The sequence below is a fragment of the Pseudomonas gebzensis genome, from assembly GCF_034427815.1.
Lineage (GTDB): Bacteria > Pseudomonadota > Gammaproteobacteria > Pseudomonadales > Pseudomonadaceae > Aquipseudomonas.
The window spans coordinates 168,273-225,078 of the sequence record NZ_JAXQNS010000006.1 but is presented as its reverse complement, the minus strand read 5'-3'; the positions used below and the strand labels follow the sequence as shown (position 1 = coordinate 225,078).

General features: G+C 64.6%; 47 protein-coding genes and 5 pseudogenes (1 of these 52 running past the window's edge). 26 read left to right on the top strand and 26 right to left on the bottom strand.

All coding sequences use genetic code 11. The features are described from left to right. Positions 1-339: 339 nt before the first annotated feature. Both ppnN and mntP read right to left on the bottom strand, forming a co-directional pair. A complete protein-coding gene (gene ppnN, locus SJI00_RS13690) occupies positions 340-1,713 on the bottom strand; it encodes a nucleotide 5'-monophosphate nucleosidase PpnN (protein WP_322462249.1) in 1,374 nt (457 codons plus the stop codon). Between the two features lie 150 nt (positions 1,714-1,863). Next, the gene (mntP, locus tag SJI00_RS13685; RefSeq protein WP_322462248.1) at positions 1,864-2,427 is read right to left on the bottom strand and encodes a manganese efflux pump MntP; all 564 of its coding nucleotides are present in this window, start codon (positions 2,425-2,427) and stop codon (positions 1,864-1,866) included. 382 nt (positions 2,428-2,809) lie between these two features. Between mntP and tam the strand changes: the two genes are divergently transcribed. The 5 genes from tam to katG all read left to right on the top strand — a co-directional run bounded on the left by tam (position 2,810) and on the right by katG (position 9,664). Continuing rightward, positions 2,810-3,586 (top strand): trans-aconitate 2-methyltransferase, encoded by a 777-nt coding sequence (gene tam, locus SJI00_RS13680; protein WP_322462247.1) that lies wholly within the window; start codon positions 2,810-2,812, stop codon positions 3,584-3,586. A 133-nt stretch (positions 3,587-3,719) separates the two neighbouring features. Then, complete coding sequence (locus tag SJI00_RS13675) at positions 3,720-4,430, top strand: YebC/PmpR family DNA-binding transcriptional regulator (protein WP_322462246.1); 711 nt, start codon at positions 3,720-3,722, stop codon at positions 4,428-4,430. A 49-nt stretch (positions 4,431-4,479) separates the two neighbouring features. Then, positions 4,480-5,424 carry a LysR family transcriptional regulator gene (locus SJI00_RS13670; protein ID WP_322462245.1) on the top strand — a complete coding sequence of 315 codons (945 nt, stop codon included), beginning with the start codon at positions 4,480-4,482 and terminating at the stop codon, positions 5,422-5,424. A 140-nt stretch (positions 5,425-5,564) separates the two neighbouring features. After that, the gene (locus SJI00_RS13665; RefSeq protein WP_322462244.1) at positions 5,565-6,977 is read left to right on the top strand and encodes a DOPA decarboxylase; all 1,413 of its coding nucleotides are present in this window, start codon (positions 5,565-5,567) and stop codon (positions 6,975-6,977) included. 428 nt (positions 6,978-7,405) lie between these two features. Next, positions 7,406-9,664, top strand: coding sequence for a catalase/peroxidase HPI (katG, locus tag SJI00_RS13660; RefSeq protein WP_322462243.1), 2,259 nt, complete (start codon positions 7,406-7,408; stop codon positions 9,662-9,664). Between the two features lie 96 nt (positions 9,665-9,760). Here katG and SJI00_RS13655 read toward each other — a convergent pair whose 3' ends face one another. Then, positions 9,761-10,744 (bottom strand): SMI1/KNR4 family protein, encoded by a 984-nt coding sequence (locus tag SJI00_RS13655; protein ID WP_322462242.1) that lies wholly within the window; start codon positions 10,742-10,744, stop codon positions 9,761-9,763. A 363-nt stretch (positions 10,745-11,107) separates the two neighbouring features. Between SJI00_RS13655 and pssA the strand changes: the two genes are divergently transcribed. Further along, positions 11,108-12,430, top strand: a complete 1,323-nt coding sequence (gene pssA, locus SJI00_RS13650) for a CDP-diacylglycerol--serine O-phosphatidyltransferase (protein ID WP_322462368.1) — start codon at positions 11,108-11,110, stop codon at positions 12,428-12,430. A gap of 39 nt (positions 12,431-12,469) precedes the next feature. Here pssA and SJI00_RS13645 read toward each other — a convergent pair whose 3' ends face one another. After that, on the bottom strand, positions 12,470-13,414 hold the full coding sequence (locus tag SJI00_RS13645) for a LysR family transcriptional regulator (protein WP_322462241.1): 945 nt from the start codon (positions 13,412-13,414) through the stop codon (positions 12,470-12,472). 259 nt (positions 13,415-13,673) lie between these two features. On the opposite strand from SJI00_RS13645, the gene SJI00_RS13640 reads away from it, so the two are divergent. Next, entirely contained in the window at positions 13,674-14,888 is a 1,215-nt protein-coding gene (locus SJI00_RS13640) for an acyl-CoA dehydrogenase (protein WP_322462240.1), read from the top strand. 291 nt (positions 14,889-15,179) lie between these two features. Here the strand turns inward: SJI00_RS13640 and SJI00_RS13635 are convergent, their stop codons facing one another. The 3 genes from SJI00_RS13635 to SJI00_RS13625 form a co-directional block, all read right to left on the bottom strand. Beyond that, positions 15,180-18,014 carry a PAS domain-containing hybrid sensor histidine kinase/response regulator gene (locus SJI00_RS13635; protein WP_322462367.1) on the bottom strand — a complete coding sequence of 945 codons (2,835 nt, stop codon included), beginning with the start codon at positions 18,012-18,014 and terminating at the stop codon, positions 15,180-15,182. A 321-nt stretch (positions 18,015-18,335) separates the two neighbouring features. Next, positions 18,336-18,644 (bottom strand): hypothetical protein, encoded by a 309-nt coding sequence (locus tag SJI00_RS13630; protein ID WP_322462239.1) that lies wholly within the window; start codon positions 18,642-18,644, stop codon positions 18,336-18,338. 299 nt (positions 18,645-18,943) lie between these two features. Further along, on the bottom strand, positions 18,944-20,404 hold the full coding sequence (locus SJI00_RS13625) for a methylenetetrahydrofolate reductase C-terminal domain-containing protein (protein WP_322462238.1): 1,461 nt from the start codon (positions 20,402-20,404) through the stop codon (positions 18,944-18,946). Positions 20,405-20,753: 349 nt separating this feature from the next. On the opposite strand from SJI00_RS13625, the gene SJI00_RS13620 reads away from it, so the two are divergent. Next, entirely contained in the window at positions 20,754-21,020 is a 267-nt protein-coding gene (locus SJI00_RS13620; RefSeq protein WP_322462237.1) for a DUF1652 domain-containing protein, read from the top strand. Between the two features lie 35 nt (positions 21,021-21,055). Here the strand turns inward: SJI00_RS13620 and SJI00_RS13615 are convergent, their stop codons facing one another. From SJI00_RS13615 to SJI00_RS13605, 3 genes are all read right to left on the bottom strand, one after another. Further along, complete coding sequence (locus SJI00_RS13615) at positions 21,056-23,593, bottom strand: excinuclease ABC subunit UvrA (protein ID WP_322462236.1); 2,538 nt, start codon at positions 23,591-23,593, stop codon at positions 21,056-21,058. 144 nt (positions 23,594-23,737) lie between these two features. Continuing rightward, positions 23,738-24,280, bottom strand: a complete 543-nt coding sequence (locus SJI00_RS13610) for a WCX domain-containing protein (RefSeq protein ID WP_322462235.1) — start codon at positions 24,278-24,280, stop codon at positions 23,738-23,740. A 316-nt stretch (positions 24,281-24,596) separates the two neighbouring features. Continuing rightward, the gene (locus SJI00_RS13605) at positions 24,597-26,723 is read right to left on the bottom strand and encodes a TonB-dependent siderophore receptor (RefSeq protein WP_322462234.1); all 2,127 of its coding nucleotides are present in this window, start codon (positions 26,721-26,723) and stop codon (positions 24,597-24,599) included. A 431-nt stretch (positions 26,724-27,154) separates the two neighbouring features. Between SJI00_RS13605 and SJI00_RS13600 the strand changes: the two genes are divergently transcribed. Continuing rightward, the gene (locus SJI00_RS13600; RefSeq protein ID WP_322462233.1) at positions 27,155-28,360 is read left to right on the top strand and encodes a sugar transporter; all 1,206 of its coding nucleotides are present in this window, start codon (positions 27,155-27,157) and stop codon (positions 28,358-28,360) included. Between the two features lie 9 nt (positions 28,361-28,369). Here SJI00_RS13600 and SJI00_RS13595 read toward each other — a convergent pair whose 3' ends face one another. From SJI00_RS13595 to SJI00_RS13585, 3 genes are all read right to left on the bottom strand, one after another. Then, entirely contained in the window at positions 28,370-28,951 is a 582-nt protein-coding gene (locus SJI00_RS13595) for a LysE family translocator (protein WP_322462232.1), read from the bottom strand. A gap of 51 nt (positions 28,952-29,002) precedes the next feature. Next, entirely contained in the window at positions 29,003-29,833 is an 831-nt protein-coding gene (locus tag SJI00_RS13590; RefSeq protein ID WP_322462231.1) for an AraC family transcriptional regulator, read from the bottom strand. Positions 29,834-30,025: 192 nt separating this feature from the next. Continuing rightward, positions 30,026-30,985: a LysR substrate-binding domain-containing protein gene (locus SJI00_RS13585; protein WP_322462230.1), complete on the bottom strand. Its 960-nt coding sequence runs from the start codon at positions 30,983-30,985 to the stop codon at positions 30,026-30,028. Positions 30,986-31,120: 135 nt separating this feature from the next. Between SJI00_RS13585 and SJI00_RS13580 the strand changes: the two genes are divergently transcribed. Next, positions 31,121-32,497, top strand: coding sequence for an L-serine ammonia-lyase (locus SJI00_RS13580; protein WP_322462229.1), 1,377 nt, complete (start codon positions 31,121-31,123; stop codon positions 32,495-32,497). 61 nt (positions 32,498-32,558) lie between these two features. Here the strand turns inward: SJI00_RS13580 and SJI00_RS13575 are convergent, their stop codons facing one another. Beyond that, positions 32,559-34,145 (bottom strand): ABC-F family ATPase, encoded by a 1,587-nt coding sequence (locus SJI00_RS13575; protein ID WP_322462228.1) that lies wholly within the window; start codon positions 34,143-34,145, stop codon positions 32,559-32,561. Beyond that, positions 34,142-34,466 (bottom strand): annotated as a pseudogene (locus tag SJI00_RS13570) (site-specific integrase). The gene SJI00_RS13575 and the pseudogene SJI00_RS13570 overlap by 4 nt, the downstream one beginning before the upstream one ends. A gap of 225 nt (positions 34,467-34,691) precedes the next feature. Here SJI00_RS13570 and SJI00_RS13565 point away from each other — a divergent pair. The 4 genes and pseudogenes from SJI00_RS13565 (at position 34,692) to SJI00_RS22600 (ending at position 38,026) form a co-directional block, all read left to right on the top strand. After that, the gene (locus tag SJI00_RS13565) at positions 34,692-35,345 is read left to right on the top strand and encodes a helix-turn-helix domain-containing protein (RefSeq protein WP_322462227.1); all 654 of its coding nucleotides are present in this window, start codon (positions 34,692-34,694) and stop codon (positions 35,343-35,345) included. Positions 35,346-35,348: 3 nt separating this feature from the next. Then, positions 35,349-35,921, top strand: a complete 573-nt coding sequence (locus tag SJI00_RS13560; RefSeq protein ID WP_322462226.1) for an HD domain-containing protein — start codon at positions 35,349-35,351, stop codon at positions 35,919-35,921. 191 nt (positions 35,922-36,112) lie between these two features. Beyond that, positions 36,113-37,168, top strand: a pseudogene (locus SJI00_RS22605) (methyl-accepting chemotaxis protein); the annotation flags it as partial. Beyond that, positions 37,154-38,026 (top strand): methyl-accepting chemotaxis protein, encoded by an 873-nt coding sequence (locus SJI00_RS22600; RefSeq protein WP_416221040.1) that lies wholly within the window; start codon positions 37,154-37,156, stop codon positions 38,024-38,026. The pseudogene SJI00_RS22605 and the gene SJI00_RS22600, both read left to right, overlap by 15 nt. Before the next feature lie 86 nt (positions 38,027-38,112). Here the strand turns inward: SJI00_RS22600 and SJI00_RS13550 are convergent, their stop codons facing one another. Next, positions 38,113-39,081, bottom strand: coding sequence for a DMT family transporter (locus tag SJI00_RS13550; protein ID WP_322462224.1), 969 nt, complete (start codon positions 39,079-39,081; stop codon positions 38,113-38,115). A 94-nt stretch (positions 39,082-39,175) separates the two neighbouring features. On the opposite strand from SJI00_RS13550, the gene SJI00_RS13545 reads away from it, so the two are divergent. Continuing rightward, entirely contained in the window at positions 39,176-40,078 is a 903-nt protein-coding gene (locus SJI00_RS13545) for a LysR substrate-binding domain-containing protein (RefSeq protein ID WP_322462223.1), read from the top strand. 163 nt (positions 40,079-40,241) lie between these two features. Here SJI00_RS13545 and SJI00_RS13540 read toward each other — a convergent pair whose 3' ends face one another. Continuing rightward, positions 40,242-40,712 (bottom strand): DMT family transporter, encoded by a 471-nt coding sequence (locus SJI00_RS13540; protein WP_322462222.1) that lies wholly within the window; start codon positions 40,710-40,712, stop codon positions 40,242-40,244. A 16-nt stretch (positions 40,713-40,728) separates the two neighbouring features. Next, positions 40,729-41,160 carry a DMT family transporter gene (locus tag SJI00_RS13535; protein ID WP_322462221.1) on the bottom strand — a complete coding sequence of 144 codons (432 nt, stop codon included), beginning with the start codon at positions 41,158-41,160 and terminating at the stop codon, positions 40,729-40,731. 157 nt (positions 41,161-41,317) lie between these two features. Here SJI00_RS13535 and SJI00_RS13530 point away from each other — a divergent pair. Both SJI00_RS13530 and SJI00_RS13525 read left to right on the top strand, forming a co-directional pair. Further along, positions 41,318-41,491, top strand: a pseudogene (locus tag SJI00_RS13530) (helix-turn-helix domain-containing protein); the annotation flags it as partial. Positions 41,492-41,527: 36 nt separating this feature from the next. Continuing rightward, entirely contained in the window at positions 41,528-42,244 is a 717-nt protein-coding gene (locus SJI00_RS13525) for a substrate binding domain-containing protein (RefSeq protein ID WP_322462366.1), read from the top strand. A 37-nt stretch (positions 42,245-42,281) separates the two neighbouring features. Here the strand turns inward: SJI00_RS13525 and SJI00_RS13520 are convergent, their stop codons facing one another. Next, the gene (locus tag SJI00_RS13520; protein WP_322462220.1) at positions 42,282-42,791 is read right to left on the bottom strand and encodes a hypothetical protein; all 510 of its coding nucleotides are present in this window, start codon (positions 42,789-42,791) and stop codon (positions 42,282-42,284) included. A 785-nt stretch (positions 42,792-43,576) separates the two neighbouring features. On the opposite strand from SJI00_RS13520, the pseudogene SJI00_RS13515 reads away from it, so the two are divergent. After that, positions 43,577-44,689 (top strand): annotated as a pseudogene (locus SJI00_RS13515) (PAS domain-containing protein); the annotation flags it as partial. Further along, positions 44,678-44,974, top strand: a pseudogene (locus tag SJI00_RS22595) (methyl-accepting chemotaxis protein); the annotation flags it as partial. The pseudogenes SJI00_RS13515 and SJI00_RS22595, both read left to right, overlap by 12 nt. Positions 44,975-45,008: 34 nt before the next feature. On the opposite strand, the gene SJI00_RS13510 reads toward SJI00_RS22595, so the two are convergent. Together SJI00_RS13510 and SJI00_RS13505 are read right to left on the bottom strand one after the other, a co-directional pair. Next, positions 45,009-45,200 (bottom strand): hypothetical protein, encoded by a 192-nt coding sequence (locus tag SJI00_RS13510; protein ID WP_322462218.1) that lies wholly within the window; start codon positions 45,198-45,200, stop codon positions 45,009-45,011. 280 nt (positions 45,201-45,480) lie between these two features. Further along, positions 45,481-45,687 carry a DUF6434 domain-containing protein gene (locus SJI00_RS13505; RefSeq protein WP_322462217.1) on the bottom strand — a complete coding sequence of 69 codons (207 nt, stop codon included), beginning with the start codon at positions 45,685-45,687 and terminating at the stop codon, positions 45,481-45,483. A gap of 111 nt (positions 45,688-45,798) precedes the next feature. On the opposite strand from SJI00_RS13505, the gene SJI00_RS13500 reads away from it, so the two are divergent. Beyond that, entirely contained in the window at positions 45,799-46,041 is a 243-nt protein-coding gene (locus SJI00_RS13500; protein WP_322462216.1) for a hypothetical protein, read from the top strand. A gap of 374 nt (positions 46,042-46,415) precedes the next feature. Here the strand turns inward: SJI00_RS13500 and SJI00_RS13495 are convergent, their stop codons facing one another. Together SJI00_RS13495 and SJI00_RS13490 are read right to left on the bottom strand one after the other, a co-directional pair. Next, positions 46,416-47,141, bottom strand: a complete 726-nt coding sequence (locus SJI00_RS13495; RefSeq protein ID WP_322462215.1) for a FadR/GntR family transcriptional regulator — start codon at positions 47,139-47,141, stop codon at positions 46,416-46,418. A 201-nt stretch (positions 47,142-47,342) separates the two neighbouring features. Further along, positions 47,343-49,076, bottom strand: coding sequence for an IlvD/Edd family dehydratase (locus SJI00_RS13490; protein ID WP_322462214.1), 1,734 nt, complete (start codon positions 49,074-49,076; stop codon positions 47,343-47,345). 186 nt (positions 49,077-49,262) lie between these two features. Between SJI00_RS13490 and SJI00_RS13485 the strand changes: the two genes are divergently transcribed. Genes SJI00_RS13485 through SJI00_RS13475 form a run of 3 tightly spaced genes read left to right on the top strand, consistent with a single transcriptional unit; the run spans position 49,263 to position 53,197 of the window. Next, a complete protein-coding gene (locus tag SJI00_RS13485) occupies positions 49,263-50,570 on the top strand; it encodes an MFS transporter (RefSeq protein WP_322462213.1) in 1,308 nt (435 codons plus the stop codon). Between the two features lie 29 nt (positions 50,571-50,599). After that, the gene (gene araD1 / locus SJI00_RS13480) at positions 50,600-51,589 is read left to right on the top strand and encodes an AraD1 family protein (RefSeq protein WP_322462212.1); all 990 of its coding nucleotides are present in this window, start codon (positions 50,600-50,602) and stop codon (positions 51,587-51,589) included. A gap of 27 nt (positions 51,590-51,616) precedes the next feature. After that, a complete protein-coding gene (locus tag SJI00_RS13475; protein ID WP_322462211.1) occupies positions 51,617-53,197 on the top strand; it encodes an aldehyde dehydrogenase (NADP(+)) in 1,581 nt (526 codons plus the stop codon). A 207-nt stretch (positions 53,198-53,404) separates the two neighbouring features. Here the strand turns inward: SJI00_RS13475 and SJI00_RS13470 are convergent, their stop codons facing one another. Next, complete coding sequence (locus SJI00_RS13470) at positions 53,405-53,728, bottom strand: hypothetical protein (RefSeq protein ID WP_322462210.1); 324 nt, start codon at positions 53,726-53,728, stop codon at positions 53,405-53,407. 210 nt (positions 53,729-53,938) lie between these two features. Between SJI00_RS13470 and SJI00_RS13465 the strand changes: the two genes are divergently transcribed. Further along, the gene (locus SJI00_RS13465; protein WP_322462209.1) at positions 53,939-54,175 is read left to right on the top strand and encodes a hypothetical protein; all 237 of its coding nucleotides are present in this window, start codon (positions 53,939-53,941) and stop codon (positions 54,173-54,175) included. A gap of 87 nt (positions 54,176-54,262) precedes the next feature. Here SJI00_RS13465 and SJI00_RS13460 read toward each other — a convergent pair whose 3' ends face one another. Next, positions 54,263-54,778, bottom strand: coding sequence for a GAF domain-containing protein (locus SJI00_RS13460; protein WP_322462208.1), 516 nt, complete (start codon positions 54,776-54,778; stop codon positions 54,263-54,265). Positions 54,779-55,006: 228 nt separating this feature from the next. Between SJI00_RS13460 and SJI00_RS13455 the strand changes: the two genes are divergently transcribed. Then, on the top strand, positions 55,007-55,213 hold the full coding sequence (locus tag SJI00_RS13455; RefSeq protein WP_322462207.1) for a hypothetical protein: 207 nt from the start codon (positions 55,007-55,009) through the stop codon (positions 55,211-55,213). 69 nt (positions 55,214-55,282) lie between these two features. Beyond that, positions 55,283-55,534 (top strand): hypothetical protein, encoded by a 252-nt coding sequence (locus SJI00_RS13450; protein WP_322462206.1) that lies wholly within the window; start codon positions 55,283-55,285, stop codon positions 55,532-55,534. 221 nt (positions 55,535-55,755) lie between these two features. Here SJI00_RS13450 and SJI00_RS13445 read toward each other — a convergent pair whose 3' ends face one another. After that, positions 55,756-56,806 carry the 3' portion of an HWE histidine kinase domain-containing protein gene (locus SJI00_RS13445; protein ID WP_322462205.1) on the bottom strand. It continues 83 nt past the right edge of the window, so the window shows 1,051 of its 1,134 coding nt (coding positions 84-1,134); its start codon lies beyond the right edge, outside the window; it ends in the stop codon at positions 55,756-55,758.

The window sequence follows — 56,806 nt, the reverse complement described above, 5'->3', positions numbered from 1 at the left end:
ATTCGGTCGGGTGTGTTGACCGTCAGCCAAAGACCATTTTTATTGCGGCAGGTTCACCGATGGGGGTGGGAAAACACCTGTAAGGATGGTGTACATCTTCCAGAGGACGGTGCATGAGGGCGCTGTTGGCTGGCATGCAGTGTGTCCAGCCGACCAGCGATGTCCGGAACAGGTTGGCGACGCCGGCCTGAGGGTGCGAAGCGATTGAGTGAGACACCGGCTGGGGCGGCTTTGCCGGCCTGATCCAGGTGCCTCAGCTCACGCGTGAATACGGGACGCAGCCCTAGTGCGGCGCAGCCGGCCCGATTTCACGAACGCGATGCGCCTGGCACGTCAGGTTCAGCTCACCACTTGATAGCACGGCACATACGCCGCACCACCGGGCAATTTCATCCGGTGCTGATCAACGAACGCCTGCAGCAGTCGGCCCAGCGGATCGAGCACGGCGTTGTCGCCGTGAATCTGGTACGGCCCGTGCTTCTCGATCAGGCGAATGCCGTTGTCCTTGACGTTGCCCGCCACGATCCCGGAAAACGCCCGGCGCAGGTTGGCCGCCAGCTGATGTGGCGGCAGGTCGGTGCGCAGGCTGAGGTTGGCCATGTTGTCGTGGGTCGGGTCGAACGGGTGCTGGAAGCCCTCGTCGATCTTCAGCAGCCAGTTGAAATGGAAAGCGTCGTTGCGCTCGCGGCGGAACTGCTTGACCGTTTTCAGCCCCTCGACCATGTGCCGCGCGACCTCGGCCGGGTCATCGATGATGATCTGGTAGTGCTGCTGCGCCTGCTCGCCCAGGGTGGCGCCGACGAAGGCATGCAACTGCAGCAGGAAGGCTTCGGCGCTGCGCGGCCCGGTCAGCACGACAGGGAAGGGCAGGGAGGCGTTGTCCGGGTGCATGAGAATGCCCAGCAGGTAGAGAAATTCTTCCGCCGTACCGGCGCCGCCGGGGAAGATGATGATGCCGTGGCCAACGCGCACGAAGGCTTCGAGGCGCTTCTCGATGTCTGGCAGGATCACCAGTTCGTTGACGATCGGGTTGGGCGCTTCGGCGGCGATGATGCCCGGCTCGGTCAAGCCCAGGTAGCGGCTGCCGGTCATGCGCTGCTTGGCGTGGGCGATGGTTGCGCCCTTCATCGGGCCCTTCATCACGCCCGGGCCGCAGCCGGTGCAGATGTCGAGTTTGCGCAGGCCCAGCTCGTGGCCGACCTTCTTGGTGTACTGGTATTCCTCGTTGCTGATCGAGTGCCCGCCCCAGCACACCACCATCTTCGGCTCGACACCCGGACGCAGGGTGCGGGCATTGCGCAGCAGGTGGAAGACGTAGTCGGTGATGCCCTGAGAGCTGTCCAGGTCGATGCGCTGGCTGGCCAGCTCGCTTTCGGTGTAGACGATGTCGCGCAGGGCGCTGAACAGCATTTCCCGGGTGCTGGCGATCATCTCGCCATCGACGAAAGCGTCTGCCGGGGCGTTCAACAGCTCAAGGCGCACACCGCGGTCCTGCTGGTGAATGCGCACCTCGAAGTCCTGGTAGGCCTCGAGAATGGTCTTGGCGTTGTCGACATGGGCGCCGGTGTTGAGGATGGCCAGGGCGCACTGACGGAACAGGGTGTAGAGGGTGCCGGTGCCGGCTTCGCTGAGTTGCTGGACTTCACGTTGCGACAACGTCTCCAGGCTGCCCTTGGGGCTGACGGAGGCGTTGATGACGTTGCGTGTGGGCATCTAGGTCTTTCCTGTGCAGGTAAAACATCCTTCTTGCGTGCCACCATACCGAGAAATCCACGTGGCAACGAGGGGGCAGGTGAAAAGCCTGCCCCGAGCCACCTTCACGCCGCCAATGGCGGCATGCCAGGGCCATCCGACCGACGCTCGCTATACCGAAAGGTGCTCGTAGAGAATGGTGGCACCGATCAGCATCAGTACCACGCCGCCGAGGATCTCCGCACGCTTGCCCACCAGGGCGCCAAGTGCCCGGCCGAGCATCACGCCGAGGGTGACCATGACCAGGGTCGCCAGGCCGATGGAGGCTGCGGCCACCAGGATATTGACGTCGACGAAGGCCAGGCCGATGCCCACGGCCAGGGCGTCGATGCTGGTGGCGAAGGCGGTCAGGGCGAGCATCAGAAAGCCGTGCTGGGCAGGCTTTTGCGCCTCCTCAGGGTCATCTTTGAAGCCGTTGTAGACCATGTGCAGGCCCAGCAGCACCAGCAGGGTGAAGGCGATCCAGTGGTCCCAGGCTTGCACATAGTCTGTGGCGGCCTGGCCGATCGCCCAGCCGATCAGCGGGGTGATGCCTTCGATGACGCCGAAGATCAGGCCGGTGCGCAGGGCTTGGCTCAAGCGCGGATGGCGCAGGCTGGCGCCCTTGCCGATGGCAGCAGCGAAGGCGTCGGTGGACATGGCCAAGGCCAGAAAGAGGAGGGAAACAGGATTCACGGTGGTTGTCCGGTCGGGCTATGAGTCAACGACGCAACCACACGCCCGACCTTAGGCATGGATGCATCGTTGGTCTCGCCAATTCCGGACCCTGCCTGGTGCGCCTGCATGTGCGCAGATCGGTTTCAGGCCGTTCAACAGATGTTCACGCCACGGCGGCTGCCGAGAATGTTGACGTGAACGCGCGGTGCCGATGGCGCCAGCGCAGGCTACTCCCCAACAAGGGCGGCCATTATGCCCAGTGACCCCGGGAAACGGAATACCCGGCACGCAGGCCACGACGCGGCCTGGCCAGGATCGCTGCACGCGGTTACCGCCGCAGCGGCTGCCATTCGCCTGCGGCTGTCTTATGCTAGGGCCCCTCTCGTTCAAGGAGTCGCCCATGTCCTGGTCCGCCAGCCAATACACCCGTTTCGAAGACCAACGCACGCGCCCGGTGCGCGACTTGCTGGCTGCGGTGGCCCCGCGCCCGGTCCGGCATGCCACCGACCTGGGCTGCGGCCCCGGCAACTCCACTGAGGTGCTGCTGCAGCGCTACCCGGATACCCAGGTGGTTGCGTTGGACAACGACCAGGACATGCTCGGCCAGGCGCGCCAGCGGCCACGTCTGAACGTGCCCCGGGTGCGTTTTGAACAGGCTGATATCGGCCAGTGGACTGCGCCCGAGCCGCAGGACCTGATCCTGGCCAACGCCTCGTTGCAGTGGATGCCCGACCACGCGGCGCTCTATCCCCACCTGGTCCGCCAATTGAGCGAAGGTGGCAGCCTGGCGGTACAGACCCCCGACAACCTCGACGAACCCGGCCATCGGCGCCTGCGCGAGGTCGCTGGCAGCGGCGAATGGACGTCGCTGTTCGCCGACCTGAACCTGCCGCCGCGCCACCCGGCGACCTTCTATTTCGAGCTGCTCGACCCGCTGTGCGCGCGCGTGGACGTGTGGCGCACCACTTACCATCACCCACTGGCCGGCGGCGTCGATGCGGTGGTGGAGTGGTTCAAGGGCTCGGCGCTGCGGCCTTATCTGGCGCGGCTCGATGAGCGGCAACAGAGCGCTTTCCTGGGGCAGTACCGTGAGGCGCTGCGCGCAGACTACCCCGGCGCGGACGACGCCCAGGTGTTGTTGGCCTTCCCCCGCCTGTTCATCGTGGCGACTCGCTGAAAAGCTGACGCAGGGCAGGGTTTGCGGGTGCACGCGAAGTTGTCGAGACCTCGACGAGGGCGTATAAACTGCACCCCACGTTTGGGCCGGTCGTTTCCTGAATCGGCCACAGAGACCATAGAGAAGAGTTGCCATGGGCGCACAGTGGAAAGCCAAACATAGAGAAGCCGCGGCCAATGCCAAGGGCAAGGTCATGGGCAAACTGGCCAAGGAGATTCAGATCGCCGCCAAATCGGGCGCCGATCCGGACATGAACCCGCGCCTGCGCCTGGCCGTGGACCAGGCCAAGAAGGCCTCGATGACCCGTGAAACCCTGGAGCGCGCCATTCGCAAGGGCGCGGGCCTGGACGGCGATACCGTGCAGTACACCGCCGTCACGTATGAGGGCTTCGCCCCGCATCAGGTGCCGCTGATCGTCGAATGCCTGACCGACAACGTCAACCGCACCGTCGCCGAGATTCGTGTGGCCTTCCGCAAGGGCCAACTGGGTGCCAGCGGTTCGGTGTCCTGGGACTTCAACCACGTCGGCCTGATCGAAGCGATCCCTGAAGGCGATGCCGATCCTGAACTGGCCGCCATCGAAGCGGGCGCTCAGGATTTCGATGAGGGCGAAGAACCGGGCTCGACCCTGTTCATTACAGAAACCACCGACCTCGGCGCGGTGCAGAAAGCCCTGCCGGAATTCGGCTTCACCGTGACCGCGGCGAAGATCGGCTACACCCCGAAAAACCCGATCAGCGCGTCGAGCCTCGGCGCCGAGGCCCTGGCCGAGGTCGAAGCCTTCCTCGAAGCCATCGACCACCATGACGACGTGCAAAACGTCTACGTCGGCCTCACCGAGTGATCTACCGCGCCGGGGCCTGCGCACGGCCCCGGCAGCGCAGGCCCCGTCCATGAACGCTGCCTTTGCCTCGCTCAGCCTGGCGCACCTGCGCACCCTCGAATGCCTGCTGCAGCTCAAGAACCTCAGCCACGCTGCCCAGCACCTGGGCTGCAGCCAGTCGGCCCTGAGCCGCCAGCTGGTGCACCTGCGCCAGGCGTTTGACGACCCGTTGCTGGTTCGCCAGGGCCGCGGCTATGTGCTCAGTGAGCAGGCCGAGCAGTTGCGCGCCCCCTTGCAGGCCGTACTGCAGTCGCTCAGCGCCTTGCCCCAGCCGGCCGCATTCGACCCGGCGCGCTGCACGCGGCGCTTCTGCCTGGCCGCGTCGGACTACGTGGCCGAGCATATGCTGCCGGCGCTGGTCGCGGCGTTGGAGCGCGAGGCGCCGGGGGTGTCGTTGAGCTTTCGCACCTGGCAGGCGGGCCGTTACGACCTGTTGGCCACGGGTGAAATAGACCTGGCCACCACATTGTTCGACGACTCGCCTGCCAACCTGCATGGCCGGGTGCTGGGCGAGGACGGCGCGGTCTGTCTGATGCACCGTGAACATCCGCTGGCCGTGTCGACTGCCGTGAGCCAAGCCGACTACCTCGCCTACCGCCATGTACGCATCTGCGCCGGTGGCGACAAGGACAGCTTCATCGACCGCCATCTGCGCGATCAGGGCTTGCAGCGGCACATCGCCCTCGACGTGCCGTTCTTCACCGCCACTGTGCAGGTGCTCAGCCGCACCCGGTATCTGGCCACGTTGCCCGAGCACATCGCCCGCCAGCTCTGCCAGCGTCACCCGCTGACCTGGCGCCGCCTGGACTTCGTCGAACACAGCCAACGCTACTGGGTGGTGTGGCATCAACGTTGGCATGGCTCGCCCGAGCACCGCTGGTTGCGTGAACGGGTGTTTGCGCTGTGGCGGGAATCGCAGTTCAGCGTGCAGGGCTGCCCAGCGCCAAGGGCGTAGCGTCGACGGCCGCCAGCGCGTGGCGTCAAGGGCGCAGCTCGCCGCTTTGCCCATAGCAGCTATGCGCCAGCCGCAGTACCTGCGCTGCGCGGTGGGGGCCTACACTCGGCCCATCCATCGACACTCCAGGAGCCACCCCCGTGACCCCCGAACAATTCCGCCAGCACGGCCATCAGCTCATCGACCTGATCGCCGACTATCGCCAACACCTGGCCGAGCGCCCGGTGATGGCCCAGGTCGAGCCGGGCTATCTCAAAGCCGCTTTGCCCCAGGCCGCGCCGCAGCAGGGTGAACCGTTCAGCCGCATTCTCGAAGACGTCGACCAACTGCTGATGCCCGGCTTGTCCCACTGGCAGCACCCGCAGTTCTTCGGCTACTTTCCCTCCAACGGCACGCTGTCCTCGGTGCTGGGGGATTTCCTCAGCACCGGGTTGGGCGTGCTCGGCCTGTCGTGGCAATCGAGCCCGGCGCTGAGCGAGCTGGAAGAAACCACGCTCGACTGGACGCGCCAATTGCTGGGCCTGTCCGATCGCTGGAGCGGAGTGATTCAGGACACCGCCTCGACCAGCACCTTGGTGGCGTTGATCTGCGCCCGTGAGCGTGCCACCGATTACGCCCTGGCCGCCGGCGGCTTGCAGGCGCAGAGTAAGCCGCTGATGGTCTACGCCAGCGCCCAGGCGCACAGCTCGGTCGATAAAGCCGCACTGCTGGCAGGCTTCGGCCGCGACAACATTCGCCTGATCGCCACCGACGAGCACTACGCACTGCGCCCAGACGCCTTGCAGGCCGCCATCGAGCAAGACCTGGCCGCTGGCAGGCAGCCCTGCGCGATCATCGCCACGACGGGTACCACGGCCACCACTGCGCTCGATCCACTGCAGGCGATTGGCGACCTCGCCAAGGCTCACGGGCTGTGGCTGCATGTCGACGCAGCGATGGCCGGCTCGGCGATGATCCTGCCCGAGTGCCGCTGGATGTGGCAGGGCATCGAACAGGCCGACTCGCTGGTGGTCAACGCGCACAAATGGCTGGGGGTGGCGTTTGATTGCTCGCTGTATTTCGTGCGCGACCCGCAGCACCTGATTCGGGTGATGAGCACCAACCCCAGTTATTTGCAGTCGAGTGTCGACGATCAGGTGAAGAACCTGCGCGATTGGGGTATTCCGCTGGGCCGTCGTTTCCGCGCGTTGAAACTGTGGTTTCTGCTGCGCAGCGAGGGGGTCGAGGCCTTGCAACAGCGCCTTCGCCGCGATCTGGACAACGCCCGCTGGCTGGCCGAGCAGGTGCAGGGTGCCGACGACTGGCAGCTGCTGGCGCCGGTGCCGCTGCAGACGCTGTGCCTGCGCCACTGCCCGCCCGGGCTGCAAGGCCCAGGCCTGCAAGCGCACACCCAGGCCTGGGCGGCGCGGCTCAACGCCAGCGGCCAGGCGTATGTAACGCCAGCGAAGCTCGACGGGCAGTGGATGGTGCGCGTGTCGATCGGCGCGCTGCCGACCGAGCGGGCGCATGTGCAGGGGCTGTGGAACGCGCTGCGCGAGGCGGTGCTGAACTAGCTGCGCCAGCGCCAGCGCTCGGCACTGCCTGGCGTGAGGCCGCGCTACCGCCCATCGCCAGCCAGCTCGCGCCTGCAAAAGCGCCGTGGCTCATGGCCACGCTGCAAGAGCGAGCCTGCTTGCGATGCCCGCTCAGGCGCCGCGATCACTCACACAGCCGGTAGCGTCCTCGAGGTTTCGCACAGGCGAACTCGCCCCGCTAACACCCACGCTATCACCTGCTTAGTGAGCCTCTATTAGACCTGCAACCTCCCTCGGCTACGCTCTTTGAAGGCTGTCTGCCGCCTGATCGGGGTGCGGCGCGCACACCGTCGATGTGGGCGCCTGACACCGCTGAGCTGGCGCTTGCCCGAGCCTGTGGTGCTCGGCCGCCAAGCATCTGGCGCAGACCGCATTTGCAGACAAAACCGAGCCGTAGGGAGAGACCGATGTCGACCGAATCGAAATGCCCGTTCCAGCACACCGCAGGTAGTGGCACCAGCAACCGCGACTGGTGGCCCGATCAACTCAATCTCGCCGTCCTCCATCAGCATTCCTCTAAATCCGACCCGCTGGGCGCCGGTTTCGACTACCCCAGCGCTTTTGCCCAGCTCGACTTCCAAGCCCTCAAGCGCGACCTCCACGCGTTGATGACCGACTCCCAGCCTTGGTGGCCCGCTGACTTCGGCCACTACGGCCCGCTGTTCGTGCGCATGGCCTGGCACAGCGCCGGCACCTATCGCATTGCCGACGGCCGTGGTGGCGCCGGGGCTGGCCAGCAACGTTTCGCGCCACTCAACAGCTGGCCCGACAACGTCAGCCTCGACAAGGCCCGCCGCCTGCTCTGGCCGATCAAGCAGAAGTACGGGCAGGGCATCTCCTGGGCCGACCTGATCGTGCTGACCGGCAACGTCGCGCTCGAATCCATGGGTTTCAAGACCTTCGGCTTCTCCGCCGGCCGGCCCGACGTGTGGGAACCCGATCAAGCTGTGTACTGGGGCTCGGAAAAGGTCTGGCTGGGCGGCGATACCCGCTACGGCAAGGCGCAGACCCCCGGCCAGGGCGACCTGGTGGCCGAGCCTGACAAACACGGCGAAGAGCAGAGCCGCGACCTTGGCCAGGACCGCAACCTGGAAAACCCGCTCGCCGCGGTGCAGATGGGCCTGATCTACGTCAACCCGGAAGGCCCGGACGGTCATCCAGACCCGGTCGCTTCGGGCCGTGACATCCGCGAAACCTTCGCCCGCATGGCCATGAACGACGAAGAAACCGTGGCCCTGATCGCCGGCGGCCACGCCTTCGGCAAGACCCACGGCGCCGCGCCCGCCGATAACGTCGGCGCCGAGCCCGAAGCGGCCGGCCTGGAAGCCCAGGGCCTGGGCTGGCACAACCGCTATCGCAGCGGCGTGGGCGCCGATGCCATCACCAGCGGCCTGGAAGTCACCTGGACCTCCACGCCGACGCGCTGGAGTAACGAATACCTGGAAAACCTGTTCAACTTCGAGTGGGAGCTGTTCAAGAGCCCGGCGGGCGCGCACCAGTGGCGGCCGACCCAAGGGCAGGGCGCCGGGCAGGTGCCGGATGCCTTCGACGCCAGCAAACGTCACGCGCCTGCGATGCTCACCTCGGACCTGGCGCTGCGCCTGGATCCGATCTACGGGCCCATCGCCCGGCACTTCAAGGATCATCCCGAGCAACTGGCCGACGCCTTCGCCCGCGCCTGGTACAAGCTGATCCACCGCGACATGGGCCCGCTGTCGCGCTACCTGGGCCCGGAACTGCCGCAAGAAGAACTGCTCTGGCAAGACCCTCTGCCCAAGGCCGGCAGCCCGCTCTCGGCACAACACCTGAGCACCTTGAAGCATCAGCTGTTGAACTCGGGCTTGAGCACCGCCGAGCTGGTGTCCACCGCTTGGGCGTCGGCCTCGACCTTCCGTGGCTCGGACAAACGTGGCGGCGCCAACGGCGCGCGCATTCGCCTCGCCCCGCAAAAAGACTGGGCGGTGAACCAGCCGGAGCAACTGCGCAAGGTGCTGGAGGTGCTGGAGCGCGTGCAGGCGCAATTCAATGCCGGTGGCCAGCACGTGTCGCTTGCGGATCTGATCGTGCTGGGCGGCACAGCCGCGGTCGAGCAGGCCGCCAAGGCTGCGGGGCATACGCTGGAGGTGCCGTTCCACGGTGGACGCAGCGATGCATCGCAAGCGCAGACCGACGTCGAGTCGTTCGCGGTGATGGAACCGCTGCACGATGGCTTTCGCAACTTCACCAAGGCGCGTTACAGCGTCGGCGCCGAGCGGCTGCTGCTCGACCGTGCGCAACTGTTGACCCTCACGGCCCCGGAAATGACCGTGCTGATCGGCGGCCTGCGGGTACTGGGGGTCAACCATGGCGGCAACGCGCAAGGCGTGTTCACCGACCAGGTCGGCGTGCTCAGCAACGATTTCTTCCGCCACCTGCTGGACATGGCGGTGGAGTGGAAGCCGACCTCGTCCGAAAATGACGCGTTCGAAGCCCGTGACCGCCAGACCGGCCAAGTGCGCTGGACCGGCAGCCGTGTCGACCTGGTGTTCGGCTCCCACGCGCAACTGCGGGCACTGGCCGAGGTGTATGGCAGCAGCGATGGCAACGCACGCTTCATCAAGGACTTCGCCGCGGCGTGGGTAAAGGTCATGGAGCTGGATCGGTTCGACCTGAAGCGCGCGGTGTAGCCAGGACGCTGCCCTGACGCGGGCAACCCCTGTCAACGCGCACCTGCACGCCCTGCGGCTTCCACGTCAGCGCAGGGTTGCAGGCGCGAGGCGCCCTTACTGGGCCGCCGCCTCGAGTGCGCGTTGCAACTGTTCAAGCATCTGCGCCATGTGCGCCTGGCTCAGCACGATGCCCTGATCGGTGTCGATCAGCTCGCCGGCCTCCACGCGCGCCTTGAACCAGTCTTCCACGAATCCCGGTGCATAGCCCCCGGTGCTGAAGCCTTTGCCGCCGAAGGCGATCATTGCCGAATAGACGTCGAGGTACTGCTGGCGGCTCTGCACCCGGTGTCGCTGCTGGTAAACCCAGAACTGCACGTCATACAGCAGGTAGGACAGAGGGTCGGCGTGCAGGGCGAAGCAGCGTTTTTCCTGAAGCAGGTGCAGGCTGACTGCGCGCACGGCCTCGCCGATGCGAGGAAAGGGCGCAAAGTCGGTCAGCAGCGGCGCGAGCATCTCCGAAAACGCGCCCTCGGTGACTCGGTAGAGGTCGTCCTCGAACAGTTCCTCCGACCTGTCGTATACCGCTTCGTTGACCAGCCCGCGCACGAACGTCTCGAAGTTCTTGGCCAGCACGGTGATGCGGTAGTCACCTTCCTGATCGACGTGCACCACCTGGGGCTCGCCCTGAGGGCCACAGGCGCGGTAGTCGAGTGCCACCATGTCGTGCCCGGCGCTTGGCGTATCGCAGATGTACACGCCGATGTCCGGATAGCCCCACGCTTCGATCATGAAGCGGCTACCCAATTCGCCGCACAGCGAATGCATCTTCTGTCGCCCGATGCTCAGGAAGCCGCTGATGGCAGCGTGATCTTCAGCCCATGAGGTCGACTCATCGGTGGGAAAGCAGGTGTTGTGCGGCAAGCCGCCGTTGTGCCGACGCATGAAGGCGACATAGGACGCGGGCAAACGGTAGCCAAGCTGCGCTTGAACCTCGGCGACACAGGCGTCGCTGGGCGACGCATCGATGTAGGCCTTGAGGGCATAGTCGCAGTCGTCCCAGAAGGTGCTCAGATCGATGTCATCGGGGAACGCGCTCATGACCTGGCGGCCTGTGCGGGAGTGGCCTGCGGGCCAGCGACGGGTGTCATGCGGTGCATGGCGGGGTCCTTGAGCAGTGGTCTGGATGGGGCGTCAGACTCATCGGCGCCCAGGGAAGTTCGTCATCGAAGGTTTCTGCCCGTGAAGCGACGCTGAACAACGGGAACGCAACACCGCCCCCACCCAACACTTGCGCGCTCGCCCCCGGGCGCCAGGCTAGACCGGGAGTGGCGCAGCTGCGCATCCAGCACCCAGCTGTATTTATCCTTGGGTCAGTCACGTCCCAGGCCCTACACTGGCCCCACGTATAGACTACTGCAGCAGCGCATCAGCGGCTGTCTGCCTGGAGGTTGCCTTTTCGTGATGCTCGATTCCTCGCTAGCCCGCCTGCCTGGCGTAGCCATCACCCCCGATGCCATCGAAGTGCTGCCGGACGCCGCCAGCTACCGCCGCGCTCTGCTCGAACTGATCGGCAACGCGACCCGACGCATCGTGCTGGTGGCGTTGTACCTGCAGGAAGACGAGGCCGGCCAGGAGGTGCTCGATGCGCTGTACCGGGCCAAGGCGGCGCGACCGGCGCTGGACATCACCGTGGTGGTCGATCTGTTCCGCGCCCAGCGCGGGCTGCTCGGTGCCGGCAAGCAGCCGGGCAATGCCGCCTGGTACCAGGCGCAACGGCGCTTGCAGGGCCTTGATGTGGTCATCCACGGGGTACCGGTGCAAACCCGCGAGCTGTTCGGCGTGCTGCACCTCAAGGGCAGTGTGATCGATGACTGCGTGCTCTATACCGGTGCCAGCTTCAACAATGTCTACCTGCACCGCTTCGAGCGCTACCGCCTGGACCGCTACCACCTGCTGCGCAGCGCCGGCCTGGCGCAAGCGGTGGTCGGCGTGGTGCGCCAGATCGTCAGCGGTGACGCGACGCCACGCCTCGACCAGCCCGATGTGCCTGACAGTCGCAGCCTGCGCGGCAAGATCCGGCGTCTGCGTGGACGCCTGCGGCAACTGCAGTATGAAATCGCCGCACCGGCCACTGAAGGGTTGCGCGTCATCCCGCTGCTTGGCATCGGCCGCGGCAACACCCTCAACCACACCCTCTGCGCCTTGGTCCGCGCCGCACGCGGCGAGCTGGTGGTGTGCACGCCCTACTTCAACCCGCCGCGCATGCTGATGCGCGAAATTCGCCTGGCGCTGGGCCGCGGCGTGCAAGTAGAGCTGATCGTCGGCCACCGCACCGCCAACGATTTTTACGTTGCCCCCGATCAACCCTTCAGTGCCAGTGGCGTGCTTCCGTACCTGTACGAAGACAACCTGCGCGCCTTCGCTCGCCGCCAGCACCGCGCGCTGGCCAGCGGCCAACTGCGGCTGCGGGTGTGGAACGATCCAGGCCATACCTTCCATGCCAAGGGCTTGTGGGTCGACCAGCGTTATAGCCTGCTGACCGGCAACAACTTCAACCCGCGTGGCTTCAACCTCGACCTGGAAAACGCCTTGCTGATCGATGACCCCAACGGCGAGTGGTTGGCGCCACGCCAAGCGGAGCTCGACGGCATTCGCCGCCACACCGAACAGGTCGACCAGCCCAGCGATCTGGGCGAGAAGGGCGACCACCCCAAGAAGGTCCGTACCTTCCTGCGGCGCCTGCGTTACAGCCGCTTGGAACCGTTGATCAAGCGGGTGCTGTAGGCGCTGTACGAAAAGCCCAGGAGGGCCAGTGGGGCACGCTTACAACGACGTGCTCTGGCTGTCGGCCGTTACCGGTACTTCATCCTGCGCCGCCACCCGCTGGCACAACTCGATGATCTGCTCGCGCATCCAGCGGTTGGCCGGGTCCTGGTCGGTGCTTTCGTGCCAGTACAGGTGGGTTTCCAGCGGCGTCACCTCCAGTGGCAACGGCAGGTGGCGCAACTGATGGCGGCGGGCGAAGCGTTCGGGCACGGTCATTACCAGGTCTGACTGCTGCAGCACCTGGCAGGCCATCAGGTAATGCTGCGAGCGCAGGACCACCTTGCGCTGCACACCCATCCGGCCCAGCGCCAGGTCAACGTAACCCAGGCCATTGCGCCGGCTGGAGATGTGGATGTGCGACATCGACAGATAGCTGTCCAGGGTCAGCCGTGTGTCCGCCAGTGGGTGGCCCTGGCGCAGGGCGCAGACGAAGCGGTCTTGCAGCAGCTTGACGTGGCGCACTTGCGGGTCGGTGTTCAGCGGCGCATCCACGGCAAAGTCCAGGCGCCCGGCCGCCAGCTCCTTGGTGGTTTCACGGCGCTTGCTGAGAAAGCTCTCGATCATCACCCCAGGCGCCAGCCGGCGCAGGCGCTGGAACAGCGGCGGCAGGATCACCGCCTCGATCAGGTCGGTCATGCTGATGCGGAAGGTCTTGCTCGCCTCCAGCGGGTTGAACAGGCGGCTTTCCTGTACCGACACCCGCAGCAGGGCGAGGGCGTTGCGTACTGGGCCGATGATGTTCTGCGCCATGGGAGTGGGCACCATGCCTTGGGCGGTGCGCACGAACAACGGGTCGTTGAAGGTTTCGCGCAGGCGTGAGAGGGCGTTGGAGACCGCCGGCTGGGTGATGCCGACGATCTGCCCGGCGCGGGTCAGGTTGGCTTCGGTGTAGATCGCATCGAAAACGATGAACAGGTTGAGGTCGACCTTGCTGAGGCTCATGCGCGGGGGCTCATTGACAGACACAGACCTCGATCCTATAACGCTTATGAATGTTCATACAGCAAAAAAATACAGTGGATGAATTCGCAGGGGCTGCCCTAGGCTGTACAGGAGCCTCGCACCACGGCTCGCACGGGCGAAGCTCGTCTGCCTGCTGGACAGGCTCGTACGCATCGCGCGCTGGCAACGGCGAATCAGCACCTGCCAACGTCTGCCACGCCTCGCCCTCCTCATTGCCACCTGTCAGGAAGCGCTGCCCATGGACTTCGCCTACACGCCCAAGGTCCAAGCCCTGCGCGAACGTGTTACAGCATTCATGGACGAACACGTCTATCCGGCTGAAAAGGTCTTTGCTCAGCAGGTGGCAGAGGGCGACCGCTGGCAGCCCACGGCCATCGTCGAGACGCTCAAGGCGCAGGCCAGGGCGGCCGGGCTGTGGAACCTGTTTCTGCCCGACTCCGAGTACGGTGCGGGCCTGAGCAATCTGCACTACGCGCCCTTGGCCGAGATCATGGGCCGCTCGCTGCTCGGCCCCGAGCCCTTCAACTGCTCGGCGCCGGACACCGGCAACATGGAGGTGCTGGTGCGCTATGCCAGCCCCGCGCAGAAACAGCAATGGCTCGAACCGCTGCTGCGCGGCGAAATCCGCTCGGCGTTCGCCATGACCGAGCCGGACGTGGCCTCATCAGACGCCACCAACATGGCCGCCACTGCTGTGCAGCACGGCGATCACTGGCTGATCAATGGCCACAAGTGGTGGACCTCCGGGGCCTGTGACCCGCGTTGCAAGGTGCTGATCTTCATGGGCCTGTCCGATGCCAGCGCCGCGCGCCACCAGCAGCATTCGATGGTGCTGGTACCCACCGATACCCCGGGCGTGAAGATCGTTCGGCCGCTTAGCGTGTTCGGCTACGACGACGCCCCACACGGCCATGCCCACGTGACCTTCGACAACGTGCAGGTGCCGTTCGACAACGTGATCCTCGGCCCCGGGCGCGGCTTCGAGATCGCCCAGGGCCGTCTCGGCCCCGGGCGTATTCACCATTGCATGCGCTCTGTCGGCATGGCCGAGCGTGCCTTGCAACTGCTCTGCCGACGCGCCACCACCCGCACGGCGTTCGGCAAGCCGCTGGCGGAGCTGGGCGGCAACCTCGACCTGATCGCCGAGTCGCGCATGCAGATCGAAATGGCCCGCCTGCTGACCCTCAAGGCCGCTTACATGATGGACACTGTGGGCAACAAGGTGGCCCGCAGCGAGATCGCGCAAATCAAGGTGGTGGCGCCCAATGTGGCGCTGCAGGTCATCGACCGGGCGATTCAGATGCACGGCGGGGCAGGCGTCAGCGACGATTTCCCGCTGGCCTACATGTACGCCATGCAACGCACCTTGCGCCTGGCCGACGGCCCGGACGAGGTGCACCGGGCGGCGATTGGCAAGTTCGAGCTAAGCCGCTACCTGCCCCCACGGGCCTAGGTCTGTACGAAAAACCTCGATACTCGCCCATGCTGCGTTGAAAACGCCCTCGGAATGCTCATGTACTCCAGTGCACTCCGCTTGCTCGGCCGTTTTCGCCTTGCCTGGCCTTCGTCTCAAGGCTTTTCGTAAAGAACCTAGTGCGGTCAACCGCACTCGACGGCACAGGGGCTGGCACCGCTCAGCCGTGCGCTGCTCCTGCGTTGGCGGGTGCCTGGAGCGACGCCAGCGCGCACCGTGCGGGCTGCATGTGACGGCGCAGCGCCCGGCACCAAGCCCGCGCCCTCAGCGTCAAAGCTCCATCAGCTCCCTGACTCGAGCCACCAGTGCATCCACCGCAAACGGCTTGGTCAGGATCAACATGCCCGGCTCCAACTGGCCATTGCCGATCGCTGCGCTTTCCGCATAGCCGGTGATGAACAGGGTTTTCAGGGCCGGGCGCAGGGCGCGACCGGCATCGGCCAGCTGGCGGCCGTTCAGACCGCCCGGCAGGCCGACATCGGTAATCATCAGCTCGATGGCCGCATTGGAGCGCAGCACTGCCAGCCCGGCAACGCTGTCTGCGGCGTCAATCACGTTGTAGCCCAGGTCGCCGAGCACGTCGTTGAGCAGCAGGCGCACGGTGGGTTCATCGTCGACGATCAGCACGGTCTTGCCGGCCGGATGGCGCACCGCTGGGCTTTCGTTCGGCTCGATCCGGTGCTCGACTGCCGTGTCCTGGGAACGCGGCAGGTAGATGGTCACGGTGGTGCCGCGGCCCACCTCGGAGAAGATCCGTGCCTGGCCCCCCGACTGCTTGGCGAAGCCATAGATCATCGACAGCCCCAGGCCCGTGCCTTGGCCGATAGGCTTGGTGGTGAAGAACGGATCGAAGGCTTTGGCCAGCACCTCAGGGGGCATGCCCGTACCGTTGTCGATGACGCTGATCGACAGGTACTGCCCGGTCGGCACGTCCAGCACCCGTGCGGCCTCCACGCCGATCCAGCGGTTGGCCGTCTCGATGATGATGCGGCCCCCTTCGGGCATCGCATCGCGGGCGTTGATGCACAGGTTGAGCAGGGCATTTTCCAGCTGGCTGGCATCGGCGCGGGCGCGCCAGTAGCCGCCGACCGAGAAGGTCTCGATGACGATGCTCGGCCCCACGCTGCGCTGGATCAGGTCGCTCAACTCCTCGATCAGCTTGACCACGTCAATGGCCTGCGGATCGAGGGTCTGGCGGCGCGAGAAGGCCAGTAGGCGATGGGTCAGGCCTGCAGCGCGTTTGGCCGCACCCTGGGCGGCGGTCATGTATTTATCGACATCGCCCAGGCGGTTCTGGCTGATGCGCAGTTTCATCAGTTCCAGCGCGCCGGAAATGCCCGCCAGGAGGTTGTTGAAGTCGTGCGCCAGGCCGCCGGTGAGCTGCCCGACTGCTTCCATTTTCTGTGACTGGCGCAGTTTCTCTTCTGACTGCATCAGCTCCAGGGTGCGCTCGGCGACGCGCTGTTCGAGGGTCTCGGTGAGGTGGCGCAGGGCATTGAGGGCGTGGTCTCGCTCCTCACGGACGGCGCGGCGCTCACCGACGTCGATCAGCACGCCGGGGAAGTCCAGCGGGGTGCCGTCGGCAGCGTGATCCACCCGGCCGTTGGCTTCGATCCAGTAGTACTGGCCGTCAGCGCGTTTGACTCGGTACTGATGGGCGTAGGCACCGCCGCGCTGGCAGGCCTCGTCGATGGCCGCGATCAACCCGGCGCGGTCCTCCGGGTGCACGGTGGTCACCACCTGTTCGAGACTCAGCCCGACCCGACCCATCGCCGGGTCCAGGCCGAACGCCAACGCAAAGGCCTCATCGACCGTGAAGCGGTCGTGCACCAGGTCCCAGTGCCAGGTGCCGATGATGGCGCCGGCGGCCAGGGCCAGTTGCACCCGTTCGACGTTCTCGCGCGCCAGCTGCTCGCTGACCAGCAAGCGCTCCTGCGCATTACGCCGCTCGGTGACATCGTTGAAGAAGATGCCGATCTGCCGCGCCTGCGGCTCGCCCACGCGCACAGCGCGCACGTCGAACCAGCGGGCGAACGGCTTGGAATAGTTCTCGAACTGGCTCGATTCGCCGGTCTTGGCCACGTGGCCATACATCTGGAACCAGAACGGTTCCAGGTCCGGGGCGTATTCGGTGACCCACTTGCCTTGCAGGTTGACCCCGGCCTGGCGTTCAAACGCCGGGTTGACCTCGATGAAGCGGTAGTCCACAGGATCGTCGTTCTGGTCGAACTTCACCTCGACGATGGCAAAGGCGGTCTCGATGATCCCGAGCATGGTCCGAAAGCGTTCTTCGCTGCGGCGCAGGGCGGTTTCGGCCGAGCGCATGCGAGTCATGTCGAGCATGGCGCCGATCATGCGCACGGCGTTGCCTTCGGCGTCGCGGCTGACGTGGCCGCGGTCGAGCACTTCGGCGTAGGAACCGTCGGCGCGTTCGAACCGATAGCCGTCGCTCCACGTGGTGCCGACGCCGTCGATCACCTCGCGCAGGGAGGTGCTGATGCGTGCGCGGTCGTCAGGGTGGATGTGCGCCATCCACCACTGGTGGCGCATCTGGCCGTGGTCGATAGGGTGACCGTAAGCCTCGTGCAGGGCGTCGTTCCAGAGCACGTGGCTGCTGCGCAGGTCCCAGTCCCAGATGGCGTCGTTGGTCGCTTTGGCCGCCAGGCGGTGACGTTCCTGGGCCTCGGCAATGGCCTTGCCGGCCAGATGCTCGTGGGTGCGGTCACGGAGGATCTTCATGAAGCCGAGCAGCAGGTCCTGCTCGCTGTACAGCGGCATCATTTCGCCCGAGGCCCAGAAGCGTCCGCCGTCCTTGCGCAGGTGCCAGCGCTCGTCCGAGACGCGGCCATCACGCAGGGCCAGGCGCATTTCTTCGGCCACCCGGCCCCGCGCACGATCTTCAGGCGTGAAGAAACGTTCGGCCCCTTCGCCGCACACTTCCTCGGCGGTCCAGCCCATGACGTGGGTGGCCCCGGCGTTCCAGTCAGTGACGATGCCATTGTGGTCGGTGAGGACGATGGCAAAATCCACGGCGCTTTCAAATACCGCCCACTGGCGCGCGGCGTTCAGCGCACGGCGGTGTCGCTCGCTGGCCGACACGGCCATGGCCCTGTCGTCGACAGGTTGCTCGGGATCGAGCCCCGCGCTGCGCAGCTGTGCGCGCAAGCGCAGCACTTCGGCCTCCAGCGCAGCGCGGTCGAGGGTGTGCAGAACAGGGAACGGCCGGTCGGGGTTATTCATGCTTGGACGTCACAGTGACCGCGTGAGGGTGCTCGGGCGGTTGAAAAGAGGGGGCGGGCGGAAAGGTGCGAGATTACCGGGCAATATGCCATTAGGTCGAGCCTGCGCATGCGCATTGCGCTCAGACTGCCCGGGCAACCCTGCCGAGGGGCCGCCTTGACGCTGCCCTGCGGCGTGGCCGGGCGCTTACGCCGCACCGTGAAACTGCTCATAAGCTTCGCTCTGCAGGCCATCGATCGGCTCGCCTGCCTCGTTGCGCAGGCTGAAATCATGTTGCTCGCCGCCGATGCTGGCGCAGCCGTCGAGCCCCAGCAGCAGTGTGTACATCACGTCGGTGAGCACGCCGTCGAGCAGCGCGTGGAGCTGGCGGGTCTGCACCTCGGACAGCTGCATTGCCGCCAGCTGCGCGCTCACCTGCGTTGCGGGGGTGTGGAGCGATTGCACCGCGGCGGCTTTTTCAGCCTTCCAGAGGGCGACGAATTGCTGGGCGTCCATAGCGGTCTCGTATAAAAGGTGCCGGTGGGCGAGGCCTGCGCGCAGTGCAGGCAGTGCATGACCACGCTGCAGAGGGCGTTGTGCGCCGATACTGCGGGGCACGGCGCTTGGCTGCAGGCTTAGAGCGCCAGGCGCGAACGCTGTTCCCGAGGCCTTGTGTGAAAAGTCGTGCGGCGAAGGTCGGCCCAGGCGCCGGTGGCTTGGCAGCCCCACCCGGTGCTCTGACCCCGCGTGCCTGACTGCCTTGGAGCCTGGCCGAGCCTCAGCGCCTCGCCTAGCTTAGGTGAGGGGGCGCAGGTTCAGTCCGGCTGAGCCGGCTGCTCGCGCGGCGCGGCGAACCACACCGGCCAGGAACTGCGATGCCGGTCGCCAACCTCCACGCAGGCGATCAATTGCTGGCTGGCCAGCGCCGCCTCGCGGTCGGCCTTGGCGGTGCGGTAGCGCACGCTGTGGATGCATTCGCGGTCGCCAAACTCGCAGCGGTTGAGCTGGGTGCCGCCGCAGGGTCCGTTGGCCAGGCCTTTGGGGCAGGTCTCGGGGCAGATGTACAAGGTGTGCTCAAGCCGGCAACTGCCGCAGGTGTCGCAACCCACCAGCGGGCGCTTGACACTGCGCTCAAGGCCATGCAGCCAGCGCGCACCGCGTTCGCCGGCCCACAGCGGTCGCCGGACCAGCCAGGCGAACCCGCGGCTGAGCACCGTGGTGCGGCTGAACAGCTGATGGTGCAGGGCGCCGAGCAGGCGTACCCGGGCCGCTTCCCGGTATGACGGCTGTACCTTGGTTTCACCCAGCCGCCAACTGGCCTGTTCGGGATGGAACGTCACCGGTGCCTCGCCGGGCAGGTTCCAGGCCGCGTCCCAGGCGGCCTGCCATTGCGCCGGGTGCTGGATCTCGGCCCGACATTGCTCGATGGCTGCCTCCAGCGCGTCCATGTGCGCCGGCTCATGCAGGCCGGACACATGCACCCCGGCGTAGCCGATGCGCGCCAGCTCGGTCACCTGCAAGGCCAGCCGTCGGATGCTGCGCGCCTGGGCAAAGGCCTTGGACTCGGCCGCTTCGGCGGCCAGCATCTGCAGCATCGAAGGCGACACGGTCACGCCGGCGACGTGCTGGAGCATCTTCGCCCGCCCGTGGGTCACGGCGATCAGGCAGGCGATCAGTGGCTTGGGCACCGGCTGGCGCTGCATCCACTGCAGGGCCTCGATGTGCTTGTCCATGTCGAAACCCAGCTGCAGGTCGAGAAAGTCCGCGCCGGCCTGGAGCTTCTTCGTCGCCTTGAAGTACTGCGCGCCGCCTTCTTCCTCGCGGTACTTGAACGGATTGAGCGCCGCACCCAGCAGCCAGTCGGGCCGCGCCTGGCGCACGATCTGCAGCGCGGCCACCGATTCCAGGTAGCGCACCGGATGCTCGCCCGGTCGATGGCCGTGCAGGCGGTCGCCGGTGAGCAGCAGCAACTGGTCGAGGCCGGCGGCGTCCATCTGCTCAAGCTGGGCCAACAGGTCCTGCCGCTCGCGGTCCTTGCCGGAAAAGTGCAGCAGCGTCGGCACGCGCTCAGGCAGGCTGGCATGGGCCTCGAGCGGCGACAGATCGAGGCGGCTGCCAACACGATCGCCCATCGACACGGTCAACGGCCAGCCGCACAGCTCGACCCGCGCCATCATCGTCGCCACCGCAGCGAAGCGCGCAGCAGACGGCTTGGGCACGAACTCCAGGATGCAGGCAAAGCGGCCTTGTTGCAGGGCGGTCTTGAGGGTGTTCATCGCAGGGTGCCTGGCCATCGAAACGCTATAGTGTGCCCGAATGCCAGGGTGGCCGTTGTCCCGCCGCGCAGCCGGCGCCCCTGAACCCGACATGGCCAGCCAAGGCAGACCGCCGGTCGCATGCCGCCCCACTCGACTGAACGGTCACCGCCCCCAGGGGTTCTTCCACTAAGGTGCTCAGAGCTGCGCTGAACACCTCCCGACCTCTGAGCACCTGCCTGTGCGTCAGGGGCGTTGGCACAGGCTGCATGCGGTGACCCAAGCAGGCGCAAGCCTGTCACGCCCGCCGATCACGCGCCCGGTGTCAGGTGTCTGCCTCGCAGCGCACTGGCTACGAGAGGTTGGCGACATGTCCTTGATTGGCGTCTCACTACTGGAAATGCGACAGATGATCGAGCAGGCCTGCCTGCCGGATCGCTGTGAAGTCTCTTGCCCGGATGGGGTCTGCCTGACCATTCGTCTGGGCCAGGGTGAAACCCTCGATAACTGCGTGACGCTGACCGGCGTCCCGATCGACAGCCTCAACAACTGTCGTGATGTGGTCGGCCTGGTGGGCCAGTTGCGCCAGCGCCAACGCCTGCAGGGCGGCGCATCGGTGAACCGGGCCCGCGCATGAGGCCGGGGCGCTGCGCCCCGGCCTGATACGCTCTTTCATCCCTGTTCCAGGCACTGCGCCAAAAAGCGCGCGGTCTGGCTGCCTTTACAGGCAGCCACTGCCTGCGGCGTGCCGCTGGCGACTACGCGGCCGCCGCCGTTGCCCGCGCCAGGGCCAATGTCGATTACCCAGTCGCTCTGCGCCACCACGCGCATGTCGTGCTCGACGACCAGTACGCTGTGCCCGGCATCGACCAGGTGGTTGAGCTGCAGCAACAAACGGTCGACGTCTTCGGGATGCAGCCCGGTGGTGGGCTCGTCCAGCACGTACAGGGTCGCGCCGCGCGCCTGGCGCTGCAGCTCGGTGGCCAGCTTGATGCGCTGCGCTTCACCGCCCGACAGTTCGGTGGCTGGCTGCCCAAGGCGCAGGTAGCCCAGGCCGATGTCTTCCAATACCTGCAAGCTACGGCCAATGGCCGCTTGGTTGCTGAACACCTCCAGCGCCTGGCTGACGGTGTGCTGCAACACCTGGGCGATGGTCAGGCCCTGCCAGGTGATGGCCAAGGTCTCGGGGTTGTAGCGGGCGCCGTGGCAGGTGGGGCAGGGTGCATACACGCTAGGCATGAACAGCAACTCGACGCTGACGAAGCCTTCGCCCTCGCAATGCGGGCAGCGGCCCTTGGCGACGTTGAAGGAAAAACGTCCGGCATCGAAGCCGTGGGCCTTGGCCTCAGCCGTGTTGGCGAACAGCTTGCGCACGTGGTCGAACAGGCCGGTATAGGTGGCCAGGTTCGAGCGTGGAGTACGGCCGATCGGCTTCTGGTCGACATCCACCAAGCGCTTGAGGTGTTGCAGACCGGCCGTGATCTGCCCCGCGCTGGGCCGTTCGGCATCATCTTCCAGCGTGGCGGCATCCTGCTCGGCAGGCGCTTGCCCGCGGCCCAGATGAGCACCCACCAGCTCCAGCAGCGCCTGGCTGACCAGGCTGGATTTGCCCGAACCGCTGATACCGGTGACCGAGGTGAAACAGCCCAGCGGTAGGGCCACGTTCAATTGCTGCAGGTTGTTGCGGGTGATGCCCTCCAGGTGCAGCCAGTGCGCCGGCTCACGGGGGGCGCGTGCGCTGCCGGTGTGCTCGGCGAACAGATAGGGTCGTGTGCGCGACTCGGTCACCTTCGCCAGCCCTGCCGGCGGGCCGCTGTACAGCACGCGCCCGCCGTGTTCCCCGGCCGCCGGGCCGACGTCCACCAGCCAGTCGGCGCGGCGCATGGTCTCGACGTCGTGCTCGACCACGTACACCGAGTTGCCCGCCTGCTTGAGCCGTTGCAAGGCGCTGTACAGCGCTTCGCTGTCGGCGGGGTGCAGCCCGGCAGAAGGCTCGTCGAGCACGTAGATCACGCCGAACAGCTGCGCGTTGAGCTGGGTGGCCAGGCGCAAGCGTTGCAGCTCGCCCGACGACAAGCTGGGCGTGCTGCGGCCCAGCGACAGGTAGCCCAGGCCCAGGTCGAGCAGGCTCTGCAGACGCTGCAGCAGTTCTTCAGCGATGCGTTGGGCAGCCAGTTGCTTTTCCGCCGACAGCGCAGGGGCAGTGGAGGCGCTGGCAGAGTGCCCGCTGAGGACCCGGCGCAGCACCTGGCCCAACTCGGCCAGGCTCAGTTGCGACAGCTCGGCGATGTCCAGGCCATCGAAGGTCACGCTCAGTGCCGCTGGCTTGAGCCGTTTGCCGCCACACGCCGGGCATGGGCCGGGGCGCATGAACTGCGACACACGCTGGCGCATCTGCGCGCTCTGCGAGTGCATGAAGGTATGCAGCACATAGCGTTTGGCGCCGCTGAAGGTGCCTTGGTAACTGGGTTCGAGCTTGCGCTTGAGCGCCGTGCGGGTCTGCGCGGGCGTGAGGCCGGCGTAGACGGGAACGGTCGGCGTCTGATCGGTGAACAGAATCCAGTCGCGCTCGGCTTGGGGCAGATCACGCCACGGCACGTCGACGTCATAGCCCATCGTCACCAGGATGTCGCGCAGGTTCTGCCCTTGCCAGGCCGGCGGCCAGGCGGCGATGGCGCGCTCGCGAATGCTCAGCGAGGGGTCGGGCACCAAGGTCGCTTCAGTCACCTCATAGACCCGGCCCAGGCCGTGGCACTCGGCGCAGGCGCCCTGCGGGGTGTTGGCGGAGAAGTCCTCGGCGTACAGCATCGGCTGGCCGGCCGGGTAATGTCCGGCCCGCGAATACAGCATGCGGATCGAACTCGACAGCGTGGTCACGCTGCCCACCGAGGAGCGTGCGCTCGGGGTGCCGCGCTGCTGCTGCAAGGCCACGGCGGGCGGCAGGCCTTCGATGGCGTCCACATCCGGCACGCCGGCCTGGTCGATCAGGCGCCGGGCATAGGGTGCGACCGATTCGAAATAGCGGCGCTGGGCCTCGGCGTACACCGTCGAGAACGCCAGGGAAGACTTGCCCGAGCCGGACACGCCGGTGAACACCACCAACGCATCGCGGGGGATGTCGACATCGACATGCTTGAGGTTGTGCTCACGGGCGCCGCGCACTTTGACGAAACCGGTGGGCTGGAAGGGTAAAGGCGGCTTGGGAGGCATGGGGCATCCTGTCACGTGTTGATTGCACAGGGTGCGCGCCGCGCGTTCGATACCGATTGTCTGTGCGGCGGCGCAGCCCTGAGGGCTGAAGACTCTCCCACAGGGACCGTGCCGGTTCGACAGACGTTCAAGCGGTTTACCGACTCAGGCGTTCAAGGCCAGGCCTTGTTGCAGCCGCTCGAGCATTGCCGTGCGCAGGGCATGCGGGCGTTTGATCCGCAGCGCGCCGGCATGCGCGAGCAGCCAAGCCATCAGGTTGGCATCCTCGGCCAGCGTGGCCCAGAGGTGCGCGCCGCCGTTTTCATCGCTTCGCAGGTGCATGTCGGGCGATAGCGGTGCGTCGCGCAACTGGCTGGCCAGAGCCGCGTTCACCCACAGGTACAGTTCCAGCCTCGGCGCGGCGCTGTCCTGCCGCGGGTCAGCCAAGGTTTCAGGCTCCAGGCCCTGCAAGCCCAGCTCGGGCAGCAAGTACCAGCCAAAGGGTGTGCCTTTGTCGTTGCAGCGCAGCGGAAACAGCGTCGACAACTCGTTGAGATCACGTTCGATGGTGCGTTTGCTGGTGCTGTGGCCAGCTTCGCTCAGGGCGCGGTGCAGGTGGGTCGAGGTGGTCCCGGGGTGCTGGGTGGGCAGCAGTTTGAGCAGTTGCCACTGACGGGCGATGGTGTGGCGGGTGGAGTTGCTGGGCAAGGGGCGGTCCGGTAGTGGCACATGGCTATGCTTGCAGCATAGCGTGCGCCGCGGCCCGCGCCAAGCACCGTACGCCAGCGTGTCGGGGCGTGCAGTGGCTGGGATTGACGGCGCGTTGCAGAGGGGTCAGAGCAACTGCCCCTGCTGGCTCGGGTGGCATCGAGCGCAGTGTGCTGCGCCGCAGGCACTGCGCTGGGGCAACCGGCACTGGCAGCAGACCCCGCCTGACCGAGACCTGGGCCCCCAATAGCAGCCTCTGCTACAGACGCTGCACGGTGCGGCAGGGCTGCAGGCACCGTGCGATCGGCCGTGCCGTTTAGAAGGTGTACGCCACACCCGCTTGAACGGTGCGCGGCGCACCGGGGTAGGCGTAGGTGTTGAACGCGCCTTCGTCATAGCCTTTGTTGAACGCGTTCTTCAGGTCGAGGTTCAGGCGTACATGCTCGTTGACCTTGTAGTAGCTGAGCAGGTCGACGACGCTGTAGCGGTCCATGGTGTAGGTCACCGCTTCGGTCTGGCCGTTGCGGTCGTCCACATACTTCAGGCCCACGCCCAAGCCCAGGCCCTTGGCGAAGCCGTCCTGGAACTCGTAGGTGTTGAGCAGGCTGAAGCTGTTGCGCGGGATGTTGGCCAGGCGGGTGCCGGAGGGCAGGCGGTTGTCCTTGGTGACTTCGGCGTCCACGTAGGCATAGCCGCCGATCATGCGCCACTCGGGGGTGATGTTGCCGGCCACGTTGAGGTCGAAGCCGCGGCTGCGGACTTCCCCCGCAGCGATGCTGTAGTTCGGGTCGACCGGGTCGCGGGTGAGCACGTTTTCTTTGTCGATGTGGTAGATCGCGGCGTCGACGCTCAACTGGCGGTCCAGCGCTTCCCACTTCACGCCCAGCTCGTAGGACTTGCCTTTTTCCGGATCGAAACCGCCGCCCTCGCGCGCCGCGCCAGTGTTGGGCTTGAAGGAGCGGGCCGTGTTGGCATAGACCGCCACGGTGTCGGTCAGGTCGTAGATCAGGCCCAGCCGCGGGGTGACGCCGTTTTCAGCGTTATCGAAGTCACGCGTGTTGGAAATGTGGTCGTCATAGTCATGCTCGAAACGCTCGAAACGCACCCCTGCCAGGGCTTTGAGCCGCTCGGTCAGGGCGACCTGGTCCTGGATGAAGAACGCCCAGGTCTGGAGATTTTCCTTGTCCCAGGTAGTGGTGCGCGTCAGGGGTGGGCGCGGCTGGCCCAATACCGGGTTGTAGATGTCGATCGGGTAGGTGCCAGGCGCGGCAGACGAGCGCTGGATGATCGAGTTGTAGTCGTAGTCTTCGTACTCGATGCCGGTCAGCAAGGTATGCGAGAACCGTCCGGTATCGAAGTGGCCGGTCAGGTTCAGTTGATAGTCGCGATCAGTCCACTCCAGCTTGCGGTAGTTGAAGTTGCGCTGCAGGGTGCGGCCGTCCACCGGTGCACCGTTGGCCTCCACCGCATTGCCTTTCAAGCTGCCGTCGAGCCACTGCATGCCGCCGCCCAGGGTCCAGTCATCGTTGAGCTGATGCTCGAAGCGCAACTGGGCCATGTCGTTGTCGTTGTGCAACAGGTTGTCGCTGCCCGTTTCCCAGATGTAGGTGTCGCGCGAAGCGCTGCCGGACTGGGTGCTGTAGCGCGTCAGACCGCGGTCGAGCGGGTGGTTGTTGCGCATGAAATCGCCTTCGAAGACGATCTTGGTGCTGTCATTGACCTGCCAGCTGATCACCGGCGCCACGTCGTAGCGCTCGGTTTCCACGTCGTCGCGGAAGCTGTCGCCGCCTTCGCCGAGCAGGTTCAGGCGGTAGGTCAGGCTGCCGTCCTGGTTCAGCGCGCCGGTGGCATCCAGCGTGCCGCGGTAGAGGCCGTGGTCGTCGATCTGGCTGCCGAGGGTGACCTTGGATTCGGCCTGCGGCTGCTTGCTGACGATATTGAACGTGCCGCCGGGGTCGCCACGGCCATACAGAGCGCTGGCCGGGCCGCGGATCACTTCCAGGCGCTCGACGGTGTTGGCGTCGGGGGCGTTGGGGTAGCCGCGGTTGATCGGGAAACCGTTGCGGTAGTACTCGCCGGTGGTGAAGCCGCGCACGGTCACGGTGGTCAGGCCCTGGCCGCCGAAATTGTTGGCCCGGCCGACGCCGCCGGCGTAATCCAGGGCGTCTTGCAGGCGAGTGGAGCTGGTGTCTTCGATCACATCGCGGGGCACCACGCTGACCGACTGCGGGGTTTCGTGCAGCGCCGTGTCAGTGCGCGTGGCACTGGCCGAGCGCGTGGCCTTGTAGCCCTGCACTGGGCCGTCGGCCCGCTCGAAATCGCTGTCTGCACTGATGTTGACGGCATCGAGCTGGATGTTGCCGGGCGTGACCGGGGCTTGCGCGGCCCAGACCAAGGTGGGGGAGACGGGGAGTAAGCACAGCGAAACGAGCGAACGACGCATCTGGCAAGGGTCCTGAGGAATTATTAGTAAGGACGTGTAGGAAAAATCGCCGAGATGGTATCTGCAAAGTATTCGCATTTACAATGGATTTTGGTGTGCCACATACCGGGGCGCTTTCAGGCGCATCAGTGCGCATCTGCACGGAGCGACACACGATGAACGTCTGCCGCGCCAAGCATCGCGCTGCGGGGCAGCGCGTGCAACCTGTGAGCAGAACGATCCACAGCGCAGGAGCCCACGAATCTGCGTTCGATTCCCCGTAGCTGAATCCTTTCTGCCAACCGCACAGCTGCCGCAGTGCCGGGTTGCTGCTACGCACCTCGGCGCGTACCATGCTCGGCACTCTTTCCTAATAAAAATGCGAGTCGGCGCCTTCAACAGGCTGCTGGCGCATTGCCCATTGCTGCGTTTTGGAGATCGACACCTCGCCCATGAATGGTCCAGTTCCTACCTCGATGCCTGCCCCGGAAGGTGGCGGCAGTTGGCTGAGCGTCATCGCCCTGGCGTTGGCAGCGTTCATCTTCAACACCACCGAGTTCGTACCGGTGGCCCTGCTCAGCGACATCGGCCGCAGCTTTACCATGACCCCGGCGCAGGTCGGGCTGATGCTCACCATCTATGCCTGGGTCGTGGCGCTGGCCTCGCTGCCGATGATGCTGATGACCCGCAACATCGAACGGCGCCGCCTGCTGACCGTGGTGTTTCTGGTGTTCATCGTCAGCCATGTGCTGTCGTGGCTGTCGCAGAGCTTTGCCATGCTGCTGGTCAGCCGCATCGGCATCGCCCTGGCCCATGCTGTGTTCTGGGCCATTACCGCTTCGCTGGCCGTGCGCGTGGCGCCACCGGGCCAGCAAGCCAAAGCGCTGGGGCTGCTGGCCACCGGCACCACGCTGGCGATGGTCCTCGGTATTCCGCTGGGCCGCGTAGTGGGCGAGGCCCTGGGCTGGCGCATGACGTTCCTGGGCATCGCTGCGGTGGCCCTGGCCACGTTGCTCTGCCTGTTCAAGTCGCTGCCGCTGCTGCCCAGCCAGAACTCGGGCTCGCTGCGCAGCCTGCCGATCCTGTTCCGCCGCCCGGCGCTGGTCATCACCTACCTGTTGGTGACCCTGGTGATCACCGCGCAGTTCACCACCTACAGCTACATCGAACCCTTCGCCCTGGACGTGGCGAAGATCAGCGGCGAGCGCACCACGCTGCTGCTGTTGCTGTTCGGCGGTGCCGGGCTGTTCGGCTCGGTGCTGTTCAGTCGCTACAGCGAGCGCTTCCCCCACGGGTTCCTGCTCGGCGCCATCGGCCTGCTCGCCGCCTGCCTGCTGCTGATGCTGCCGTTGTCGGGCAACTTCTATGTATTCGCGGCGCTGAGCATGTTCTGGGGCATCGCCATCCTCAGCTTCAGCCTGGCGCTGCAGGCCAAGACCCTCAAGCTCGCCAGCGACGCCACCGACGTAGCCATGGCGCTGTTCTCAGGCATCTACAACATCGGCATCGGTGGCGGCGCCTTGCTCGGCAGCATCGTCAGTACCCAGCTGGGTGTCGCCAACATCGGTTGGGTCGGCGGTAGCGTGGCGGTAGTCGGGCTGCTGCTGGCCCTGGCCAGCACGCGCACACTGACCCAGCCGGGGGCAGCGAGCGCCTGACCGGGCGCCTCACAGTAGGCTGAGCCAGGCCGAAACCAGCAACAGCCCGGCCAACGCGCGATGCAACGCACGCACCGTCCCCGGCGCCTGCAGCCACCGCGCGCTGCGGGCGCCGAGCCAGGCCCAGGTGGCCATGCACGGCAGCGCCACCAGCAAAAACACCAGTGCCAGCAGCCAGATGGGCCGCGTGGGGCTGGCGAACACACCGATCACCGCCACCGCCATCCACCATACCTTCGGGTTGAGCACTTGCAGCGCTGCCGCAGCGCCAGGGCCGAAGCGTCGCGCCTGGGCCTGCTGCACCGGGGTATCGGCACTGCGCAGCATCTGCAGCGCCAGCCAGCTCAGCCAGGCCACGCCGAGCCAGCCCAGGGCGCGCTGCACCTGCGGCTGGCCCAGCAGCCAGTCCCCGAGTCCCAGGCCTACCACCAGCACGATGCCTGCCGCCGCACTGCACGCGGCCAACACCGGCAGCAGGCTGGCACGCCAGCCGCGCTGCGCGGCATGGGCCAGGATCAACAGGTTGGTCGGCCCGGGGCTAATGCTGGCGGCCAGGGCGAAGAGGGCGAAAGGCAACAGGGTGTCAGGCATGGGCGCGGGCTCCGCAACGATTGAAGCCCCATGCTGCAGGCCCGCGCCGGTTCAGTCTGGAAGCTTTGTGCAGCGCCTGCGGTAGTCGGCCGGGGTCAGCCGATAGGCACGGCGGAACCAGCGCCCCAGGTGGCTCTGGTCAGCAAAGCCCAGGCGCGAGGCCACGTCAGCCGGCGTCTGCCCTTGCGCCAGCCACTGCCGGGCCTGGGCCAGGCGCAGCTGGATGAGGTAGGCGTGGGGCGCGGTGCCATAGGCGGCCTTGAAAGCGCGGGTCAGGCGGTAACGGTCTGTGCTGCAGGCGGCGGCCAGTTCCTCAAGGCCGATGTCCTGATGGGCATGCGCGTGCAGGTAGTCCCGCGCCCGTTGAGCGGTCAGCGGCAGGCGCGGGTCCGGGTGCAGGCGCTTGCGCCAGTGCAGGTGGCGGGTGAGGGCGGCCAGCAGGTCATCGCTGGCAGTCTGGCGAACGATGCGCAGCTCCTGGTCATGCAGCGCGTGGAACGCACGCAAGGTGGCGCCGGCTAGCACTGGGTCGCCGCTCAAGGTGTCGGCAAATCCTGGTAACGCCTGCGCCGGCACCTGTTCGAATACCGCGCGCAGCTCGCGCTCCAGCCAGTGCGGGTCCAGGTACAGCATCGAGTAGGTGAAACCCTCGGCCGTGGGCGCATGGCCGTCATGCAGCTCGCCGGGTTCGAGCATGAACACCTGTCCCGGCGTGCTCTGGTGCCGCACGCGGCGGCAGTTGAACTGCTGCACGCCTTGCTCGGTGACGCCGACCAGCACGCTGTCGTGCCAATGTGGGTCATAGGCATGGCCCACAAAATGCGCACGCACCGACTCGATGCCGGTGGCGGCGTCCTGGTTGAGGTCGATCCAGTTGCTCATGCGGGGTCTCTGCGTGGGGTGAGGGTCGGGCAAGTGCGCACGGTTCAGGGTTCGCCATAAGCTGCGGGCGTGAGTGGCTGACTCGATACCCAATGGGTATCTACCGCGCCGGCACGTTCCGTCAACAGGCTAACGGCACGCCATAGCTGGCGTCTGGAACATCTGTGCACCCCGTAAGAGCACGCCGCTGTGTCACGACCGCGCACCCACCTCATCCAGCGCCAACGGGTGCAGCGCGCGAAAATGCTGCGCCTCTTCCACCAGCCAGTCATGCACCGCGCGCGCCCCGGGTTGCAACAGCCCGGCCTGGGAATACAGCAGCACATAGCGCTTGTGATTGGCGATGGGCACGCCGAACGGCACGATCAGCGCGCCGCGCTCAAGCTCGTCATTGAGCAGCGTGCGCCGGGCGATGGCCACGCCTACCCCGGCAATCGCCGCCTCGATGCTCAGATGATTGCGATTGAAGGTGTGGCCGCGGCGCACGTTGAGCCCGCGCGCGCCGATGCCATCGAGGTAGAACTCCCATTCGGCGTACTCCGAGCTGCCGCGCCAGGCGGTGATGTCGTGCAGCAGCGGATAGTGCACCAGGTCGGCCGGGCCGTGCAGCGGCGGGCGGCCACGCAGCAGGGCCGGGGAGCAGACCGGGAAGATCTGCTCGTCCAGCAAGGGTGTCGAGAGCATGCCCGGATAGCTGCCGTCGTTGAGGTCGATGGCCAGGTCGAACTCGTCTTGATGCAGGGCCTGGCTGCTGTCCTCGGCCACCAGGCGCAGTTCGATGTCCGGGTAGCGCTGCTGGAACCGCGGCAGGCGCGGCGTCAGCCATTTGGCCAGGAAGGACGGAATCGAGCGCAGGCGCAAGGTGCCGCGGATGTCGCCGGCGTCCAGGCGTCGCAGCTCGGCCTCGATGCTGCCATAGGCTTCCGTCACGGTCAGCGCCAGGCGCTGGCCCTCGGCGGTCAGTTCCACGCCCCGCGCGCGGCGCACGAACAAGCGAAACCCGAGGCGCTCTTCCAGTTGGCGCATCTGCTGGCTCACCGCACCTGGGGTGATGTGCAGCTCCTCGGCGCAGCGGGTGAACGACAAGTGCCGCGCGGCACAGGCAAACACGTGAAGCCAGACATACACCTGACCGTTCAACTGACCTTTCATGGTTTAGTCCTGCTAAAGGCTTGCTTAGGAAATGTCGTTGGTCATTGTAGGGGATAGGGAACACCATAGCCTGCAACAACAGCAATTACAGGCGTCGCGCCCCGGCGCACGGCAGTCGCATCGTGAGGTATTAGCATGGCTATCAGTGTTTTCGACCTTTTCAAGATTGGCATCGGCCCCTCGAGCTCCCACACCGTGGGGCCCATGCGCGCTGCTGCCACCTTTGCTCAGGCGTTGCGCAGCCAAGGTGTGCTGGAGCAGGTCACCCGCGTTGAAGTGCGCTTGTACGGCTCGCTGTCGGCCACTGGCATCGGCCACGCCACCGACCGTGCCTGTCTGCTGGGCCTGATGGGCCAGTGGCCCGACCAGATCGACCCGCACAGCATCGAGCCGCGGATCGCCCAGTTGCTCGAGGAAAAATGCCTGATGCTCAACGGCAGCCAGCCGGTGGAATTCGACTACGCCCGCGACATGCGTCTGCTCGACGAAGACCTGCCGTACCACCCCAACGCCATGACCCTCGAAGCCTGGAGCGCTGAGCAGACCCTGCTGAGCCAGACCTACTATTCGGTGGGCGGCGGTTTCATCATCGAACAGAGCGAGATCGATGCGCCGGCCCGCACGCAAGGCCAGGTCGAGTTGCCGTACGAATTTTCCTCCGGCGACGAGCTGATGGCCCTGTGCAAAACCTACAGCCTCAGCGTCAGCCAGCTGATGATGGCCAACGAGCGGGCCTGGCGCTGCGAAGAAGAAATCCGTTCCGGCCTGCTGAAAATCTGGGCGGCCATGCAGCAATGCGTGGAAAACGGCCTGCACAATGAAGGCATTCTACCGGGCGGCCTCAAGGTCAAGCGCCGCGCCGCCAAGCTGCACCGCAGCCTGCAGGAGATCGGCAAACCCAACGTCATCGGCTCGACCCTGAGCGCCATGGAGTGGGTCAACCTGTTCGCCCTGGCCGTGAATGAAGAAAACGCCGCTGGCGGGCGGATGGTCACCGCGCCCACCAATGGCGCGGCCGGCATCATCCCTGCGGTGTTGCACTACTACATGAAGTTCAACCCCGGCGCGTGTGACGACGACGTGGTCAACTTCCTCCTGGCGGCGGCAGCGGTCGGTATTCTGTGCAAGAAAAACGCCTCGATTTCCGGCGCCGAAGTGGGCTGCCAGGGCGAAGTCGGCTCGGCCTGTTCCATGGCCGCCGCAGGCTTGGCCGATATCCTTGGCGGCACACCGGCGCAGGTCGAGAACGCTGCCGAGATCGCCCTCGAGCACAACCTGGGCCTGACCTGCGACCCGGTCGGCGGCTTGGTCCAGGTGCCGTGCATCGAGCGCAACGCCATCGCGGCCGTGAAAGCCATCAACGCGGTGCAGATGGCGCTGCGCGGCGACGGCGAGCACTTTATCTCCCTCGACCGGGTGATCCGCACCATGCGCGATACCGGCGCCGACATGCACGCCAACTACAAGGAAACCTCGCGCGGCGGCCTGGCAGTGGCGTTCGTCGAGTGCTGATGAACCTGGCGCCATGAAAAACGGCGCCGAGGCGCCGTTTTTTTGGTGCGATGTTGCCTGATCAGACCACAACGCCCTGGCTGCGCAGGTAGTCGTCGTAGGTGCCGCTGAAATCAACCACACCATCGGCACTGAGCTCGAGGATGCGGGTGGCCAGCGACGACACGAACTCACGGTCGTGGCTGACGAACAGCAACGTACCCGGGTAGTTCTCCAGCGCCAGGTTCAGCGCCTCGATCGATTCCATGTCCAGGTGGTTGGTGGGTTCGTCCATCACCAGCACGTTGGGCTTTTGCAGGATCAGCTTGCCGAACAGCATGCGCCCTTGTTCGCCACCGGAGATGACCTTCACCGACTTCAGGATCTCGTCGTTGGAGAACAGCATCCGGCCCAAGGTACCGCGAATCACCTGCTCGCCGCTGGTCCACTGGCCCATCCAGTCGAACAGGCTCACGTCGTCTTCGAAGTCATGGGCGTGGTCCTGGGCGTAGTAGCCCACTTCCGCGCTGTCGGTCCACTTCACGGCGCCGTGATCGGGCTGCAGCTCACCGACCAGGGTGCGCAGCAGGGTGGTCTTGCCGATGCCGTTGGGGCCGATGATGGCCACACGCTCGCCGGCTTCGACGGTGAAGCTGAAGTCCTTGAACAGCACTTTGTCGTCGAACGATTTGCCCATCTTCTCGATGGTCACCGCCTGACGGTGCAGCTTCTTGGTCTGCTCGAAGCGAATGAACGGGCTGACCCGGCTCGACGGCTTGACTTCGGCCAGCTCGATCTTGTCGATCTTCTTGGCGCGCGAGGTGGCCTGCTTGGCTTTCGAGGCGTTGGCCGAGAAGCGGCTGACGAAGGTCTGCAGCTCAGCGATCTGCGCTTTTTTCTTGGCGTTGTCCGACAGCAACTGCTCACGGGCCTGGGTGGCCGCGGTCATGTATTCGTCGTAGTTGCCCGGGAAAAGACGCAGCTCGCCGTAGTCCAGGTCGGCCATGTGTGTGCAGACGCTGTTGAGGAAGTGACGGTCGTGGGAAATGATGATCATGGTGCTGTTACGCGCCGTCAGAATCGTTTCCAGCCAGCGGATGGTGTTGATGTCCAGGTGGTTGGTCGGCTCGTCGAGCAGCAGCACGTCCGGGTCCGAGAACAACGCCTGGGCCAGCAGCACACGCAGCTTCCAGCCCGGCGCCACTTCGCTCATGGGGCCGAAGTGCTGCTCCAGCGGAATGCCCAGGCCCAGCAGCAGCTCACCGGCGCGCGATTCGGCGGTGTAACCGTCCATCTCGGCAAACTCGGTTTCCAGCTCGGCGACGGCCATGCCGTCGTCTTCGGTCATTTCCGGCAACGAATAGATGCGATCACGTTCAGCCTTGACCTTCCACAGCTGGCCATGGCCCATGATCACGGTATCGATCACGGTAAACTGCTCGTAGGCGAACTGATCCTGGCGCAGCTTGCCGAGCCGGGTGTTGGGCTCGAGCATGACCTGGCCGCCACTAGGGTCCAGGTCGCCGCCGAGGATTTTCATGAACGTGGACTTGCCGCAGCCGTTGGCGCCGATCAGGCCGTAGCGGTTGCCGTTGTTGAATTTGACCGAGACGTTTTCGAACAGGGGCTTGGCGCCGAACTGCATGGTGATGTTAGCGGTAGATATCAAGTGCTTGTCCTGCGGGGGTGGCAGAGGTGTATTGAGTCCCTGTCGTGCGCCTTGGGCCAGTGCTGGGCCAATTCGACTCGGGGCGATAGCTTCTCCAGCTCTCTCCGGTCGGAGGAGGAACTGATCCATTTCGCGTAGGTAGAGAGCACCATCTCGACGCTGTGCCCGAGCGGGTTGGCGACGAACAAGGTTCATCGCAGACCTCAGGCACAGGCTTGCGTAGGTGTGGCGGGTGTCGTACTGGCGACGCTCACGGATGTTCAGCGCGCTGCGCGCCGATTTGAAGGCGGCGATTGTAACACCTGGCTGATTGATCCACAGCCCACCTTTGCTCGGCTTGAAGACGAAAGGGCAGGCGGGGCGACATGCCGGGCGATGTGCCGGCGATGTGCATCGCCGATCAGCCGCGCATTGTTCAAGGCGGCAAAGGCCTTGCCGTGCGCTCACGTAGCCAGCGCTCCTCGCTGGCCACGATTGGCCAACCCGGCAGGCGCCCATTAGACTCTCTGGTTTGCCACTTCGTTGGTGCAGTACGGGTGATTGACGATGGAACGACGTGATACCTCCATGTTGCCCCGTTACATGTTCAGCTTGGGGCCTGCTTTCAAACGGTGGCGTTTGCTACGCGGTATCAAGCAGTTACATGCTGCGCAGATAATCGGGGTCGGACAATCCACCATCTCCAGGTGGGAAAGTGATGAGCTGGTGCTCGATGAAAAATACGACGCTGCGGTCATGCACGTGCTCGGCGCCCGGCTGACCAGCGCACAGGATGCAGTGCTGGCAAGATTGATCAAAAGCAGTTCCAAACCGATGCATCTGGTGTGTGATTTGAGTCACAGACTGTTGGCCTTCTCTGAAAGCCGGGGCGTCGAGTTCGGTCCTGATGCTCAAGCATTGCTGGGCCACTCGCTGTGGCAGTACGCGACCGAGGAGATCGTCGAGGCCGAAGAGCAGGTCAGGCGGCAAGGGTGGAATGCGCAAAACGGCAGCGTACAGTTTTGCACTGGGCACAATCATTCGTCCGTCGTCCCTATCTACGACAGTCTCTGCACCTGGACTCGCCTTACCTTATCGGACGGCACATTTGCTCGGCTCGTGGAAACAGAATGTGTGCCCGAGGGTGAACGTTCCACGCATATTTTATGCGTGGACGAGCACGAGCCCCAGCTCTTAGAGTGCAAAAAATCTGAGGGGTAAGCGATGGACGTTGAACTTCTGAAGAAGCGCCTGACATTCATAGAGCATGTGGAGCGTCTCAAGTCCACGTTGCGAACCGGCTGTAGCGCTACAGGCAGAAACGAAAGCACTGCAGAGCACAGTTGGCGGCTTGCCTTGATGGCCATGGTCTATGCCGACGCGCTGTGCGGTGTCGACCCGTACAAGCTATTGAAGATGTGCATCATCCATGACTTGGGTGAAGCCGTGAGCGGCGACGTGCCAGCGCTGCAAAAGACGGCGCTGCCCAATCACCATCAGCAGGAGCGCGCCGACGTGCTCGAACTGGTGCGCCACCTGGACGCAGCGGCGGCGGCGCAAATCATCGCGTTGTATGACGAGTATGAGGCCGGGCACACCCCTGAGTCCAAGGCCGCCAAAGCGCTCGACCGGCTGGAAACCATTCTGCAGCACACCCAGGGCAGCGATCAGCCAGACGTGCAGTTCGACTTCAACTTGAGCTACGGGCGCGTCCACACCGATCACTTTCCTGAGCTGAGGTACGTACGCAGTTTGCTGGATGAGCGAACGCTGCAAATACTGGCGGCGTCAGCGTGAGCACCCCGTCCACTCCAGGCCCGCACCCGGCCTGAACCCACATCGCCGCCGCGTCACGCCGCGCTCGAAGCGCAAACCACCCACCCCGTTATTTCATCCTCACCCATCAAGGAATACCGTTCCAGGCCGATGCAGCCTAAACGCTATCGACTAGACCCTAGCGCCCGCCATCCCCTTGTCCGGTACTCAAGATGCAGCCATCGCGCCTCGACTCCTTCAACAACCTCAGCGTACGCACCAAACTCGCGTTGGGCTTTTCGCTCCTTCTGGCGCTGATTCTGTTGGTCGCCTTCACCGGCTGGCAGACCAGTCAGGCGCTTGCCGAGCGCAATTCGCGCATGCAGGAAGTGGCCAAGCTCAGCACCTTGGCCCGCGACATGCGCATCGAGCGGCTGGTGTATTTCGTCAATGCGTCCGACCAGCAGGCGGGCAAGTGGCTCACGGCGCTCGAGGCGGTGAACGCGCACGTGGAGTCCGTCGCGCCACGTTTCAGGTCGCCGCAAAATCAGGCGCTGATGAACCAGGCAAAGGATCTGCTCAAGGGCTATCGCGGCTTTTATGACCAGGCCGTGGCCGCGACCCGTGAGCGTGAGCAGGCACGCAACGACGCTACGGCGTCGGCTGAAACCATGAACGACGCGCTGCAACGGCTGTGGGATGTGGCCAACGCCGACGGCGGGCGGTATGACGACCGTCAGCAACTGGGCGGCGTGGCGCTGGCGCTGCAGAAAATGCGAATCGCCTTCCGCAGCTATGCCTCGGCGCCCAGCCCGGCGCTGGAAGCGGCGACCCGTGAGGCGGTGGCTGACATGCTCAGCCAGACTGCCGACCTGGCCAGCACCGCACTGGTGCAAACGTACGTGCAGGCGATGGTCAAGGACGTGGATGACTACCAGCAACGTATTCAGCAGACCGTGCAAGCCCAGGCCAAGGTCGATGCCGGGCAGGCGGGGATCAGCAAGGCCATTGCCGACTTGCTGGCCTTGACCGACACACTCACCGCCATCCAGGTGGAGTTCCAGCAGACCGATGTGCGCGATGGCTTGCAGACCTTGCTGATCTGGCTGGCGGTGGCCGTTGCGTTGGGCCTGGCCGCGGCCTGGCTGATCACCCGTTCTATCGTCACGCCGCTGAAGGAAACGGTGGACATCGCCGAGACCGTCGCACGCGGCGACTTCACCCACCGCCAGACCGTCACCCGCACCGATGAGCTGGGCGCCTTGCAGACGAGCATGCAGCGCATGACCCTCAACCTTCACGGCCTGGTCGGCGAGCTGCGTGATGGCGTGGTGCAGGTGGCCAGCGCCGCCGAGCAGCTGTCAGCCGTGACCGAGCAGACCAGTGCCGGGGTGCAGTCGCAGAAAACCGAAACCGATCAGATCGCCACGGCCATGCAGGAAATGACCGCCACCACCCATGAGGTGGCGCGCAACGCCGGGCAAGCTGCGGCGTCTGCGCTGCAAGCCAGCCGTCAGGCCACCCAAGGCGACGAGGCGGTCGACAAGGCGGTTGGGCAGATCGAGCGCTTGGCTGAGGAAATGTCGGCTGCGCAAACGGTGATGAAAACGCTGCGCGGTCATGCCGACAGCATTGGTGGGGTGCTTGACGTGATCAAGTCGGTGTCTGAACAAACCAACCTGCTGGCGCTCAACGCGGCCATCGAAGCGGCGCGCGCGGGTGAGGCGGGCCGTGGCTTTGCGGTGGTCGCCGACGAAGTGCGGGGCCTGGCGCAGCGCACCCGTAGCTCTACGGACGAGATTACCCAGCTGATCGCCGGGCTGAACCAGAGCACCGACCACATGGCCTCTGTGCTGGAGCAGAACGTGCAGTTGACGGGGAACAGCGTGAGTCTGTCGCGCGATGTGGGGCAGATGCTCAAGCAGATCGCGCGCTCGATCAAGGACATCGAGGCCATGAACGAGCAGATCGCCTGCGCGGCCGAGCAGCAAAGTGCGGCGGGCGAACAGATCAGCCGTGGCGTGACCAGTGTTCGGGACATTTCCGATCAGACCGCCGCTTCCAGCGAAGAGACCGCCAGTTCCAGCGCGGAGCTGGCGCGGATCAGTGTACAACTGCAGGCGATGGCGGGGCGCTTCAAGGTGTGAGGCGTTAGAGGGCTGACAACGGTATTGCAGATCGGCGGCCATTCAGGCCGCCGATCTTGTTTCAATGGCAGCACGTTTGACGATCATCACAAGTGTTCAAAGGCTGTTTTTCTTTTATCGACTTTCAAGATTCGATGAACCGCTATTCCCGTCCCGACCAGCACAGCAACAAGACCACACGTTTCCAGAAGTGTTGGCAATCTGCCGCTGAACAGCAAACCCAGTGCAGCCGCAAACACCGACTCCAGCGCCACCAATTGACCGGAAAGCACCATCGGCAGGCGCTGGGTTGCCGCGTTCCATGCCCACGCGCCGATCACCGAAGACACCACAGCGATCAGCAAAGCCCATCCGTAGAGAGCGCCCGCCTCCTGCACGCTGAAACCCAGGCTGGGCAGTTTGAACAGGCCTAGCATCTGCAAAAACGGTATCAGGCAAACACTGCCAAGACCTGCCCCGACCATCATCAATGCCGTCCACAGCCCTGTTGCAGCAGCGGGCAGTTGGTCGAGCGCGCGTTGGTTCAACAGGCTGAAGGCCAGCCACAGCGCCACGGCCAGCGTGGAAAAGAGCACCCCGGCGATCCAGGAATGCACGCCGCTGTGCGCCGGATTCATGCTGCTGATGTGCGTCAACAACAGCCCAAAGGTAATGAACGTCAGTGGTAGCGCGAGACTGCGCCACGGCATGTTCTGGTCTTTTGAATTCCCTAGCAGTGCGACCAGCAGCGGCACCAGCCCAACGGCGGCGGCTGTCAGTACCGGGCCGCCAAAGATCACGCCGGCTGCAATGCAACTTCCGTAGCCCAGATAACCAATGGTTTCCAACGCAGTTCCCAGAAGTTGTCGAGAAACTGACACCAAGCTTAATTGCGCGCGACACAGCACCACGCCGCCAACGCCCAGCAGGCCTGCGATGAGAAACCTGAGCACGGTCAGGTCGTAAATGCTGTAGGCGCCCGTCACATAAGGGGTGATGAAGTTGAGGGCCCAGGCCAGCGTGGCAATAGCTGCCAGTGCTACACCGGCAACAAGGCTGGAGCGAGGAGTAGGCATGCGCTGAGATTCCATTGATGTCCAGGTCAATGTTGCCTAGGGGCATGGCTGTGCTACAAACGAGTTCTCGGGTCTCGATCCATAACGGCTGATTATGAATTCACTCAGAATGACACTGCCACCGCTGGCGAGCCTCTTGCCCTTTGAGGCGGCGGCACGGCTGGAGAGTTTTTCCAAAGCGGCCGAAGAGTTGCATCTGACCCAGGCTGCAATCAGCCGGCAGATACGCAGCCTCGAACACGACCTTGGCGTGAAACTGTTTACCCGTCGCAATCGCGCGGTGTTTCTGACCCAGGAAGGGCGAGCGTTGGCGGGGGCCGTCAGCGCAGCGTTGGGGACGATCAGCGCCAGTGCGGTTGCGCTCAGAAGCGCTCATTGCAGCAATCGCGTGGTGCTGTTCTGCCAATTGTGCGAGGCCTTCTACTGGATGATGCCGCGCCTTTCGAGCTTTCGCGATCAACACCCCGGTATCGAGCTACAGGTGGTGACCTCGACGCAACCGGTGGCCGACTTCAACCAGCATTTCGATGTGGCGCTGCAAACCACCGGGCGCAGTAGCGGCTCGCATGCCTTGGCATTTACCGCCGCTGACGACGTATTCCCCGTGTGCAGCCCGGGCTACTTGCCAACTGATACACCGCTGCAACTGGATGCACTGGCTGCGCACACGCTCCTGCATTACCACTCGGCATCAGCGGACTTCATGGGCTGGGAAGCGTGGTTGCAGACGTTTCAGCATCCGCTCAGCAATCAGCAGCCCAGTGTGGTGTTCGACAGCTATCCGCTGACCCTTCAAGCGGCCGTCGCGGGGCACGGCATCGCATTGGGGTGGCGCCGAACGGCAGCCACGTTGATCGAGCAGGGCGCGTTGGTGCAACCCTGCGCCGAGCGCATACCGCTGCCGGAAGCGATTTCTGTGTATACCCAGCACGGCGCACGTGAGCGTACAGCGGTGCAGGCGCTGTTGGCGTGGCTGCATGCGCAGTTGCACGCCTGATGGGCAGGCCAAGGCCCGACCCGGCGCCTAGGCACGTCGGCCTCGCGCGCAGACCAAGCACAGCGGTTGCGCATCGAGGATGTCGAGACCCGCAGCAAACAGCGGGCGTTTGGGAAAACCGCGCCTGCAAGCGCGGCCCATTGGTGAGACCGCGCGCATCGCGTTAGTGCGCCACCGCCTGATCGGCTTTGGCGGCCGTATTACTCTTGTAGATCAGCACCAGCGCAACCGCCAACAGGCCGATAGCGACCATGCGCGAGGTATCGAGCTGAATCACCGCATTGCCGAACCACCCTGCGTTATCGATCAGCAAACTCATCAGCAATTGCCCGCTGATCACCGCCACGGTGGCGGCTGCGGTGCCGACGCGCGGGACGGCGAACACGATGACCAACATATAGACCACACCAAAGAACGCCCCAGTGACTTGCCAGCGCGGGACACTGAACAAGTTCATGGCATGCGGCGACTCGAACAGAAACGCATAGAGAAAACTGACCATGGCCCCCATGACGAATGTCAGCCAGGCGCTTTCCAATACGCCGACCTCGTGACCCAGACGTCCATTGACGGCGGATTGCGCGCACAGCACCGCGCCACCCAGTACAACGACCAACAACATAGTGACCAGCATCTTATTTCTCCTTGCGTCAGGTATTGATCAGCCAGAGGGCGCCGAGGATGGCGACCAGTGCGCCAACGCGGTAACCATCGACTCGGCGCTGTTGCGCCCCCAGCCAGCCGAAGTGGTCGATCACCAGGCTCGCTGCGACTTGGCCGAACAGGATGCCGACCATCGTCAAGCCCACCCCGATGTGGGGTGTTGCGAGGGTCAAGGCTCCGACGTAGAGCGGGCCCAGCAAACCGCCCGCCAACATCCAGCGAGGTTTGGCAAACAGCGAGCGCAATCGTGGCCGGCCGAAGATCAAGCCAAAGGTCAGCAGCAGTGAGCCCAGGCTGAAGATGCCGAACACCGCCCAACCTTGACCAATCGCTTCACCCAGCGGCCCCAGCAGGCCCGCTTCTATCGACAGCCCCATGCCGGCCAATATGACCAGGGGCAATATCCAGAATCGTTGCATCGAAAATCCACTCCCATCATCAGGCCGGCATGGTATTTCGATGCGCTAATCGCCACAATCCTGCGAAAAAGCAAAAATCAATTGCTTTAATAGCAACGCCCGTTGCGTTTGAGTGTCCGCTCGATCTATCCGGAACGCGCTCGGTTTTGAGGTGAACATGCAACTGAAGGCTCATCGATTCTTTGTGAAAGTGGCGGCCACTGGCAGCTTCGTCGCCACTGCTCGGCACTTCCAAGTTCCGGCCTCGTCGGTCTCCCGATTCATTGCCGCGCTGGAAACCTCTCTTGGGCAGCAATTGCTGTACCGCAATACCCGAGGGGTGCGGCTGACCGAAGCTGGAGAACGCTACTACCATCAGATGCGCGAGGTGATCGAGCTGCTCGACGCAGCCGATGAATCACTCAGAGGTCAGCAAGATGCCATTCATGGCCTGGTGCGCATCAATGCGCCGTTGGCGCTGGGTAACCTGCACATTGCCGGGCTGGTCAATCGATTGGCTGACGTGCATCCCGACATCACCGTAGAACTGACCCTCACGGATGCGTTCATCGACCCGATTCAGGAGGGTGCGGACATCACGCTGCGGGTGGGTTTGATGGAATCTTCGGGTCTGATTGGCCGCAAGATCGCCGACCAGCACTACGTGGTCGCAGCCAGCGCGCAGTATCTCGAGCGCCGTGGCCGGCCTGAAGTCCCCGCCGATCTCAACGACCATCAGTGCCTGGTCTACAAGGGTCGGGCGGGGGCGCAGCGCTGGTTTTTTCGCCGAACGCCGGAATCGACTCCGCAGATCATCAATGTCACAGGCCCGCTGCGCAGCAACGACGCGCAGGTGTTGGTGGCGGCCGCGCGGGCAGGTCGCGGTATCGTCCTGTTCCCCAGCTGGCTGTACCACAAGAACACTTTTGTCAGTGGGGAAATGGTGCAGCTTCTGCCGCAATGGTCAGCGGCCGTCGATGCGCAGCCGGGCGCCATCCACCTGTTGTCCCCGGAAAGCCGGCTGCGATCACGCAAAGTCAGCGCCGTGAGCGATTATTTGATCAATGCCATTGGCACGCCGCCGTATTGGGATGATTTGGGTTGAGGGAGAGCTCGCCGCAGCCGTGCGATGGCAGTCCGCGTCAGGGTGCGTCCAGGCTGCGGGTCATTGCCTTGACCACGTCGCTGCGCACCTTGGCCGAGAGAAATTCGCTGGGAAGACTCCCGAGCCAGCCGCGGGTTGAGCGTGCTGGGCGATGGGTTGCACGCACGTAGTCGAGGATCACTTGGGCATGCCTACGGTCCCATGCCCAGAGGACCTTGCCGCGAATCGACCACTGCCACCATGCGTCTTCGGGCCACTTCAGCTCATGGATGAAACGCCCGCAGCCGGCGCGGCATTCGACCACGCCACGGTGCAGTGGCGAATAGCCTTGGCCATCCTTGCCGCCGAAGACGAGGTATTGGCTGGACGCGCCTTTGGGCGCCTGCCAAGGCAGCAAGTGCGGGTAACGCTCGATCACGTGCCAGCTGCCCCAGGATTTCGACGGTCCCGTGGCGGGCGCGTTGTTACAGAACACATAGGGCTCGACGAACACGGCGTATCCCGCGCAACGCGGGCACTTCAGGTCGAGCTGGTCTCGCGCGATCACCGGGCGTGCCTCGGCGCGTCGGCCCTGATGGGTGTGGCTTGACGGGTCAGTCGCAACTGCTGGAGCCCCCATCGCTTGAGCTGTCGCTACCACTGGAAGCGTCACTGCCGTGGCCGCAGTGGCTGTGGGAGTGGTGATGGCTGGACGAGGTGTGACTGTGGCTGGTCTGCCCAAGATCGATGAGGGGAGCGGGGTGGATGAACGGGGTGGCGCCCCCACGCTCCTGGCCCGCGTCGGCGGGTGTGGACGGGCGTTTGAACAGACGTCTGTAAAGGGCTCGAATCAAGACTGGAGCGCTCGAGGGGGTGGGATTCGGTGGAAAGGTGCTGGGTGCGGGCAACCCTGTCAACCGCACGGGGAGCGCAATGGGCGCTCTGCACAACGATTACCTGGTGGCGCACAACATCGATGGGCGCCTAAGGGCGTTTTCAGGCGTTCATTGCACGTGAGAGGTGCGGCCGGTCCAGATACCCGCATCGTCCGTCGATGACACACGGCGTCGAACAATGGCTCAGGGCACGGAGTACTGCTTGTACAAAGGCGCTCTGGCGTAGCAGAGCTGAGACGTGGGCCAACTGTAGACCTGCTCGAAAAGGTCTGAGGTTTACCGCAAGCCTTGCGGCTGGCGCTGACAAAGGCGCTTAGCCGGCTCGTGGCCTTTGCAAGCGCGCGATCGAAGGATTTCAGGCGAGTTCCAGAGACACAGTGAATGATGGCTCGATGCCATATTTCCTCGAACGTCTACCGCCACCCGGTGTCTGAAAAGTTGTACGCCAATTCTCTCCATGTCCAAAAAAATATATCAAGATGCTACAGAATCATCGCACGCCGCCGATGACAACAGATGGCGCCATGGATCAGGCCTTCTCCCTAAAAGAGGTTTTTCCATGTTTTCCTTCCTGACATCTGGCCGCGATCGTAAAGCGCTGCACGCGCTCATCAGTGCCGTAAGCACACGCCAACCCCCTCACGTTCAGCATTGCACGCAGGGCAGGGCCGTCGCCGAGGTTTGGCAGACCTTGCAGGGGCGCGAGCAAGCCCAGACCGAACAGCGCGAGCAGTTGCAGCAACAACTCACCTCCACCGAAGCCGAACTTGCCCAAGCCAGTGCTGCTGCCCAGCGCCATCAAGTGCGCTTCGACCTGGTCAACCGCGCCTCTAGCGAAGGCCTGTGGGACATGGAGGTGGTGGCGGGCGATCCGATCAACCCGCACAACGTGTTCTGGTGGTCGCAGCAACTGCGCCAGATGCTCGGCTTTCAGAACGAGCACGATTTCCCCAACGTGCTGGCCAGTTGGGCTGACCGCCTGCACCCGCAGGACAAACAGGCCACCCTCGACGCACTGGCCCGCCACCTGAATGACCGCTCCGGCAGCACTCCGTATCGCGTCAAGAACCGCCTGGCGATGAAGAACGGCGACTACCGCTGGTTCTACGCCCAAGGTGAAACCCTGCGCGACGGCAAGGGCACGCCGGTACGCGTGGCCGGTTCGCTGCGCGACATCCACGACGAGCTTGAGCGTGACCGCGAGCACGACGTGATCATCACCCGTTTCGAATTGGCCCGCGAGATGTTGTCCGACGGCTTGTGGGATATGGAGGTGATCGCAGGTGACCCGGTCAACCCGCGCAATCCGTTCTGGTGGTCGCCGCAATTTCGCCGGCTGCTGGGCTTCGAGACCGTCGAAGAGTTTCCCGATGTGCTCGACAGCTGGGCCTCGCGCCTGCACCCCCAAGACAAGGAGCGCAGCCTGTCTGCATTCGCCGCGCACCTGACCGACCGTAGCGGCAAGACGCCCTTCGACATCGAGTACCGCCTCAAGCACAGAAACGGCGAGTACCGCTGGTTCCGCGCCCGTGGTCAGACCAAGCGCAGTGCTGATGGCCTGCCGCTGCGCGTCGTTGGCGCACTCGCAGACATTCACCTGCAGCACGAGCAGCAGGTAATGCGTAAGTCCCAAGTGGAGTACCAGAAGACGCTTGAAGCCAACATCGCTCAGTTGTCGAGCATCGTGGCGACGATTCAGAGCATTGCCAGCCAGACCAACCTGTTGGCCTTGAATGCGGCCATCGAAGCGGCACGGGCGGGGGAAGCCGGTCGTGGCTTTGCCGTGGTGGCAGACGAGGTGCGCAAGCTGGCCACGCGTACCACCGAGGCCACCGAGCAGGCAGCAAGCATGATCGCTCGCTGATTGCCTGCTGGGTAGGGCGCTGCGGTCAGCCGCGCGCGGGTGGTGAGTCGCTGTCGGGCTCGCTCAGCGCCACCGCCATCTTCGCGGCGGCCTCGTCGGAGTCGTGGAAGTGCTCCACGCCTTGCTCATCGGTCACCCGAAATACCTGAGTGATGCCTTGCCCGCGGCGGTGGGCGGGGATTTCGTCGCCCTCGAGTTTCTTTACGGTGACTGCCATGGTTGGCCTCCAGGTGGGCTAATGGATGACGGGTGGGCTTAAGGGCAGGTGCCTCAGGGCCTGGCGCTGTTGGCTGGGCGCTTGGCAAGAACACGATATCTGCCGTTGCAGTGCTTGGGACAACAGAGTTGGCGCAAGGGCTCGATGGATTGGACGCGTTGCCGACCGGGCCTCACCTCAGGGCGACCTTCACGCTTGGCCTACACGGGCCGCGTTGGCTCACCCCACCGCACGCCCTGTGCGAGCGTTGGACATTGGCGGCTTTGAAGGGGCCTACCGGTCATGGCTGACGGCGCAACCACTCATCGGCTATCGCACCCAGCGTCAGCGGGCGAGTGTGCTTGACCCAGGCCATGAACGCGCGGTCGAAGACGAAGCGCTCGCCGCACTCGGCGCGCAGAAAGCGCCGTACGTTTTGTGTGTTGCGGTAGTCGTCATCCAGCGGCGTGTCGCGGGTAAGCACGTGACTGTGCCAATCGATCTTCATGGTCGGGTGCTCGGCTGTGTAAGATGTAGCGACGCGCGACAGCAGCGCGTTGCACTTGAACCTGACATGCACGTCTAACCACATCGGCATAACGCCCAGTAAGGAGCTGCAATGTTCACACGTATCATCATTGGTGTCTTGATTGGCCTGGCGGCGGGTTATGCAGTCAACGGCAAAGTGGCTGCATCGCCGAAAACCGTGCAGATGCTGCAGATTTTCGCCGGTATCGTGGCCGTGGCGTTCATCGCATCATCGTTCATGTTCGGCCCTGTGATGGGCGTCTTCGCAGCGATCGAAGTGGCAGGTGGTTACTTTCTCTACACCCAGGTCATCAAGCCGAAGATGGACAAGTGAAAACACCGTCGCATGAAGCCGGCCTTGGTTGGCTTCATGCTGCTCTTTGCAGCCACCGCCGCGTTTCAGGCGCCGCCATTGCGTAGGCGTCATGCCCAGAGATCCCGACAGCACCGGCAATGAACCGCGCGGGGCGTCCAGACCACCATCGAACCGCTCAATCGATTGAACGGCCTGCGGGCTGAGATGCTCGAACGTGCATCATCCTGTACCGACGAGGCCAGCCCCATGAAAGATTCTGACAACCAGCAACCGCAAGACGACGTGCCCGCGCACTCCACCGAAGAAGAGCGCGCGCGGCTCAAAGACAAGCACAAGGATGAGATTCCGCCCGGCGCCGAATGAGGCAGGCGATAGCAGGGCGCGGTCGGCCTTTAGCTGGTCGGGTCCTGCCCCAACACCTTGCTCAAGGCGACCCGCGCGTCTTCGAGCTGTACCAGTGCGGCGTGGCGAGCGCCCAGGGCGTCGCCGTTCTGGATGGCCGTGAGAATCGCCTTGTGTCGTGGCAGTGCCAGTTCATCGAAATTGGCGCGCTGGTTGGAGTAACGCACCGACTCACGCAGCGCCATCGAGAGCATGTTGCACAGATACGCCAGCAAATCGTTATGGGTGGCATCGGCAATGCGGCTATGGAAATCCAGGTCTGGTTGCAGGCGCTGCTCGTGATCCTGCGCCGCTTCCATGCGCTGATACGCCTCGCCGATGGAGGCAACGTCTTCGGCCGTGGCATTGGTGGCCGCCAGCGCGGCGGCGGCAGGTTCGATGACCCACCGCACGCTCGACAGGGTATTGAAGAACTCTTGCTGCGGGGTGGTCTGCATCAGCCAGTGCAGCACGTCCGGGTCGAGCATGTGCCAGTCGTGACGCGGCCGCACCAGGGTTCCGACTTTCGGCCGGGCGTGCACCAGGCCTTTGGCCGTAAGGGCCCGCATGGCTTCACGGAACACCGGCCGGCTGATCGCGTAGGTCTCGCACAGAGTCGCTTCGGACGGCAGCTTTTGCCCGGGCGCGAGCTGCCCGGAGACGATCTGCAGGCCAAGGTCCTGGACCAAGGTGGCGTGCATGCTCTTGCGCGTAGTAGAGGGCTGGCGGTAATTCATGTAGAGGCGAAGGCGATCCTGCGGGCGGGCTGCGCATCATAGCACCCCCGAGGCTGCGCCGGTCCCATGGACGTAGCCGCAGGGCAGACCGGGGCAGGGCGTACGCCACTGCGGGCCTGATGTTGAACGCGCGGTGCGCGACGCCCGCGCACACGCGTCGATGCGTTGGGTAGCTGCTCGACAGTGGCCGGCCAGCCGCACTCAATGTGAGTGCTTGGGCACCTCAGCGCCGCGGCAGCCCACCAGGAAATCGAAGTCACAGCCTTCGTCGGCCTGTAGCACGTGGTCGAGGTACAGCTTGGCGTAGCCGCTGTGGATCAACTGCACGGGGGCCTGCACATCGGCCAATCGGCCTGCCAGTTCCTGGTCGGAAATGTCCAGGTGCAGCCGGCCTCCCTTGCAGTCCAGCTCGATCCAGTCTCCTTCGCGCACTGCTGCCAACGGCCCCCCGGCCGCGGCTTCGGGTGCCACGTGCAGCACCACGGTGCCATACGCTGTGCCGCTCATGCGCGCATCGGAAATACGCACCATATCCTTCACGCCCTGGGCCAACAGCTTGGCCGGCAGGCCCATGTTGCCGACCTCGGCCATGCCGGGATAACCCTTCGGCCCGCAGTGCTTCATCACCAGCACCGAGTCGGCGTCGACGTCGAGTTGCGGATCGTTGATGCGCGCCTTGTAGTCCTCGAAGTTTTCGAACACCACGGCGCGTCCACGGTGCTGCATCAGTGCCGGGGTCGCGGCGGAGGGCTTGAGCACGGCGCCCTTGGGCGCCAGGTTGCCGCGCAGGATGCAGATGCCGCCATCAGCGACCAGTGGTCGGTCGAGTGGACGGATGACGTCGTCGTCATACAGCGGCGCCGCCGAACAGTTGCCCCAAAGGCTCTTGCCGTTGGCGGTCAGGGCGTCGGGATTGGGCAGCAGGCCGTTTTCGCCAAGGCGTTTGATCACCGCAGGCAACCCGCCGGCGTAATAGAACTCTTCCATGAGAAAACGCCCTGACGGCTGCAGGTCGACCAGGGTCGGCGTGCCGCGGCCGATGCGGGTCCAGTCCTCCAACTGCAAGTCAACGCCCATACGCCCAGCGATGGCCTTGAGGTGAATCACCGCGTTGGTCGAGCCGCCAATGGCTGCGTTCACCCTGATCGCGTTTTCGAAGGCTTCACGGGTGAGGATTTTCGACAGCCGCAGATCTTCTCGGACCATCTCGACGATGCGCATGCCCGACAGATGCGCCAGCACGTAACGGCGTGCATCCACAGCGGGAATCGCGGCGTTGTGCGGCAGCGAGGTGCCCAGTGCTTCGGCCATGCACGCCATGGTTGAAGCGGTGCCCATGGTATTGCAGGTGCCGGCCGAGCGTGACATGCCCGCTTCGGCAGAGAGGAACTCGTTGAGGTCGATCTGACCGGCTTTATAAGCCTCGTGCATCTGCCAGACGATGGTGCCGGCGCCGATGTCCTTGCCCTTGTGCTTGCCATTGAGCATGGGCCCACCGGTGACGACGATGGCTGGCACATCGCAACTGGCAGCGCCCATCAGCAGCGCCGGGGTGGTCTTGTCACAGCCAGTCAGGAGCACCACGGCGTCCACCGGGTTGCCGCGAATGGCCTCTTCCACATCCATGCTGGCCAGGTTGCGGGTGAGCATGGCGGTGGGGCGCAGGTTCGATTCGCCGCTGGAGAACACCGGGAATTCGACCGGGAAGCCACCGGCCTCCAGCACCCCCTTTTTCACATGCTCGGCAATCTTGCGGAAATGCGCGTTGCAGGGGGTGAGCTCCGACCAGGTATTGCAGATGCCGATGATCGGCTTGCCCTGGAACTCGTGGTCGGGGATGCCCTGGTTCTTCATCCAGCTGCGGTACATGAAACCGTTCTTGTCCGCGGTTCCGAACCATTGGGCCGAGCGCAGTGGGCGCTTGAGATCAGACATGAGAGAGACACCTTATTAGTATTACTATTTGTCGTTATTTAGGCGACTCTACCCATTTATATGGGTGGTGTGAAGACTTGTGGAATTGAATAGTAATACTATATTGTCGATCCATCAGGTCAGTGGTCTGCCAAATGCCCCGGCCTGGTGCGGAGTCCCATTACAAGAACAATTGGAGACATCACCATGATTCAGGAGCAGCGGCTGGTCCGCCTGATCACTCTGAAGCTCATCCCCTTTCTGGTCCTGCTGTACCTGGTGGCCTACGTCGACCGCTCTGCGGTGGGCTTCGCCAAGCTGCACATGGGCGCCGATATCGGTCTGGGCGACGCCGCTTATGGCCTGGGCGCCGGGCTGTTCTTCATCGGCTATTTCCTGTTCGAGGTGCCGAGCAACCTGCTGCTCGACCGCTTCGGCGCTCGCCGCTGGTTCGCCCGCATTCTGCTGACCTGGGGTGCGATCACCATCGCGATGGCGTTCGTCACCGGGCCGAACGGTTTCTACGTGATGCGCTTTCTGCTGGGGGCCGCCGAGGCCGGCTTCTTCCCTGGCGTGCTGTACTACATCACCCAGTGGTACCCGGTGCGCCATCGCGGCAAGATCCTCGGCTTCTTCATCCTCTCCCAGCCGCTGGCGATGCTGATCACCGGACCGCTGTCCGGGGCGCTGCTGGGCCTCGATGGCAACTACGGCCTGCATGGCTGGCAGTGGTTGTTCATCTGCATCGGTACGCCTGCGGTGCTGCTGGCCTGGCCGACCTTGCGTTTCCTGCCTGATGGGCCGGCCAAGGTGCGTTGGCTCAGCGACGATCAGCGCAGCTGGTTGCAGGAGCAACTGAGCAATGACCTGCGCGAGTTCGGCCAGACCCGCCATGGCAATCCGCTGCACGCGCTCAAGGACGTCCGGGTGCTGTTGCTGGCGCTGCTCTATCTGCCGATGACCCTGAGCATCTACGGCCTGGGCCTGTGGCTGCCGACGCTGATCCACCAGTTCGGTGGCAGCGACCTGGTCACCGGTTTCGTTTCGGCGGTGCCGTACCTGTTCGGCATCCTCGGCTTACTGATCATCCCGCGCAGCTCTGACCGCCTGAACGACCGCTACGGCCACCTCAGCGTGCTGTACGCGTTGGGCGCGGTGGGTCTGTTCCTCAGTGCCTGGTTTGCCCTGCCGGCACTGCAGCTCGCCGCGCTGTGCCTGGTGGCGTTCGCGCTGTTCTCCTGCACGGCGATCTTCTGGACGCTGCCGGGCCGGTTCTTCTCCGGCGCCAGTGCAGCGGCCGGCATCGCGCTGATCAACTCCATCGGCAACCTCGGCGGCTACCTCGGCCCGTTCGGCATCGGCGCGCTCAAAGAACACACTGGGCAGTTGTCCTCGGGGCTGTATTTCCTGGCGCTGGTGACGCTCTGCGGGTTGCTGTTGACGGGCCTGGTGTATCACCGGCTGGAGCGCCGCCAGCGCCTGGCCGCAACCGGCGCGGCGGCGGCCTCCCGCTAATCCCTGGCAACCGACAAGCGAGAATACCTATGCGATTGATTCAATTCGAAACGGCCGACGGCGAGCGCTGCGTGGGCATGGTGGAAGGCGAGAGCGCCCTGCAAGTGCTGGGCGCCAGCAGCACGCGTGACTTGGCCTTACACGCCATTGCCAACGGCCGAGACCTGGCCAGCGAAGTCCGCGCTGCGCGCCTGGGCGACCGCCACGACTACCTGGCATTACTGCGCGAAGGCCGCGTACTGCCACCGCTGGACCATCCCGATCCGGCCCATTGCCTGGTCACTGGCACGGGTCTGACCCATCTGGGCAGTGCCGCCACCCGCGACAAGATGCACCAGCAGCAGGCTGAAGGCGCGATCACCGACAGCCTGCGCATGTTCCAATGGGGCCTGGACGGCGGTCGTCCACCGGCGGGCGAGGAGGGCGCGCAGCCAGAATGGTTCTACAAGGGCGATGGCGCCATCGTCGTGCGCCCTGGCGCCGACCTGCCGCTGCCGGTGTTCGCCGAGGATGCCGGTGAGGAGCCGGAGTTGGTCGGTTTGTACCTGATCGGCCCGGATGGCATCCCGTATCGCCTGGGTTACGCGCTGGGCAATGAGTTCTCCGACCATGTCATGGAGCGGCGGAATTACCTGTACCTGGCCCACTCCAAGCTGCGTGCCTGCAGCTTCGGTCCTGAGCTGCGCCTGGGTGAGCTGCCGGCGCACCTGGAAGGCACCAGCCGCATCCTGCGTGATGGCCAGTCGCTGTGGAGCAAGCCGTTTCTGTCGGGCGAGCAGAACATGTGCCACAGCCTCGAAAACCTAGAGTTCCACCACTTCAAGTACAGCCAGTTCCTGCGTCCAGGCGATGTGCATGTGCATTATTTCGGTACGGCCACGCTGTCGTTCGCCGACGGTATTCAAGCGCGCCCGGGCGATACCTTCGAGGTCAGCCAGGAAGCGTTTGGTCAGCCTTTGCGCAACGGCATTGCCGTCGCACCTGAGCAGGTCCGTCCCGGCGTCGTAAAAAGCCTCTGAGCCCTTTCATTCGTTACAGGAGTCACCATGTCTGCAAGCAACTTCATCGGTGGTAAGCGCAGCGCTGCCGGCAGTGTGCGTCTGCACAGTGTCGACGCGCACACAGGCGAGGCATTGCCGGGCGCGTTCATCCAGGCTACAGCCGCCGAAGTGGCCGCCGCCGCCGAGGCCGCCGAGGCAGCATTCGTCGAATACAATGCCTTGGCGCCGGAGCGCCGGGCGCAGTTCCTGGAGGCTATCGCCGACCAGCTCGATGCGCTGGACGAGGCCTTCATCGCCATCGTGTGCCGTGAGACCGCGCTGCCGGCCGGGCGCATTCAAGGTGAGCGCGCCCGCACCAGCAATCAGATGCGTCAGTTCGCCAAGGTGCTGCGCCGCGGCGACTACCTCGGCGCGCGCATTGACCGCGTCCAACCCCAGCGCCAGCCACAATCGCGCCCTGACCTGCGCCAGTGCCGCATGGGTGTCGGGCCGGTGGCCGTGTTCGGTGCCAGCAACTTCCCCTTGGCCTTCTCCACCGCAGGCGGCGATACCGCTGCCGCGCTGGCCGCCGGTTGTCCAGTGGTGGTCAAAGCCCACGGCGGCCACATGGCGACGGCCGAACAGGTGGCTGAGGCCATCGAAAGGGCCGTCGTGGCTACTGCAATGCCGGCAGGTGTGTTCAACATGATCTATGGCGGCGGTGTCGGCGAAGCGCTGGTGCGCCATCCGGCGATTCAGGCCGTGGGCTTCACCGGGTCGCTCAAAGGCGGTCGCGCGCTGTTCGACATGGCTGCTGCGCGCCCGCAGCCCATTCCGGTATTCGCTGAAATGAGTAGCATCAATCCGGTGATCGTGCTGCCTTCGGCATTACAGGCCAGGGGCGAGCAAATCGCCCAAGCGCTGGCGAGTTCGGTCGTGTTGGGCTGTGGCCAGTTCTGTACCAACCCGGGGTTGGTGATCGGCATCGCTGGCAATGCCTTCAGCACGTTCGTTGCCGCGTTGAGCGCGCAATTGGCCGACCAGCCGGGGCAGACCATGCTCAATGCTGGCACCTTGCGTAGCTATACCGAGGCCCTGCAGCGCCTGCATCAGCACCCCGGCGTGCGGCACCTCGCCGGTGCCGAACAGGCCGGCGATGCCGCACGGGCGCAGCTGTTCCAGGCCGACGTCAGCCTCTTGCTGAACGGCGATGCGCTGCTGCAGGAAGAAGTCTTCGGGCCCACCACGGTGGTCGTGGAAGTGGCTGATGAGGCGCAGTTGCGCCACGCGCTGCAGGCCCTGCACGGGCAACTCACCGCCACGCTGATCGCCGAGCCTGACGATCTCCGCCGCTTCGCAGCGCTGGTGCCAGTGCTGGAGCGCAAGGCCGGTCGCCTGCTGCTCAACGGCTACCCCACAGGGGTCGAAGTGTGCGAGGCCATGGTCCATGGCGGGCCGTACCCCGCGACGTCCGATGCCCGTGGCACCTCGGTCGGCACCCTGGCCATCGATCGCTTCCTGCGGCCGGTGTGCTATCAGGACTACCCGGATGCGCTGTTGCCGGATGCCTTGAAGAACGCCAATCCGCTAGGTCTGCAGCGCCTTGTCGACGGCCAGCACAGCCGTGAGGCGCTGAGCGCAGGCTGAAAGCCAGGCGTGCCAGGTGTTTAGGTTATACCCCCGGCCTTGCCGGGGGATTTTGCCGTTTGGCCGAGTCATGGCAAGGGAAGGCGCAGGCGCGGGCGCATCAGGCCAGACATCCACATTCGATGTGAATGAGGGCTCAGGCGCTGGTCGCCTGCACGTGCTTTGATCGCGACACCGCGAGCCCAAAAGCCTGGCTCGGTCAGCGCGTTACTGAACGGTCACCTGATCGGGCTGGTGATTGACGACCTTCAGGCCGGTGCCTTGGATCAACGCTTGTACCGCCTCGCGACGCGTCATTTCACCTTTGACCCGGTTGGGCTTGATGCCACCGGTCTGCCCCGTTTCAGTCTTGACGAAGCAGCCACTGGCATTGGCGACGTCCTGGGCCGCTTCGTCGAAGCGTGCAAAGTCCAGATCGAAGGTCGCCACTTCGTCACACTTACCGTCCAAGTTCGGCGTGTTCGGGATCGGCGTGTCGTGGCTGCAGCCAACCAGAGCGGCAAAGGCTGCCAAGGCGAAATAGCGTTTCATCGGGTACTTCCTTTATTTGACGAATGACATCTGAGTGATTCTGCATGGCGCAGTTCTGCAAGCAGCCGCGCAACACTAGCAGGTCAGCGAGGGTTCGCGGGTGAAAGGGCGCAGGCCATTGCCGTTCGTCAATGCAAGGGCACTCGTGTCGACGAGGTTTTTCCAATGGTTCAGATGCAGATGGGCTGCGTCCACCAGCGGAGAAACATCATGACCGACGAGAACAACGGCCCCGAAGCTGCCTATCCAGGCCCTGACAAGCCTGCGCCTGATACCGGCGAAGGCCATGGCTCGGGCCTCGAACAGACGCCCTCCGAGCCCAAGCAGGGCGAGGAAGGCTACCAGGGAGGCCAGCGCCCTGCCGATTGGAACCCACCACCGGGCAATCCAGGTTCGGATCAGGACTCGCAAGTGCCGCGCGACAACGGCACCGCCAAGACCGACTGATTCGGTGGGCAGGCCGCTCAACGACAAAGCCCAGCGCTACGCTGGGCTTTGTCGTTGAGCGGCTGTGCGGATCAAGCCCGAAGGCCGTCAGGCTGGTTGCGGGCTCTGGTCTTCGATGCAGGCATACAGAATGCAGCCCACCAGGCGTGCGAACAGCGCCAGGACTTCGGCCAGGTCCGGGTCTTCGAAATACGACTCACGGGTGTCTAGTGCGCACAACGCACCGTACAGATCGCCATTGGGCAAGAAGATCGGTACGCCGGCGTAGCTGTCGATACCCAACTGATTGACGATAGGGCGCGAAACGAAACGTGCGTCATGGCTCAGCGACGGCACCAGCAGCGCTTCGGGGGTGCGCAGGAATTCGCTGCACACGGTGCGCTCCAGCGGAAAGGCATCGCCTTGTTCGAGCCCGAAATCTCCGCGGTCGAGCACCGAGCAGATGATCCAATCGTCATCGTTGAACTTGGCAATGGCGGCAAAGGGCATCTCGGTGTACTTGAGGACCAGCTTGAGAATATTGGTCGTGCCCTCGATCTCGGCAATCGCCGAACGCTCCGCGCCTGACAGGTGATAGGGGTGTTGCGACGAATAAGGCGACATGCGCTGAGAGCCTCGGTAAGCGGGGGGATGAGGCAGTGTGATGGCATTGTTCGCTTCTACGCAAGGGCCCATCGCATGTGCTCAAGACCCGGGTTTGGGGTCCACTACCTTGGTGTTAATCCGTTGGTGCAGCGCACCGCCGGTCCGTTGCTCGGCACTGTGCTGGCATGCCCACGCTCCCACCTACAGGCCCGGACAATCCGTCCGTGCGTTTCGAGGTGCCGCCCCATGAACGATCAAGCCACGCCCTCCGATCCTGCCGACGATGAGCCGTCCCCGACACAGGCTGGCACGCCCGCGAGCTCCGCAGGCATCGACAACGCCCCGCAAAGCGCACAGCCATTGCCCGACGATGATGACCCAGGGCTCGATGAGGCGATGAGCGATGTTGCCGTCGTCGACTCGGTGACGGCCGAGCACCCTGGCGACCAATGATCAGCAGCGGGTGGGCGATTGGCCAACCCGCCGCCATCGCGGTAAACGTTGCAATTGATGAGGTACGCAATGATGAGTACTGATCCGAGAGACGCAGGTTTCATCCCCCAAGACGATCCGGCCACTCCAGACCCCAGCCGCGACCCATTGAGCCCCGGCATGCCCGATCCGGGGAGGCCGGAGGTGCCTGGCGACGACCCGATCGTCAATGATCCTGACAAGAGCGGATGGGATCAGCAGCCTGACCGCAAACCGGGCGACGGTTTGCCGTTGGGGAACGATCTGCCGTTGACTGACGCCTTGAATCCGCCTCGCGCCTGACGCAGGCCAGATACAGGCGCGCCTACCTGCGCCAGCGCTATTGAGCTGTTGGTTCGCTCAGAGCGTACGGGAGAGGCAAGCCTGCAGCGCGTGTTGTAGGGCCGCTACGGCCATCAGGGCCGTTGCCCGCCGATGACTGCGGCAGCGCAATGAGCGCATGGAGCGTGGCGCATCGAGGCGTAGCAAGGCTGAGGATGCGGGCACCTGTCCTGCCCACTGCTTCAGCAAGCCTCCCCTGGCTCAGCGCGCCCCAGTCGCGCGCTGAGCGGCGCGCTGATCCGGCAACTGAAGCCTTCAGGTTCATAGCTGAACGCTGCCGCACCATTGAAAGCGTTACGCAGCGCGCCATTGACCATCAACGTGCCGTAGCCCTTGCGCGAGGGGGCCGCCACCACTGGGCCGTTGCGCTCCAGCCATTCAAAGCTGAACGCTGCGGGCGCGTTGTCGGCCACCCCGGCATCGGTTTGCCAGCTGATGTGCAACTCACCACCCACTGTGGACAATGCGCCATATTTGGCTGCATTGGTGCCCAGTTCATGCACCACCATGGCCAGGGCAGCAGCGGCCTCGCCGGCCAGCAGGAGCGGCGGGCCTGTCAGTCGAATGCGGTAGTGGTCGCTGTAGGGCGACAGCACCTCACCCAGCAGCGTCGACAGTTGCATCTCCCCTGGCGCCAGCGCCAGCGCATGGGCCCGTTGCATCATGACCATGCGCTGATCGAGCATGCGCCGGAACTGCTCGGGCTCGGGGTGGCTTCTGAGGGTCAGCACGGCTACGCCAGACAGGGTCGAGAACAGGTTGCGCATGCGGTGTTCGAGCTCGCCGATCAGCAGTGCCTGGGCGTCCTGGGTTCGGCTGTAGCGGCAGATCAGTGCGCAAAGGGCCGCGGCACCGGTCAGGAAGGCGCACTGCTCCTCATCGGGGGGTGCACCGAGGGGATAGGCGACGGCAATCGAACCTTGCACTTGGCCGTCGCTGCCGATGGCCGGTACCGACATCAGCGACGTCAGGCCATGCTCGCGAAACAGCGTTTTCCATTCATCGCAGAAGCGCTCATCGGTCGCCACGACCGGCACATCGATGATGCGCTTGGTGGTCACCGCACGACCGCAGGAGCCCCGGTTCAGGGAAACTGGATGACCCACCAGGCGTTCGGTGAACGTGGCGGGCAGGGCAGGGAAGATGGCGTGGCGAAAGGTGGTGCCAGGCGAATTCAGGACGTTGATGCCGACCACGACGCCTGGGATCTCAACCTGCAGCGCGAGCGTGAAT

Excerpts from the sequence above, each read along its gene's own strand:
- ppnN (WP_322462249.1), bottom strand. The coding sequence starts at position 1,713 with ATGCCCACACGCAACGTCATCAACGCCTCCGTCAGCCCCAAGGGCAGC.
- tam (WP_322462247.1), top strand. The coding sequence starts at position 2,810 with ATGTCCTGGTCCGCCAGCCAATACACCCGTTTCGAAGACCAACGCACG.
- SJI00_RS13675 (WP_322462246.1), top strand. The coding sequence starts at position 3,720 with ATGGGCGCACAGTGGAAAGCCAAACATAGAGAAGCCGCGGCCAATGCC.
- SJI00_RS13670 (WP_322462245.1), top strand. The coding sequence starts at position 4,480 with ATGAACGCTGCCTTTGCCTCGCTCAGCCTGGCGCACCTGCGCACCCTC.
- katG (WP_322462243.1), top strand. The coding sequence starts at position 7,406 with ATGTCGACCGAATCGAAATGCCCGTTCCAGCACACCGCAGGTAGTGGC.
- SJI00_RS13655 (WP_322462242.1), bottom strand. The coding sequence starts at position 10,744 with ATGAGCGCGTTCCCCGATGACATCGATCTGAGCACCTTCTGGGACGAC.
- pssA (WP_322462368.1), top strand. The coding sequence starts at position 11,108 with ATGCTCGATTCCTCGCTAGCCCGCCTGCCTGGCGTAGCCATCACCCCC.
- SJI00_RS13645 (WP_322462241.1), bottom strand. The coding sequence starts at position 13,414 with ATGAGCCTCAGCAAGGTCGACCTCAACCTGTTCATCGTTTTCGATGCG.
- SJI00_RS13640 (WP_322462240.1), top strand. The coding sequence starts at position 13,674 with ATGGACTTCGCCTACACGCCCAAGGTCCAAGCCCTGCGCGAACGTGTT.
- SJI00_RS13635 (WP_322462367.1), bottom strand. The coding sequence starts at position 18,014 with ATGGCCGTGTCGGCCAGCGAGCGACACCGCCGTGCGCTGAACGCCGCG.
- SJI00_RS13630 (WP_322462239.1), bottom strand. The coding sequence starts at position 18,644 with ATGGACGCCCAGCAATTCGTCGCCCTCTGGAAGGCTGAAAAAGCCGCC.
- SJI00_RS13625 (WP_322462238.1), bottom strand. The coding sequence starts at position 20,404 with ATGAACACCCTCAAGACCGCCCTGCAACAAGGCCGCTTTGCCTGCATC.
- SJI00_RS13620 (WP_322462237.1), top strand. The coding sequence starts at position 20,754 with ATGTCCTTGATTGGCGTCTCACTACTGGAAATGCGACAGATGATCGAG.
- SJI00_RS13615 (WP_322462236.1), bottom strand. The coding sequence starts at position 23,593 with ATGCCTCCCAAGCCGCCTTTACCCTTCCAGCCCACCGGTTTCGTCAAA.
- SJI00_RS13605 (WP_322462234.1), bottom strand. The coding sequence starts at position 26,723 with ATGCGTCGTTCGCTCGTTTCGCTGTGCTTACTCCCCGTCTCCCCCACC.
- SJI00_RS13600 (WP_322462233.1), top strand. The coding sequence starts at position 27,155 with ATGAATGGTCCAGTTCCTACCTCGATGCCTGCCCCGGAAGGTGGCGGC.
- SJI00_RS13595 (WP_322462232.1), bottom strand. The coding sequence starts at position 28,951 with ATGCCTGACACCCTGTTGCCTTTCGCCCTCTTCGCCCTGGCCGCCAGC.
- SJI00_RS13590 (WP_322462231.1), bottom strand. The coding sequence starts at position 29,833 with ATGAGCAACTGGATCGACCTCAACCAGGACGCCGCCACCGGCATCGAG.
- SJI00_RS13585 (WP_322462230.1), bottom strand. The coding sequence starts at position 30,985 with ATGAAAGGTCAGTTGAACGGTCAGGTGTATGTCTGGCTTCACGTGTTT.
- SJI00_RS13580 (WP_322462229.1), top strand. The coding sequence starts at position 31,121 with ATGGCTATCAGTGTTTTCGACCTTTTCAAGATTGGCATCGGCCCCTCG.
- SJI00_RS13565 (WP_322462227.1), top strand. The coding sequence starts at position 34,692 with ATGGAACGACGTGATACCTCCATGTTGCCCCGTTACATGTTCAGCTTG.
- SJI00_RS13560 (WP_322462226.1), top strand. The coding sequence starts at position 35,349 with ATGGACGTTGAACTTCTGAAGAAGCGCCTGACATTCATAGAGCATGTG.
- SJI00_RS22600 (WP_416221040.1), top strand. The coding sequence starts at position 37,154 with ATGCAGCGCATGACCCTCAACCTTCACGGCCTGGTCGGCGAGCTGCGT.
- SJI00_RS13550 (WP_322462224.1), bottom strand. The coding sequence starts at position 39,081 with ATGCCTACTCCTCGCTCCAGCCTTGTTGCCGGTGTAGCACTGGCAGCT.
- SJI00_RS13545 (WP_322462223.1), top strand. The coding sequence starts at position 39,176 with ATGAATTCACTCAGAATGACACTGCCACCGCTGGCGAGCCTCTTGCCC.
- SJI00_RS13540 (WP_322462222.1), bottom strand. The coding sequence starts at position 40,712 with ATGCTGGTCACTATGTTGTTGGTCGTTGTACTGGGTGGCGCGGTGCTG.
- SJI00_RS13535 (WP_322462221.1), bottom strand. The coding sequence starts at position 41,160 with ATGCAACGATTCTGGATATTGCCCCTGGTCATATTGGCCGGCATGGGG.
- SJI00_RS13510 (WP_322462218.1), bottom strand. The coding sequence starts at position 45,200 with ATGGCAGTCACCGTAAAGAAACTCGAGGGCGACGAAATCCCCGCCCAC.
- SJI00_RS13505 (WP_322462217.1), bottom strand. The coding sequence starts at position 45,687 with ATGAAGATCGATTGGCACAGTCACGTGCTTACCCGCGACACGCCGCTG.
- SJI00_RS13500 (WP_322462216.1), top strand. The coding sequence starts at position 45,799 with ATGTTCACACGTATCATCATTGGTGTCTTGATTGGCCTGGCGGCGGGT.
- SJI00_RS13495 (WP_322462215.1), bottom strand. The coding sequence starts at position 47,141 with ATGAATTACCGCCAGCCCTCTACTACGCGCAAGAGCATGCACGCCACC.
- SJI00_RS13490 (WP_322462214.1), bottom strand. The coding sequence starts at position 49,076 with ATGTCTGATCTCAAGCGCCCACTGCGCTCGGCCCAATGGTTCGGAACC.
- SJI00_RS13485 (WP_322462213.1), top strand. The coding sequence starts at position 49,263 with ATGATTCAGGAGCAGCGGCTGGTCCGCCTGATCACTCTGAAGCTCATC.
- araD1 (WP_322462212.1), top strand. The coding sequence starts at position 50,600 with ATGCGATTGATTCAATTCGAAACGGCCGACGGCGAGCGCTGCGTGGGC.
- SJI00_RS13475 (WP_322462211.1), top strand. The coding sequence starts at position 51,617 with ATGTCTGCAAGCAACTTCATCGGTGGTAAGCGCAGCGCTGCCGGCAGT.
- SJI00_RS13470 (WP_322462210.1), bottom strand. The coding sequence starts at position 53,728 with ATGAAACGCTATTTCGCCTTGGCAGCCTTTGCCGCTCTGGTTGGCTGC.
- SJI00_RS13465 (WP_322462209.1), top strand. The coding sequence starts at position 53,939 with ATGACCGACGAGAACAACGGCCCCGAAGCTGCCTATCCAGGCCCTGAC.
- SJI00_RS13460 (WP_322462208.1), bottom strand. The coding sequence starts at position 54,778 with ATGTCGCCTTATTCGTCGCAACACCCCTATCACCTGTCAGGCGCGGAG.
- SJI00_RS13455 (WP_322462207.1), top strand. The coding sequence starts at position 55,007 with ATGAACGATCAAGCCACGCCCTCCGATCCTGCCGACGATGAGCCGTCC.
- SJI00_RS13450 (WP_322462206.1), top strand. The coding sequence starts at position 55,283 with ATGATGAGTACTGATCCGAGAGACGCAGGTTTCATCCCCCAAGACGAT.